The following is a 54,298-nucleotide window of genomic DNA, read 5'->3' on the forward strand; positions in this document are numbered from 1 at the left end:
CGCTGATTCCGGCAGGTGCCCCGCGTGAGTTCGGGACGGGCCTGGGGCTGCTGGCGGGCTTCTGGGCGGCGCGGCCCACGTTCGCCCCGCCGCGTGACTGGGCCGGGCGGATCATCGTGGCGGTGCTGGGTCTGGTGATGGTGTTCGCGGTGTATTTCGCGCTGGGGGCGCTGCCGCAGGAACTCAAGGATATGGGGGTGGTGCGGGCGCTGCGGTACGCGGCTCTGGTGCTGGTCGCTGCCGAGGGGGTACCCCTGGCGCTGCGCCGCTGGCTGCCTGCCCAGGCGGGTGCCGCGCAGGGGGCGCCTCAGGTCGTACACTGACGGTCATCAGACCAGTGCGGGGCAGGTCAAACCTGTCCCCTTCTTCTTCCCGGATAGTCGTTGCCACGCCCTTTCGCCGCCTTCCTCGTTCCCTGCACTGCTCCTGTCCTGCGCTCCCGCGCCCCGTGGAGGCCATCCCATGAACCGACGTTCCCTGCCTGCCGCCCTGCTGCTCGTCACGCCCCTGCTCGCCGGTGTCGCTGCGCTGGCCCAGACCACACCGGCTCAGACCACGCCAGCACAGACCGCCGCGACCACCCTGAAGGCGGGCCCGGCCGACCCTGCGCGTGGCGAGGCCATCGCCGCCAGTTGCAGCGGCTGCCACGGTCCGACCGGCCGCGCACCCGTCCTGAAGGGCGAACCGGCCGCGCAGATCCAGAACGCGCTGCTGGCCTTCCGCAGCGGCACGCGCCGCAACGGCACCATGCAGGGCATTGCGTCGCGCATGAGCGATCAGGACATCGTGGACGTCGCCGCGTTCTACGCCGGGCCGCCCCCCACTCCCGCACCTGCCACGCCGCCCGCTGCGCCCACCCCGGCACCGCCCAGCACCTCCACCGCTGCCCCGACGACCGCGTCCGGCACCCTGGGCCGCACCCTCTACCTGGAGGGCGCCCCGGGCCGTGACGTGCTGGCCTGCGCGGTCTGCCACGGCGAGGACGGTCAGGGTGCGGACGCCGTGGGCATCCCGGCCATCGCGGGCCTGAGTGCCGCCAGCGTCCTCGAAACCCTCAGGGCGTACCACGCCATGCCGCCCGTGGGGATCGCCTACCCGGACGCCATGCGGATCGCGGTCAAGCCCCTGACCGACGCGGATATGAACGCCGTCGCCCAGTTCGTCGCCACATTGAAGTAGGCCTCAGCAACCAAGTTCCCCGCCACCGTCCGGGTGCCCGGCTCAGCGCACCCGGACGGCTTTCGTGGCGGGCTGCGTGCGGAGCCAGCGCACGAAGCGCTGCACGTCCTCGTGACTGCGCAGCGCGGTGAGGTCGCTGTACTCGCGCGCGAGTTCCACGTTCGAGAAGGTGCGGTGCAGGAACTTGTGGCACGGGCCGCACAGCATCGCGGTGGGGAGGTCCGTGACGCGCAGGCCCTGGCGCCTCCCCTGCGAGCGGGGCAGCAGGTGGTGCTCGGTCAGCTGCGGCACCGCGCGGTCGCACAGCGCGCAGGTGGGCGCCTCGCGGGGCGGCGGGGGCCAGGTGGACTCGGGCTGGCGGCGGGCCATCAGGCGCCCAGGATAGGTCGGCCCCCCGGCGGGTCACTGCGCCGGGGGTCGCAATCCATCCAGGCCTACAGGCGGGTCAGGCTGGGGTACTTCTGGATGGCCTCGTCCTCGGAGAGGAACTCGCCGGGCGCGTCGGGGCTCCAGACGACGTCCGCGCGGATCAGGTCGCCCGGGGCGACGCTGCTGATGGCGTTCAGGGCCGCGCGGGCCTCCTGCGCGGTGGTCACCCCGGCGGGCGGCAGGGCGGCCAGGGCGTGCGCGGCCACCATGATCGTCACGGCGAGGTACTGGTCGCTGGGGTCCGCCTTGAAGGTGTAGTCGTCCCGGTGCTGGTAGCCGCTGCCCGGATCCCTGTTCTGGTAGTTGCTGGTGGTCTGCTCCGTGAATGCAGCGCGGGCCTCGGTGGCCCAGGCGCCCACCTGACTGTCGGCGGTGCTGGCCGACCCCTGGGCACGCTGCACGGTGCCGTACACCCAGCGGTCCGGGTGGCGCAGCGCGACCAGCGCGGCCTCCTGGAGCATGCGGGCCAGGCCGTCGTTCGTGTCGGGGTCGCCGGTCTGCGCGACGCGTTGCAGGGCGCGCTTGACCTCGTCGCCCTCGGCCAGGAGGAGCTGCACGCTGACGGCCTGGGCGGTGCCGCTGACGCTGCTCAGGCCGCGCACGCCGCCGCCCAGGCTGCGGCGCATGGTCATCACCACCGCGAAGATCACCACGCCGAAGAGGATCAGCCCGACCAGCCCGAAGCCGCCGCCGCCGGTGCTGTACCCGTACCCGCCGCCGTACCCACCGTTGTTGATGATGATCGGGCCGCTGTACCCGCCCCCGTAGCCCCCGCCGTAACTGCCGCCCCGCGAGGAGCTCCCGCCACTGTATCCACCGCCGGAACTGGAGCTGCCAGAGCTCGAACTGCCGGAACTGCGGCCCCCGAAGCCCCCGCCGGACTGCGCGTGGGCGGAGGCGAGCAGCGTGGTCAGGATCAGCAGGAGGGCCGCCAGCAGCATCAGGCGGCGCGGGGTAGCGCCGGGGTGGGCTCGGGTCATGCGTCAGTGTACGGGGCGCGTGCCGGAGGCGTCCCTGCACGCTTCCTTCACGCCGGGGCGCTGCGGGGGCGGGGGGTACACTGCGGGGATGAACGTGATCACCCTGACTGCCGACGCCTGGGAGGCCTTCCTGGCCAGCCTGTATGAGCGCGACGACCGCCTCGACCTGCGCCGGGACGGCGAGACGTACGCGCGGGACGAGGCCGTGGACGCCTGGGTCATGAGCGGGCACGCCGAGGCGCTGCGCAGCGCCGATCTGGACGGGGACGTGTGGGGCACCCTGGAGGACATCGAGGAGACCGCAGGCGACGAGGAGGAGGCCTGGGCGAAGATCCGCGCGTTCTACCTGGAACGCGGCTGCGTACTCGTGCAGGTGCAGGGCTACGACGAGCCGGAAGACTGGATCCTGACCGAGGCGCTGGCCCGCCGCCTGGGCCTGACCCCGGCCTGAGGACCGGCCTGTGTCTCAGGAAGCCCTGAACGCCGTGTAAATCGCGCCTCATCCTGCACAGATGAGGGGGGCGTAGGCTGACTCTCATGAAAAGCGACCGTCATTTTCCCGTGAAACGCCTGCTCGCGCTCGGTGCCCTGGTCGGTGCCGGCGCGTACTACTTCAGCCGAGAGCAGAACCGCCGCGCCCTGGACGCCAAACTGGCCGAACTGGGCCTGAAGGACGCCGCGCACGACGTGGGCGAGAGCGTCACGAAGGGCTGGGAGAAGACCAAGGAGGCCGCCAAGGACGCCGGGGCCGTCATCGCCGACAAGGCGGGTGAGGTCAAGGACGCCGCCGCCGGTGGCGCGCAGGCCGCCGCCGACAAGGTCAAGGAAGTCGCCGGTGACGTGAAGGGCGCCGTGCAGGGCGCTGCCGACAAGGCCGGGGACGCCGCGAAGGACGTGGCGGGCACCGCCAGCGACAAGGCCGCCGACGTGAAGGCCGCGGCCCAGGACAAGGCGGGCGACCTAAAGGCCGCCGCGCAGGACAAGGCCGCTGAGGTCAAGGCCGACGCCCAGGCCAAGGTGGCGGACGTCAAGGCCGACGCGCAGAAGGCCGCCAACGACGTCAAGAGCGCCGCGCGCGACGCCAAGAACTCCTGATCCATTCACGGTAGAAGCAGCGCCCCGCCACTGGTTGGCGGGGCGCTGCCGTGCCGCGGGGTGCGGTCAGCGGCGGGTGAAGTCCGCGCCCTGCGGCAGGCGTTCCAGCCACGCGGCGATGATGTCCGTGCAGGCCTTCACGTCCCGCTCGTCAACCATCTCGCTGGGCGAGTGCATGTAGCGGTTGGGGATGCTGACCACGGCGGTCGGCACGCCCGCACGCACCAGGGTCAGGGCGTCGGCGTCCGTGCCGGAGTAGCGGCCCGAGGCGCTCAGGGTGAACGGCACGCCCGCCTCGCGGCCCGCCTCGGTCATCTGGCGGGTCAGGACAGGACTGACCATCGGGCTGACGGTCAGGTTCGCGCCGGACCCGAAGGGCACCACGCCGTACTTCTTCTCGCTCACGCCGGGCTGCTTGGTCTCATGCGTGACGTCCACCGCGACGCCCGCGACAGGGTTCAGGTGGTAGCCGCCGAGCTGCGCGCCGAAGCAGCCGATCTCCTCCTGGCTGGTGCCCACGGCGACCACGCGGTACGGGAGGTCCTTCCCGGCGACGGCGCGCAGCGCCTCCAGCACGATGAACGCGCCCACGCGGTTGTCCAGCGCGCGGCCCACGACGCGCGTGCCGACCATGATGGGTCCCTGCTCGACCACGGCGTACGTGCCGACCGGCACGTGCTCCGTGACCTCCTCCTTGCTCAGGCCCAGGTCGATCCAGAGATCCTCGATCCGGCTGGCCTTGGTGCGCTCGTCAGCGTCCATGACGTGAATGGCCTTCTTGCCAATCACGCCGATCAGGTCCCCGCCGGGCGCGAGCACACGGATGCGCTGCCCGACGAGCACCTGTGGATCCCAGCCGCCGACCGGCAGGACGCTCAGGAAGCCCTCGTCCCCCACGTGCGAGACGATCAGGCCGATCTCGTCCAGGTGGCCCATCAGGGCGACGGCGGGGGCATCCTCGGGGCCGATCTCGGCGTACACGTTGCCGTAGTGGTCCTCGTGCGTGCGGGCGAAGGTGGCGGCCTCGGCGAGCCACACGTCGGCGGCGCGGCGTTCCAGGCCGCTGGGGGCGGCGGCGGCCAGAAGGTTGAACAGGAATTCACGGTTGATGGTCACGTCCGCGAGTCTACGCCGGAACGGACGTTCGTTCGCAGCGGCGTGCGGGCGCACCGTCCGGCTGGGCCGTGCCGCCTGCACGCCCGTGCAGCCACGCATCCGCCACAATGCAGGCACTCATGCCGGACGCCCCCTCTTTCACCGACAGCCCCGACATCCAGGTCCGCGTGGAGGTGCTGTTCATGCCCTCGCACAGCCAGCCGGGTCGGCTGGTGTTCGCGTACATCATCCACATCGAGAACCGCAGCGACCAGACCTGGAAGCTCCTGGCGCGCCACTGGGACATCGTGGACGGCCTGGGCCGCGAGACCAGCGTGGACGGCGAGGGTGTTGTCGGGGAGCAGCCGGTCCTGCCGCCCGGCGGGTCGTTCACGTACGACTCGTTCGTGACGCTGGAGGCCGCGCCCGGTCACATGGGCGGCCATTACGTCATGCAGGACGCCTGGGGCGCGCGTGCGCGGGTGCCGATCGCGCCGTTCATCCTGGCGGAACCGGGCCGCACCCTGAACTGAGACCAACTCCGGTTGAATGGTTTGTCAAAACCGTTCAATCCGAGCGGATGCGCCTCGCAGAGCAGGAGCAAAGCGGGTTCCGGGCGTGGAGTTGGCAGTCCGGTGGTGTTCCGGGTGGAGGGCGGAACAGACGGAATCCGTATAAGCGGACTCAGGCCGAGACGGTCTGGCCCGGGCGTTCGTCGAGCACGTGGTCAGGCACGCCTGCCAGCGCGGCGTGGACGACGTCCAGGCCCGCACCGGGTTTGTGGCCCTGTTCGCTGATGGTGCGTTTCCAGTGGCGCGCGCCGGGCTGCCCGGCGAAGAGGCCCAGGGTGTGTTTCATCATGCGGTTCAGGGGCTGCCCGGCCTGGAGTTGCGCGGCGACGTAGGGCAGGTACGCCTGAATGGCCTCGCGGCGCGTGACGGGCGGGGTGTCCTCTCCGAAGATGTCCCCGTCGGCGCGGGCAAGGATGAACGGGTCCTGGTACGCGGCCCGGCCGATCATGACGCCGTCTGCCCAGGCCAGGGCGTCCTGCGCGGCGTCCAGCGTGAGCACGCCGCCGTTCAGGACGACCGTGAGGTGCGGGAAGTCGGCCTTCAGCTGCCGCACGACCTCGTGCCGCAGGGGGGGAATCTCGCGGTTCTCCTTGGGGGACAGGCCCGAGAGCCAGGCCTTGCGGGCGTGCACGATGAACGTGTCGCACCCGGCGGCCTCCACGGTGCGGATGAAGCCGGTCAGGTGCTCGTAGCTGTCGAGGTCGTCGATGCCGATGCGGTGCTTGACGGTCACGGGGAGGGTGGTGGCGGCGCGCATGGCGTCCACGGCGCGGGCCACGACGTCCGGGGTGCCCATCAGGCACGCGCCGAACGAGCCGCTGCTGACGCGGTCACTGGGGCAGCCGCAGTTCAGGTTCACCTCGTCGTACCCGTACCCTTCGGCAATGCGGGTGCAGTCCGCGAGGGCCCGGGCGTCGCTGCCGCCCAGTTGCAGCGCGACCGGGTGTTCCCCCGCGTCGAAGGCGAGGTGCCGGTCGCGGTCGCCGTGCAGGATCGCGCCGGTCGTGACCATCTCGGTGTACAGCAGGGTGCGGCGGGTCAGGGTGCGGTGGAAGACGCGGCAGTGCCGGTCGGTCCAGTCCATCATCGGCGCGACCGACAGCGTGTGCGGTGGCATGTGCTTGGCGGGGCGGGCGGGGGCACTCATCAGCCCGTCAGTGTACGCCGCGCCCCCCGCACCGAATCGTGAGGCGGGTATCCTGCCCGCGATGCTCCTGACGTCCTCTCCCCTGCCCGGCTGGCCGGCCGCGCACCCACTGGGAACCGTGCCCACCGGGAAGGCGACGGGGCTGCTCCTGCCGCATGACGGGGGCCCGGTGGCCGACCTGCGGGATCAGCCGGACCGCTGGGCGCTGCTGACCGACGTGACGGCGGCGCTGCGCCGGAGCGTGCCGGTCCTGGGCTGGGGCACGGGCGCGGCGCTGCTGGGCCGCGCGCTGGGCGCAACCGTTCGCGGATCAGAGGGAGGACCGGAATGGGCGGCCCTGCCGCGTGGTGCGCAGGTCCACTGCTGGGCCGGTGAGGTGCCGCTGCACTGGACGCATGGGCGGGCGGTGGCCTGGGCCGCCCCGGAACTTCCCGAGTGGGTGCGGATTGAGTTTCTGGCGGCGCTGCCCGGCTGGGCGGACCGCACGCCCGGCTCCCCGCTGGAGGAGGTGGGGGGCGTGCCCGCGCTGGCGGCGGTCGTGACCGAGTTCTACGCCCGCGCGCGCCGTGACCCGCTGCTGGGGCCGGTGTTCGCGGCGCACGTTCAGGACTGGCCTGCGCACCTGGGGCGCGTCACGGCGTTCTGGGTGACGCTGCTGGGCGGTGACGCGGACCGTGTGCCGTGGCGGGGGAACCTGAACGCGGCGCACGCGGGGCTGGGCGTGCGGGGCGAGCACCTGCGGGCGTGGCTGACGCTGTGGGAGACGACCGCGCGTGACCTCCTGCCCGCACCGGCCGCCGACCTGCTGACGGCGCGCGCCCGGGCGATGGGGGCGCGGCTGGGCGGCCGTCAGCGGGCGTAGCGGCGCCCGGTGTAGTTCGTGAACACCCCGATGCCGTAACTGACGCGCCGGACGCTGTCCAGCACGGCGCGGCCGTTCCAGGCGATTCCGGCGCTGCTGCCCCCGTCGAGCAGCAGGGCGTCGCGCACGCCCAGGCGCAGCAGCAGCTTGCCCATCTCGGTGGTGGTGAGTTTCGCGTGGGTGCTGACGAGCACGAGGTCGCGGTTGCTGACCAGCCCCACGGCGCTGCGCGCGGCCCGCCCGAACAGCGCCGGATCGCGGAACGCAGTGCTGTAGCGCGTGACGACCTGCCCGCCACTGAGGATGCGCGGCCCGGTGGCGATCACGGTCTCCATGCCGGTCCAGGTGGTGTCCAGCGGGCGGCCCAGCAGCGCGGTGGCGCTGGGGCGGATCGTGGCGCGGTTGTCCGGTGTGATCGCCAGTGCCTGCGGGATGCGCCCCCAGGTGAGCAGCCGCCCCTGCATGACGATGTCCCCGGCGGGCGCGAAGGACTGCGGGTGGAAGTAGCTGCCGTTCACGAGGACGCGCGCGCCGCTGCGCCGGGCGAGTTCCCCGACCCGCGCGCCGGAATTGAACACCAGTGCCCGCCCGGGCAGCACCGGGGCGACCAGCGTGCTGCGCCAGCGCAGATCCACGTTCGCGATCTGCATGGGCACGTTCAGGGGCCTCAGGCGCTTGAAGGTCACGGGGTCACGCTGCGGCTTCGGGGGGATCGGGACGGGCACCCGGGACGGCACGAGCAGTTTCTTGCCGGGCACGATGTGCTTGAAGCTGCCCAGTCCGTTCAGGCGGCGCAGGTCGTCCACGCTCAGGCGGTAGCGGGCGGCCAGGGCCTGCGGGGTGTCCTTCACGCCCACGCGGACGTAGCGGTACACCACGCGGACCTCGGTGGTGGGCGGCCGGACCGGCGCGGCCGCGCGGGTGCGGGGCGGGATCTTGAGGCGCTGCCCGACCGCCAGCGCCGTGCCCCGGAGGCTGTTGCCCGCCTGGAGGGCCGCGACCGTCACGCCGAACCGGGCCGCGATGGCGCTCAGGGTGTCGCCCTTCTTCACGGTGTACGGGCCCGCGCCACTGGCCGGGGGGGCCGGGGCGGCCGCGCCCGCCGGACCCACGAGGCGCAGCACCTGCCCGGCGCGGATGGTGGTGCCCCGCAGGCCGTTCAGGCGCTGGATGTCCGCCACGCTGACCCCGGTGCGGGTCGAGATGCGGAACAGCGTGTCGCCGCTCCGGACCGTCACGCTGGCCGGAACCGCCAGCGCGGCGCAGCCCAGGCCGGCCAGCAGGAGAGAAACAAACAGTCGCCGCATGGGGTCACACCTGATCACAGTTGCCCTCCCGGGGCGTGAACCGAAGCTGACGTGACATTCATGCCCGCCCCGGCAGCGCCCGGACGCAGACGGCAACCGGCGGCGTTCAGGTGCCGGGGGTGCTGCCGGGGAACACCGCGACGCGCCCCACCATGTACGCGCAGCCGTACAGGAAGAGGGTCGCCACCGGCAGCAGGCGTAGGCCCAGCCGCTGCGGCGTGAGTTTCTCGCGGATCATCAGTTCGATCACGTACAGGCTCAGCAGGCAGAACCCGGCGTACATCCAGTGTTCCCAGTCGCGGCTGGGGTCCGCCGGGAACCCGTACTTCGTGACGCCCTTCCCGACGTCCGTGGCGCTGGGCACCTTCGCGCCGCCCAGGGCGAGCAGCAGCCCGGTCACGCCGGGCAGCAGGGTCAGCACCCAGGTCAGGCGCAGCCACACCATGAAGCCCGGCCCCACCCGGCCCTTGATGGCGGGCGCGACGCTCCACACGAACAGCACCAGCGTCGCGAGCGCGTAGGGCGTGGGAAACAGAAGCGCGACCGGACTGTTGATCTGGTACCCGTGAATGAGGCGCAGGAACTCCATGCGCGCAGCGTAAAGCATTCCCGCCGGGACGCGCCCGCCAGCCGTCCCCCGGTCCGGGTCTCCCCTGGACCGGGTCGCGGTCAGCCGCGCAGCAGGGCGCGCAGGTCGGCCTCCAGCTGCTTGCGGGTGGTGCGCTGCCACGGGGCACGCAGCAGCGCCTGCACGCTGTGCGCGGCAGCGGCGCGTCCCGAGGTGGTCAGGGGCACGCCGGTCAGTTCCCAGGCGTGCCGCACGCGCTCCTGCGCGCCCAGCGGGCCGGGCTCACCCAGGAGCAGCACGCCGCGCAGCTTGACGGGCGGCTGCGGGGTCAGGGGCAGGACGATCTTCCCGCGCGGATCGCGGGGGGCGGTGGCCGCTGCGGGCAGCAGGTGCGGCGCGAATCGGTCCAGGCTGTCGTGGTAGGCGCGCAGGGTGCGGTCCATGCCCAGCGCGTCGCCGTCCGGGTGGACCCACGCGCGGTCCTCGGCGTGCACAGTCAGGCCCGCGCCGCTCAGGCGCAGGCAGGAGGTGCTCTTGCCCGCGCCGCTGGGCCCGCCGATCAGCACGGCGTGGGTGGGGGTGCCGATCAGCGCGGCGTGCAGCGGGAGCCACCCGGCGGCGCGGTGCAGTTCGGTCAGGGCGAGCGCCCACACGTCCCGCGCTGCCCCGGCGTGCGTGACGATCAGTTCCGCCCCGCCCGGCAGGAGGCGCAGGTGCAGTTCGGCATTCAGCCACAGCTCGTCGCCCCGCCGCTGCACCGGGATGGCGCGGTCGGGCAGCGCGACCGCCAGCGCGGAGCCGTCAGGTGCGCCGGGCAGCGGCCCGGTCCGGACGCGCACCGGCCGCGTGGCGGAACGCGGTCCGGGGAAGGCCCAGTCGTACGCCAGAAGGCGCGTCTGGGTGGCGTTCAGGTCGCCGGTCAGGTGCAGGTCGAGGCTGGTGAGCATGACAGGGGCGCGCGGTGCGGGGCCGCTCAGGCGGGCTGCACGAGGCCGCGGCGGCCCATGTCGCTCAGCCACGCGTGCAGGTCGGCGTGGGCCTGCTGGGCGCCCAGACCGTAGGTGCGCTGCAAGAGGTCCGTCAGGGTGGCCTCGCTGGCAGGCAGGGCCTGCCAGAGCAGGCGGGCACTGCCGTTGAGGCTGTACATCTCGGCACTGTCGGGGTCCATCAGGATCAGCTCGTCGTCAAGATCGGTGATGAGCAGGTCGGCAGGCCGGTTCCACATGCGTGCAGGGTACTGGTTCTATAGATGACCGCAAGCAGTACTCACGCAGTTACGCTTGACACATCCGGCACATGACGTTTCCACCCGATATTGATTTACGAATCATTCACAATACCCGCGCTGCAAAGGCCGGGTCATACAGGAGTCCAAACGTGAACGCCAGCACCACCCTGCCTGCGCCCGCGCCCCACACCGCGGCCCCCCTCCCCTACACGCCCCCCACGGTCACGCCCGTCGGCCAGTGGCAAGCCGTCACCCTGATCGGCTCGGTCGGCTTCAACGGCCTGCCCGGCATGCCCGGAGGCACCAGTGAACGCTAAAAGCCTTCTGCTCGCCGGTCTGCTCGCCCTGACCGCGTGCGGCACCACCACACCGGTCACCATCACGCCCGCACCCACCGTCAATAAGGCCCGGACCTTCGGCCTGTACGAACTGCGCGTCAACCAGGGCAGCGCAGCGACCGTCCAGAGCGTCACGGGACAGGCAACGGAAATCCCCTTCGATCAGCTCAGTTTCACCCGCACCAGCATGACCAACATGGTGGATGAGGTGAGCCGGGTCGTCCACATGACGGCCACCTTCACCGTCACCAACAACACCGGCGCCGCCATCACCCTCCCCACATTCATCCCGGTCGATACCGACGGCACCTACGCCACCGACGGCACCGGCCCGTTCCGGAACGTCCGCACCCGCACCGGCGCGCCCGTCTCCAGCAGGGGCATGGCCGTCGAGATCGCTCACACGAACAGCGGCGGTGCCATCGCCCCCGACCCGGCCGCCACGCCGTTCCTGACGAACATCGACAGCGGCACGCTGGGCCTGACCCTCCCGGCCGGCACGACCGCACCCAACATCGGACACCGCGGCTGGCAGACCGCACAACTGCCCGCCGGCAGCAGCCAGACCGTCACATTCGCCGCCCGCGTCCCACTTCAGGGCACCGAGATCTCCGACGTGGACCCGTTCACGTTCAGTCTGGTCTTCGCCGTCGCCGACAACCCCGGCACGGTCACCAACCTGACCGGCATCAACACAGTTCAGGGCGCCACGCCCAGTGGGAACGCCGCCACGCCCGTCAGCGGCCAGAGCGTCGCGGTCGAGGGCGTGGTCACGTCCGTTCACACCACCAATGCCACCACGTCCCTGCGCGGATTCTTCCTGCAGGAAGAAGAGATCGACATTGACGGCGACGTCACCACCAGTGACGGCATATTCGTGTACTGCGACACCAGCTGCCCCAGCGTGAGCGCCGGTGACCGCGTGCGCGTGACCGGCACGGCCGGAGAGGCGTTCAACAACACCCAGATCACGACCACCGCGGCCGGTGTCGCCACGCTGACGACCGGCGTGCCCCTCCCGGACGCGCAGCCGCTGACGCTCCCGCTGGACTTCAGCGCGCGTGAACGTCTGGAAGGCATGCGGGTCACCACCAGTGGCGTCGTCACGAACAACTTCACCCTGGGTCGAGGTGCAAGCTTCGACATTGCCGACGCGCGCGTCCCGAACTTCACGCAGCTGAACGCTCCGGACATCGCGGCGAACGCCGCGTACCAGACGACCTTCAAAAACCGCTACATCCGCATCGACGACGGCAGCCGCGTGTCGAACCCCGATCCGGAGATCTTCGCGCGGGGAGGCCAGCCCCTGAGCGCCGCGAACACCCTGCGCGGTGGCGACACCGTCAGCGTCACCGGGGTCCTCGGGTACGGCAACGACGGCTGGACGGGCAGCGGCAGCATCGACACGTACCGCATCCATGCCACGCAGACCAGCGTGCAGGTCACGGACGGCAATCCCCGCCTGAGCGCCCCGGAAGCCGTGGGCGGCACCCTGCGCGTCGGTGCGATGAACGTCCTGAACTACTTCACGACGCTGTCTGTCAGCAACAGTGGCTGCACCCCCAATGGATTCGATTCGACCAAGAGTGGCACCCAGTACGTCATGCGTGGCGCGAACACCTGCGAGGAATTCCTGCGGCAGCAGGACAAGATCGTGGCGGCCATCAGCGGCCTGAATCCCGATGTTCTGAACCTGATGGAAATCCAGAACGACTTCGACAAGGGCAGCAACAGCTCCGTGGCGCTGCTGGTCAAGAAGCTGAACGAAAACCTGGGGGCGGGCACGTACGCCTACATCAACCCCGGCGCGAAGGTCGGCACGGACGCCATCAGCCTCGCCATGATCTACAAACCCGCCGCCGTCACGCCCGTCGGGAACCTCGCGATCCTGACCAACGCCTTCGATCCGAACTACGCCGACACCTGCAACCGCCCCACCTGGGCGCAGACCTTCCAGAGCAACAGCAACGGCGGCCGCTTCACCGCTGTCGCCATGCACCTCAAGAGCAAGGGCAGCGACTGCACCGCCACCGGCGACGCCGACATCGGCGACGGCCAGGGCAACGGGTATAAGGCCCGCCGCAACGCCGCGACTGCCATCGCCAACTGGCTGGCCACCAACCCCACCGGCGTTGACGAAAGCGATCGCCTCCTGATGGGCGACTTCAACGCTTACGCCATGGAAGAACCCCTGAGCATCCTCGCGAATGCCGGGTACGCCAACCTGTTCGACCGGAACGTGTACTCCTACCAGTTCGACGGTCAGTGGGGCAGCCTCGACCAGGCGGTCGGCAGCGCCAGCCTCGCCGCGCAGGTCACCGGGAAGACCAAGTGGCACATCAACGCCGATGAACCCACCGTGCTGGACTACAACCGTGAATTCAAGAGTGCCGGCCAGCTGACCAGCCTCTACGCCCCGGACGCGTTCCGCAGCAGCGACCACGACCCCCTGCTGATCGGCCTGAACCTGACCGCCCAGGCGACCCTGCCGGTCACCGTCACCCAGACGCCGGATACCGCCAGCCAGACCGTCACCGTGAGCGGCGCGAGCGTCACGCAGAGCTTCACGTCCACCCTCGCCAACGCCACCGGCCCTCTGAACGTCACGGTCACGCCCGTCGGCAGCGCGCCCGCTATCGTCACGGCGCCCGCCACGGCCACCAGCGGCGCGCCCTTCACCGTGACCGTCCAGGCCCCCGCGGGCACCCCGACCGGCACGTACGAGTACACCGTCACCACCGAGAACGGCGGCGTCAGTGACAGCAGCACACTGACCGTCACCGTGAACCCCGCCCCGACGACCACCGTCACCCTGACGCCCAGCGCGGCCAGCCAGACCGTCACCGTGAACGGCGCGGCGGTCACCCAGAGCTACACGGCGTCCGGCACCAACCTGACCGGCGACCTGACCATCACCGTCATCCCGGTGAACGGCGCGCCCGCCATCGTCAGCGCGCCCGCCACCGCCGCCGACGGCACGCCCTTCACCGTCACCGTGCAGGCCCCCACCGGCACCACCAGCGGCACCTACACGTACACAGTGACCGCCGCGAACAGCGGCCAGAGCAGCAACAGCACCCTGACCGTCACCGTGAATCCCGCCCCCAGCATCAGCCTGAGCAGCACGAACCGGAACGTCGCGGTGGGCGCTGGCACCACTACCCCCGTCACCGTGACGCGCACAAACTTCACGGACACTGTCACCCTGAGCGTGGACAGCGTGACCGGCACCGGCACCGCACCCACTGTGACCGTCGCTGCGCAGCCCGGCACCGGCACGGGTGGCACGCTGAACATCGACGCGACCGGCGCCACCACCGGCACGTACACCGTCACCGTGCGCGGCACCGGCAGCGGCATCAGCGACGCCACCACCACCCTCACCGTGACCGTGCTGGATGTCCCCCCCACCGGCCTGATCTTCAGCGAGTATGTGGAAGGGACCAGCAACAACAAGGCCATCGAGATCTACAACGGAACGGGACAGACCCTGGCTGCCAATCGCGTCAGCGTGAAGCTGTACGCGAACGGGGCGTCCACCACCACCAACACTTATACGATCGCGGTGGCACTAGCACCCGGTCAGACCTTCGTAATTACCAACTCGCAGTCAATCGCCGCCCTGGCGGCGAAGTCCAACGCAACCAGCACCGTGACGAACTTCAACGGTGACGACGCCCTGGAACTGCTGATCGACGGAACGGTCGTCGACACCTTCGGTCAGGTGGGCACCGACCCTGGCACCGCCTGGACCGGCGGGACAGCCACGACCGTGGACAAGACCCTGCGCCGCAAGGCCAGCGTGACCGCCGGTGACACCAACGGCACCGACGCCTTCGATCCATCGGTGCAGTGGGATGTTTACCCCGTCGACACGTTCGACGGACTCGGCGCCCGCTGAGACGCTGAATTATCCTTCACGCCGCCCCTCCGGGGGCGGTTTTTTCATTCCAGGCTGCGTAGCCAGGGGTGCCCTGGGCTGGTGTGGGTCAGGGCACCGTGCAGCCAAGCGCGTGCTTCGGCAGTCAGGGTGGGCTGGACGCGCTGGTAGTCCTGTTGGTCCTTGCCGCGTGGGTCACGTCCGGCGGCACCGGCTTTGAAGAGGAGGACCGCTTCGGGCGTGAGGTACGGCAGTCCCTCGGGGCTGACCTTGCGGGCGTGGGCCAGGGGGAGGGTGATTCGGGGGTCGCGGCGGTAGTGCCAGGTGCCGCCGCTCAGGTCGCTGAGCATGAGGTCGAGCATCAGCGCGCCGCTCAGGTCGGGGTGGCGGGCGTGAATCTGGAAGTGGGGTGGGTCAAGGGGCGCCGCGTAGGGGTGGTAGGTGCCGTCCATGGGGATGTCGAGCCGCCAGCCGCGCAGGAGTTCGGTCAGCTGGGGCTGGGCGCCTCTGGGCACGATCACGTCGAGGTCGTCGTGGGGCCGCGTGGTGTGGCCCAGGTGCAGGTCGAGGGCGTACCCGGCGGCGATCATCCACGGGGCGTCCAGCGGGGCCAGCAGGTGGGCGACCTGCCGGGCGGGGGTCAGGCTGACGGTGCGGGCGTGGTGGGCCAGCGCGGCGGGGCGGAGGGCGGCGTCGGCGTGCGCGCGGCCTCCGTGTCCGTGGGCGGTACGGTAGGCGTGGGCGGCGCCGGGGTCGTGCAGGAGCAGGTCGCGCAGGGCGGCCTGTTCGGCGCGCCAGCCGCTGCCGTGGTCGGGGAGGATCAGGCGCCACCCGCCGGGGTGCGTCCAGTGGGGTCCGCTTCCGCTGTACCCGAGGCGGCGCAGCGTAGCCTGCTGGTCGTCGGTGGGTGTCTCGGGGAGCAGGTCCAGGTGCAGTTCGGGCGGTTCGAGGTCGGCGAGGGCGGGGACGCTGCCGGGCCCGCCGGGCTGCACGTGAAAGACGCCGTCGGGGCGCTTGCGATCCAGGAAGTCGCCCAGGTGCGTGCGGAGGTCGTGGGCGGCGCCGGTGAGGTCCATGCATGAAGCACACCACAGGCGCGGCCCATCCGGCATGCGCCCTCTGGCGGATAATGCCTCTCATGAAGGGTAAGGGTGTGGGGGTGCTGCTGGTGCTGGTGGGTCTGGGGCTGGGCGCGACGGTGCTGCGGGACGGGGTGCCGCTGGGCGCGGCGCAGCAGGCGGCCCCGGCGGCGAGCGCGCCGCTGGACGAGCCGGGTGCGCGCCTGCAGAACGAGCAGAACACCATTGACGTGGTCAGCCGTTTCGAGCCGGGGCTGGTGTTCATCAGCACCGAGGAGGTCGTGCCGCAGGACCCGTTCGCGATGATGTTCGGCGGCGGGCAGGAGGAGGTGCAGCGCGGCGTGGGCAGCGGCTTTTTCGTGAACGACGCGGGGGACATCCTGACGAACTACCACGTGGTGGCGGGCGAGGGTTCGGGGGGGCAGCAGCCGAAGATCACGGTGCGCGTGATGGGCCAGGAGGCCAGCGTGCCCGCCCAGGTGGTGGGGCTCGCGCCGCAGTACGATCTGGCGCTGATCCGCGCGCCGGGCCTGAAGAAGGACCTGATCCGCCCGATTCCGCTGGGGGACAGCGCCTCGCTGAAGGTGGGGCAGAAGGCGATCGCGATGGGTGCGCCGTTCGGACTGGATTTCAGCGTCACCGAGGGCATCGTGAGCAGCACCGCCCGGCAGATCCCGATCGGGTTCGGCGGGAACGGCGGGCAGGGCATCACGCAGAAGGCGATCCAGACGGACGCGGCGATCAACCCGGGCAACAGTGGCGGGCCGCTGCTGGACAGTGGTGGGCGCGTGATCGGCATCAACACGCAGATCTACTCCCCGGCGGGTCAGGGGGGCGGCGTGGGCCAGAGTGCCGGGGTGGGCTTCGCCATTCCGATCGACACGGCGAGGAACCTCCTGCCGCGCCTTCAGGCGGCGCAGGGGGGCACGGTGAACGCGCCGGATATCGGGATCCGGGGTGGGCTGGCGGTGCAGACCCGGCAGGGCCCGCTCCCGGTGGGCCTGAGCGTGCTGTCCAGCGCTGGAAAGCGGCAGCTGGGCCTGCCGGATCAGGGGCTGGTGGTGGGGCAGGTCGTGCCGGGCACCCCGGCGGCGCGGGCGGGCCTGCGGGCGGGCACCGAGCGGCAGCAGTTCCGGGGCGGGGTGATCCTGCTGGGCGGGGACGTCGTGACCCGCGCGGACGGCGAGCCGGTGGACGCGCTGGAGGACCTGCAGGCGGCCCTGATCGACAAGAAGGAGGGGGAGACCGTGACCCTGACCGTGGTGCGTGGCGAGGCGACGCGTGAGGTGCGGCTGACGCTGGACGCGTCGTCGTTCACGGTCCGCACAGGGCAGTGATCCAGCCCGCCTGGGTGGCGCAGGCCGCGTGGGCGAACCTGCGTGCCGACGACCGCGCGTGGCTGCTGGCCCTGGCCGAGCGGGCGGGCGCGGGTGGGGCGGCGCTGGTGGGCGGCGCGGTGCGGGACGCGCTGCTGGGCGAGACGCCCCTGGACCTGGACGTGGTCATCCCGGAGGCCGACGTGGAGGCTCTGGCTGCCGCGACGGGTCTGCCGTTCGTGTTCCACCCGGCGTTCGGGAACGCCACGGTCACCCTTCCGGATGGGCGTGCCGTGGATCTGGTGCGGGCGCGGCGGGAGTCGTACCCGGTGCCGGGCGGGAATCCCGTGCCGCGGCCGGGCACGCTGGCGGACGATCTGCGGCGGCGGGATTTCGCGTTGAACGCGCTGGCGCTGCACCTCTCCCCCACCGGCGCACGGATGCTGCTGGACGAGGTGGGGGGCCTGGACGACCTGCGCGCGCGGGTGCTGCGGCCCCTGCACGCCGGGTCGTTCCACGAGGACGCCAGTCGACTGGTGCGGGGCGCGCGGCTGGCGGCGCGGCTGGACCTGCGGGCCCACCCGGACCTGCTGGCCCAGGTGCCGGACGCGCTAGCTGTGGCGGACCGGACGCCGCGCCTGTGGGCGGAACTGCGCCTGCTGCTGCACGAGCGCCGGCCGGGCCGCGCGGCGGGCGTGCTGCGCGGCTGGGGCGCGGGCACCCTTCTACCCGACACGGCGCTGCTGGACGCCCTGGACACCCGGCGCGACGCGGGCGCGGAGGTGCCCTTCACGGCGTACGCGGCGGCGCTGCTGCACGCCGCCCCCGACCCCGGCACGCTCGCGGGGCGCCTGAGCCTGGGGGACCGCCCGGCCGCGCTGCTGGACCGCGCCCTGTCCGACACCCACTTCCCCGACGGCACCCCGGAACGCGAGTTGCGCGCCCTGCTGCGCCCGGACGCGTACCCGCCGCTGACCGGGCGGGACGTGCTGGCGCTGGGCGTCCCGCCGGGCCGGGGCGTGGGCGAGGCGCTGGGTCACCTCGCCGCGCTGCGCCGCGCCGGGCAGGTCCGCAGCTCCGACGACGAGCGCGCGGCGCTGAAGGCATTCCTGGCGACGAAAGGCCCGCACGCCAGCCTCTAGAATGCCGGGGTATGGGTCTCATCTCTCTGCTGTCCAGCGATCCGCTGGCGTTCCTGATCGTGGCGGCCGCGCTGCTGCTGTCGCTGGCCTTTCACGAGTTCGCGCACGCCTGGACTGCCGACCGGCTGGGGGACCCCACCCCGCGCCGCTTCGGGCGGGTGACGCTCAATCCCATCAATCACCTCGACCCGATCGGGTCGCTGCTGCTGCTGTTCGCGCCGTTCGGGTTCGCGCGGCCCGTGCCGATCAACCCGAACAACCTGGGCCGCTGGGGGACCCTCTGGACGGCGGCGGCGGGCCCGCTGAGCAACCTGCTGATCGCGCTGGTGTGCGTGGGCATCATCGCGGTCGTGCCGCGCGAGACGCTGCTGGCGGGCGGCACGCTGGCCACCTTCCTGTTCACGGTGCTCAGCGTGAACCTGGGCCTGGCGATCTTCAACCTGCTGCCCATTCCGCTGCTGGACGGCAGCCGCATCGTGGGCGGGCTGGTGCCGTCGCTGGGGCGCAGCCTCTCTCAGTTCGAGGCGCAGCCGTTCAGCTTCGTGATCGTCATGGTGTTCATCTTCCTGTTCAGTGACCAGCTGGGCCAGCTGATCGCCACGATCCGCAACGGACTGCTGAGCGTCGTGCTGTAACCCTGCCGGATAGGGGGCGGGCCGGAGGGTGCACTGTCACCTCCGGCCCGCTTCTTGCTGTCCCGTTTCAGCCCAGGTGGAACATCATGGCGACGTGCGCGCCGGTCCCGGCGAGGACGAACAGGTGCCAGATCTCGTGGAAGCCGAACACGCCGGGGCGCGGATTCCAGCGTTTCGTGCCGTAGATGACCGCCCCGATGGAGTACAGCACGCCGCCCGCCGCGAGCCAGAACAGCGCGCCCGGGCTGAGGGTGTGAATGAATTTCGGCATGAACAGCAGGGCCAGCCAGCCCATCCCCAGATACAGCGCGGTGCTGATCCAGCGTGGGAGGCGCATGGTGACAAGTTTCAGGACGATCCCGCTCAGGGCGATGCCCCACACCAGCCACAGCACGGCGTCGCGCCACACACCGTCCAGGCCGTAGTACGCGATGGGCGTGTAACTGCCCGCGATGAGCAGGAAGATGCCCGCGTGGTCGAGTTTGCGCAGCCACAGCAGCCCCCGCTCGGTGGGACGGAAGGAGTGGTAGCTGGCGCTGGCGGCGTACAGGGCGACCATACTGACGCTGAACACCACGAACGGCCACAGCACCAGCCCGCGGGCGTGCGCCCAGCTCAGGAGGGGCCCCAGCACGATCAGCGCGGCGAGCGCGCCGCCCCAGTGGGTCAGGGCGTTCACGGGTTCGCGGGGGGCGGTGAGCAGGCGCTTCATACCGTCCACCTTACGCCCCGGACGTGATGACAGTCTGTCAGCTGGGACGGAGTGCAAGTGCGCCCCGTCCCAGCCCGGCCACCCCCTGCTTTACCGTCCGCCGTAGTTGGGCGCTTCCTTGGTGATCGTCACGCCGTGCGGGTGGCTTTCCACCAGGCTGGCGCCGGTGATGCGCACGAACTGCGCCGTGTCGCGCAGGGTGCCCAGGTCGGGCGCGCCGCAGTACCCCATGGAGGAGCGCAGGCCGCCCACGAACTGGTAGATGACCTCCCCGGCGGTGCCCTTGTACGCCACGATGCCCTCGATGCCTTCGGGCACGAACTTGCGGCTGCCGCTCTGGAAGTAGCGGTCGGCACTGCCCTGGTCCATGGCGCCCAGGGACCCCATACCGCGGTAGCTCTTGTAGCGGCGGCCGTCGCGCAGGATGCTCTCGCCCGGGGCCTCGTCGGTCCCGGCGAGCATGCTGCCCATCATGACGACGCTCGCGCCCGCCGCGATGGCCTTGGGCACGTCGCCCGTCTGCTTGATGCCGCCGTCCGCGATGATGGGAATCCCGGCTTCCAGCGCGGCGCTGCTCGCCTCGAAGATCGCGGTGATCTGGGGGACGCCCACGCCGGTCACGACGCGGGTGGTGCAGATGCTGCCCGGGCCGATGCCGACCTTCACGGCGTCCGCCCCCGCGAGGATCAGGTCGCGCGCGCCGGCGCGGGTGGCGACGTTCCCGGCGATGACGTCCACGTCGAAGGTCTCCTTGACGCGGCTCAGGGCGGTCAGGATGCCCTGGCTGTGGCCGTGCGCGCTGTCCAGCACGAGCACGTCCGCGCCCGCCTGCACCAGCGCGCCCGCGCGGTCCATCAGGTCGGCGCCCACGCCGATCGCGGCGGCGACCCGCAGGCGACCCATGCTGTCCTTCGCGGCGCGGGGGTACTTGACGCGCTTGGTGAGGTCCTTGATGGTGATCAGGCCGCGCAGCAGCTCACCCTCGACGACCAGCAGTTTCTCGATGCGGTGGCGTTTGAAGATCTCCTGCGCTTCCTCCAGCGTGGTGCCCACCGGGACGGTCACGAGATCGCGGCTGGTCATGACGTCGCGCACGGGGGTGCTCAGGTCGTCCACGAAGCGCATGTCGCGGTTGGTGATGATGCCCAGCAGTTTGCCCTGCGGGTCGGTGATGGGCACGCCGCTGATGCGGTACTCGCCCATCATGCGGTCGGCCTCGCCGACGGTGGCGTGCGGCGGGAGGGTGATCGGGTCGACGATCATGCCGCTCTCGCTGCGCTTGACCTTGCGGACCATCTCGGCCTGCGCGTCGATGGGCATGTTCTTGTGAATCACGCCGATGCCGCCCTCGCGGGCCATGGCGACGGCCATGTTCGTCTCGGTGACGGTGTCCATCGCGGCGGACACGAAGGGAATGTTCAGGCGGACGCGGCGGGTGAGCTGCGCGCCCAGGTCCACCTCGTGCGGCAGCACCTGCGAGTGGCGGGGCTGGAGCAGCACGTCGTCGAAGGTGATGCCTTCCTGGCCGAACTTGTAACTGAAGCGGTCCTGCTGCGTGTCAGCGGGGGCGGGCGTGGCGGGCGCACTCATGTTGGCGAGTGTAAACCTTCCCGCCGGGCCGCAAGGTGACCGTGTCCATGCCACCTGACCACCCGCGCCCGCCCCGGCCCCCTTGCACGCCCATCTGGCGCGTGCTACATTCCCTCTCGCCTCATGGGGTCGTAGCTCAGCTGGGAGAGCGCGTCGTTCGCAATGACGAGGTCAGGGGTTCGATCCCCCTCGACTCCACCATGAAGAAGTCCACCGGAAACGGTGGGCTTTTTGCTGTGCCGCGCAGCCGGATTCGCCCCGGTCAGCCGAAGGGTCTCCACCCCGCCTCCCCCGTACCGGAGGCTCGGCAACACTGCGGGTCGGCCAGGGGTGTGCGGCCCGCCCGGACTGCTCCACGCGAATGTCACCGCGGTTTCGTTTCCACCCGGGGCCAACAGCACGCCCCTTGACTCCACTGCCAACCACTGTCCGACGGTGCCCGCTCTGCTCCGCAGCTCGGGGAGTCCGCTTGATTCAGAGGTACCAAGCGATTCCCTCAATACCTCTGAAGTCTCCCGTCAGTCCCGGATGAGTCGAGGCACGCAGGAGAGGTAAGCCCGCCAGGGCTCCAGCGCGCCCATCACCGGCCGGGGCGGGCGGTGCAGGGTCACGAGACTCTCGCGGTACGCGGGGCCGTGGCGGGCGGCGATCCAGGCCTCGTGGGCGTGCAGGGCGGCGCGCAGGTGCAGGCGGCCCTCGGTGGCGGGCACGGTGCGGCCGCCGCGCGTGAAGGTCTGGGTGCGGCGGTTGAAGTGCAGCGGCTCGCCGGGCAGCAGCAGGGTCAGTCCGGCGGAGTGCAGGCTGAGGCCGTCCAGGGTGTAGCGGCTGCTGCCGTGCGGGGTGGGGCTCTTGTGGAAGCCGCGCAGGGTCAGGTCGCCCTGGCGGGCGTCGAGGCCCAGGAACCAGAACTGGGCGGTCAGCGGGCAGCGTCGGAGGGTGTGGAACCTTGCCATATTATTGATAATAGAATATCGTTATCAGGCTATGTCCACTCCTGACTCCCGTTCCGTCCCCATCACCGTCCTGTGTGGCTTTCTCGGCGCCGGGAAGACCACCCTCCTGAACCACCTCCTGACGCAGACAGGTGGGCAGCGCGTCGCCGTGATCGTCAACGAATTCGGCGCCGTGAACATCGACGCCAGCCTCGTCGTGAAGACCGACGAGCAGACCATCGAACTGAGCAACGGCTGCATCTGCTGCACCCTGCGCGGCGACCTGCTGCACGCCGTGGACGACCTGCTGTCCACACGCGATCTGGACGCGATCCTGATCGAATCCACCGGCATCGGCGAGCCCCTGCCCATCGCGCAGAGCTTCTGCCTGACCCCCGAGGAACTGGAGATCGAACCGGAAGATGGTCAGGCCCCCATTCCCAACCTGCTGGGCCGCGTGCACGTGGACGCCATGATCACCGTCGTGGACAGCGCGCAGTTCTTCCCACTGTGGAACCGTCAGGACACCATCCCCGGCGACGATTTCGAACGTGGCTTCGGGGAACTGCTGGCCGAGCAGCTGGAATTCGCGGACATCGTCGTGCTGAACAAACTCGACCTTGCAGAACCCGACGACGTGCGGCAGCTGCGCGACCTGATCCGCATCACGAACCCCCGCGCCCGCGTGCTGGAATCCACGCGCGGTGTCCTGCCCGCCGAGGCGCTGCTGAACACCGGCCTGTTCGACTTCGACCACTCCAGCCAGCTTGACGCGTGGATGGCCGAACTGGACAAGGAACACACCCCGGAATCCGAGACGTACGGCCTGGGGACGCATATTTTCCGTGCCCAGACACCCTTCGACCCCGACCGTCTGAACGAGGCGCTGACGCTGGGCCTGCCGCGCAACGTGATCCGCTCCAAGGGCTGGGTGAACCTGGGCAACGGCGTGGCGACCCTCTGGAACCACACCGGACGACAACTGGCCCTGGAAACGGCGGGCGAGTGGCTGAGCCCCGACGAGGCCTTCAGCGAACTGGTGTTCATCGGGCACGACCTCGACCCGGACGCGCTGGATCAACTGCTGAACCGCGCGCTGCGCGCCTGATCCAGGCGCCGGAACGTGCGCCGATGAACCTTCCCCCCACCCCCACATGTGATAAGGAGAAATCAATATGAGTCGTGAATGCTACCTGACCGGCAAGAAGAACCTCGTGGTGAACAGCGTCACCCGGCGCGGCAAGGCCCGTGCACAGGGCGGCGTGGGCCGCAAGGTCACCGGCGTGACCAAGCGCGTGCAGCACGCCAACCTCCACAAGCGCACGATCCGCGAGGGCGGCGTCACGAAGACCGTCTGGCTCAGCGCGAACGCCCTGCGCACCCTCAGCCGCGGCCCGTACCGGGGCATCGAACTCCTGTGAAGCGCCCCTCCCTCCTCCTGCCCGCGCTGCTGCTCGCCGCATGCACCGCGCCTGGCGCGCAGGCCGCGCCCCTGCAGGTCAGTGCCACCACCACCATCATCGCGGACTTCGTGAAGGCCGTCGGCGGCACCCGCGTCAGCGTGAACGTCATCGTGCCGCCCGGCGGGGACACCCACACCTTCCAGCCCAGCACCGGCGCGATCCGCGACCTCGCCCGCAGCCGCACGCTGTTCGCCAACGGCGCAGGCCTGGAACCCTGGCTGCCCAAGCTGAAGGCCAGCGCACCGAAGGTCCCCGTGCAGGAACTCACGGCGGGGCTGAAACTCCATGCCGCCGATGAAGGAGATGACCACGCGGAAGCCGGTCACGACGAGCACGACGAGCACGGCGCACTCGACCCGCACGCGTGGTGGGACGCCAGCCTGGCCGCCGGCTACGTGAAGAACGCCCAGGCCGCCCTGACCCGCCTCGATCCGGCCGGGAAGGCCACGTACGCGAAGAACGCCGCCGCCCACCTGAAAGCGATCAGTGCCGCCGACGCGTACGCGAAGAAGCAGTTCGCCACGGTGCCCCCCGCGCGGCGCGTCCTCGTGACCAACCACGACAGCCTGCACTACCTCGCCGAACGCTATGGCCTGCGCCTGATCGGGGCCGTCATTCCGGGCCTGAGCACCGAACGGGAACCCAGCGCCCGCGAACTCGCCGTGCTGACCCAGACCATGAAAAAAGCCGGTGCGAAGGTCATCTTCACCGAGAACACCGTCAACGCCCGCCTCGCCCAGACCCTCGCCCGCGAGACCGGCGCGCGCATCGCCCCCGCGCTGTACACCGACGCCCTGGGGCCTAAGGGGGGCGGCGGCGAGACGTACCTCAAGGCGTTCCGGACGAACGTGGACATCATGGTGAAGGCGCTGAAGGGCTGACCGTCACCGGAGGAGGCGGGTGGAGGCGTAGCCCAGGTCCCCACCCGCCTCACTTTTGATTCTGCGCTCGCAACATCACCGCGTGGGGAGGTATGCTGGTCTGATGCTGGGCGTCGAGAACCTGACAGTCAAATACGGCCCGCAGACGGCGCTGGAGCACGCCAGCGTGCGCTTCGAGGCTGGGTCGTTCAGCGCGATCATCGGCCCGAACGGCGCGGGCAAGAGCACCCTCCTGAAAACCCTGGTGGGCCTGCTGCCCGACCCGGACGGCGCGGTGCGCTTCGATCCGGGGCACACCGCACGCGGCTGCATCAGTTACGTGCCGCAGCAGCAGACGCTCGACTGGGGGTTCCCCGTGACCGTCTGGGACGTCGCCATGATGGGCCGCACGGGTCGCCTGGGCTGGCTGCGCTGGCCCAGCCGCAAAGATAGGCAGATCGTGGAGGACGCCCTGAAGGAAACCGGGGTGTTCGACCTGCGCGGGCGGCACATCGGGGCGCTGTCCGGTGGGCAGCGGCAGCGGGTCCTGCTGGCCCGCATGCTGGCCCGCCAGGGGCACCTGCTGCTGCTGGACGAACCCCTGACCGGCGTGGACGCCGCCACCCAGGAAACCCTGATGGCCCTCCTGCGAAGGCAGGCCGACAAAGGCCGCGCGGTCGTGATGGTCACGCACGACCTCGAACAGGCGCGGCGCTGGTGCGACCATCTCGTGCTCGTCAACCGCCGCGTGGTCGCGGACGGCACGCCCGAGCAGGTGTACACCACCCAGAACATCGAGGCGACGTTCAGCACCAGTTTCCTGGGCCACACGCACGCCGAGGCGTGAGGTGGATGGGTGATGGTTGAAAGATGATGGATGACACCCCCGGCCTGACCACCTTCCCGCACCTCCGAGGCTTCCCGTGCACCTGCTGACCGATCCGCTCCAGTTCGACTTCTTCACTCGCGCGCTGCTCGCCGTGATCCTCGTCAGCGTCCTGTGCGCCCTCGTCGGCGCGTGGGTCGTGCTGCGCGGCCTCAGCTACATCGGGGACGCCATGAGCCACGCCGTGTTCCCCGGCATCGTCGGCGCGTTCCTGATGAAAGGCAACCTCCTTGTCGGCGCGCTCATCGCCGCCGTCCTCACCGCGCTGGGCATCGGCGCCATCGGGCGGCGCAGCGGCCTGAAGCAGGACAGCGCCATCGGCATCGTGTTCGTCGGGATGTTCGCGCTGGGCATCGTCATGCTGTCGCGCGCCCCGACCTTCACCACCGACCTCAGCAACTTCCTGATCGGCAACCCCCTGGGCGTCACGCCCACCGACCTGTGGGGCGCGCTAGCCGTCACGGTCGTCGTCGGCGGCATCCTCACCGCCGTCCAGAAGGAACTCCTGCTCGCGTCCTTCGACCCCACCGAGGCCCGCGCCGTCGGCCTCCCCGTGCGCCGCCTGGAAAGTCTGCTGCTCATCCTGATCGGTCTCGTCGTCGTCCTCACCGTGCAGCTCGTCGGCACGACCCTCAGCGTCAGCCTGCTGATCACGTCCAGTGCCGCCGCCCGCCTCCAGGCCCGCAGTCTGAAGAAGATGATGCTCCTCGCCGCCCTGCTCGGCACCGTCGGCGGCGTCACCGGCCTGTACCTCAGCTACTACCAGGACACCGCCCCCGGCGCGACCATCGTCCTCGTGAACACCGCCATCTTCCTGGCGGCACTGGCGTTCCGGAGGCGGGAGTGACAGGGCTATAGGCTCTGCGCTGTGAGCTGTGAGGAAGATCGCCGGGGTAGACGCTCCGGCCTTGTCTTGTGCTCATAGCCCAGAGCTCAGAACTCATGGCCCTTCCCCTGCCGTACCCTGTGCGTCATGACGACTTTGCAGCGGTTCACAGGCAGGACGGTGCTCATCACGGGGGCGGGGGGTGGGATCGGCGCGGCGCTGGCGCACCGGTACGCGGCAGAGGGGGCGCGCGTCGCGGTGAACGACGTGAACGCGGCGGCGGCGCAGGCGGTCGTGGACGCCCTGACCGCAGCGGGCGCGCAGGCACTGAGTGTGCCGGGCGACGTGAGTGTTCAGGACGGCGTGGAGGCGATCTTCGCGGCGACCGAGGCGCATCTCGGGCCGGTGGACGTGCTCGTGAACAACGCGGCCCTGACGAGTGACCAGCGGCACTTTCTGGATGCGGACGAGGCGTGGTGGGACCTGTTCCTGCGCGTGAACCTCAAGAGCGTGTTCCTGTGCAGTCACCGGGCGGCGCGGGGCATGGCGGCGCGGCGGCGCGGCGTGATCCTGAACGTGTCGAGTGGCGGCGCGACCCGTTCGCACCGGGGCTTCACGTCGTACGACGCGGCCAAGGGTGGCGTGGAGGCGTTCACGCGGGCACTGGCGCTGGACATGGCACCGTACGGGGTGCGCGTGAACGGGATCACGCCGGGCTTCATCAACACGTACGGACTGGAAGGCGAGGATCTGGCGCAGCGGGAGAGGACCGTGCCGCTGGGCCGCTACGGCACCGCCGAGGACCTGACGGGCGCGGCGGCGTTCCTCGCGTCGGACGACGCGGCGTACGTGACGGGGCAGTTCGTGGTGGTGGACGGTGGGGTGCTGGTCCAGCAGCGCAGCGCGAACGTGGACACCTTCCCGCTGTCGCGCTTCCCCGAGGTGCCCGCCGACGAGTGAGACCCCTCACCCCAGCCCTCTCCCCTGGCGCGAGGGAGGCGCCGACCTGCGAAGCAGCGGGAGGCGCACCGCGCCGCAAGGGTGAGGGGGCCCTCCGCCATCCGGCGCATGTGCCCGCCGCGCCTCGCGTGGTACGGTCGGCCCTGACCGCCGGGGTTGCCCGGTCGTTTGCCCCTCCGCTCATTCAAAGGACCTCCCTGTCTTGCGTCTGTAACCCCTGACTGCCGCGTTCCGAGTTGCCGCCTGCCGCGTGTGGGCTGGCCTGTCCCGTCAGGGGGATGAATTGATGCTGATGTTGAGTGGGGTCGCGCGGTCGTTCGCGGACCGTGTGGTGTTTTCGGATGTGGAGCTGACCGTGGGGGCCGGGGAGCGGCTGGCGCTGGTCGGCGAGAACGGCAGTGGCAAGAGCACGCTGCTGCGCGTGCTGGCGGGCCTGGACGCGCCGGATGCGGGCGTGGTGACCCGCTCGGGCCGCGTGGCACTGCTGGCGCAGGCGGGATCTCCGGGCGGGTCGGTGCTGGAGGCCGTGACGCCCCCGGCACTCGCCGGGGCACAGGTGGCGTTCGAGGCGGCCTCGGCGGCGCTCTCGGAAGGGTCGGAGGCGGCGCTGCTGGCCTTCGCGGACGCCGAGGAAGCCTACCGGCTCTCGGGTGGGTACGACTTCGCGGGGCGCGCGGCGGCGGTGCTGGCCGGGCTGGGTCTGGATGCCGGGGCGCGGGCGGACCGGCTGTCGGGCGGGCAGGCGCGGCGGGTGCTGCTGGCGGCGCTGCTGCTGGCCCCGGCGGACGTGTACCTGCTGGACGAACCCACGAACCACCTTGACGCAGAGGGCGCGGCGTGGCTGCGCGACTGGATCCGGGCGTCGGTCGCCGCATTCGTGCTGGCCAGCCACGACCGGGCGTTTCTGGACGAGGTGGCGACCGGCGTGGCGGAACTGGAACGCGGCACGCTGAGCGTGTATCCCGGGAATTACTCTGCGGCGATGGCCCTGAAGGCGACGCTGCGCGAGGCGCAGGCCCGTGATTTCGAGGCGTACCGCCGCAGGCGCGCGGCGCTGGACGAGGAACGCCGCCGCCTCAGCAGCAAGGGCAGCGTCGAGGAGAACCGCTCGCGGGCGCGGGACAACGACAAGTTCCTGTCGTCGCACAAGGCGGGGCGGGCGCAGGTGCTGTTCTCGAACCGCGCGCGGGCGATGGAGCGGCAGATCGAGCGGATGGACACCGGGGCGCCGGACAGGCCGTTCCGGGACGCGCGGACGCTGCGGCTGACGCTGCCGCCCGTGCCGCCGGGACCGCTGGAGGTACTGACCGTCCGGGACCTGGGTGTGACGCGCGGCTCAGGGGTGGTGCTGTCCGGCGTGACCCTGCATGTGCGCCGGGGGGACCGGGTGGCCCTGACCGGCCCGAACGGTGGGGGCAAGAGCACGCTGCTGCGCGCCCTGCTGGCCGAGGTGCCACACGCGGGTGCAGTGACGTGGGGCGCGGGCCTGACCGTCAGCCGGATCGGGCAGCACGGCGAGGAACTGCTCGGGCTGGGCACGGTGGGGGACGCGCTGCTGGACGCCAACCCGCTGCTGACGCCGCACCAGCTGCACGAGGTCGCGGCGGCGCTGGAGGTGCCGGGCGGCCCGGCCTTCCCCCTCGCGGGCCTGTCGGGCGGGCAGCGCACCCGCCTGAGTCTTGCGCGGTTGCGGGTCACGCGCGCTCAGGTGCTGCTGCTGGACGAACCCACCAACCACCTGGACGTGCGGGCCATTGAGGCGCTTGAGGCGCTGCTCCTGGACTTCACGGGGACCGTGCTGCTGGCCAGTCACGACCGGCGGCTGGTTCAGCGGGTCGCCACACGCGAGTGGCGCGTCGGGGGCGGCGGGGTGCAGGAGGCCTGAAGTCGCAGACATGAAGAAGAGGCCGCCCAGTGCGGCCTCTTCTGTTCGCGCTGCGGCTGGGTTCAGTTCAGGCGCTTGACGCGTTCGGTGGTGTCGGGGGTGACGGTGGTGCTCGTCAGGAACGCGCGGAAGGCGTCGATGTCCAGATCGCCGCCCAGGCGGCTGGTGCCCTTGGCGAAGGCAGTGAAGCCGTCGCCGCCGTCGGCGAGGAAGTTGTTCACGACGACGCGGTAACTGGCGGCGGGGTCGATGGCCTGGCCGTTGAGTTTGATGTCGCTGACCTTCTCACCCTTGGGTTTGGCGTTGTCCCAGGTGTACGTGAAGCCCTTGCTGACCTGCAGGATGCGGTTGCTGCCGGCGGAGGGGTTGTCGAACTGCTGCTCAAGGGCTTCCTTGATCTGCGCGCCGGTCAGGGTGATGACGGTCAGGATGTTCCCGAAGGGCTGCACGGTGAAGGCGTCGCCGTACGTGACCTGCTTGCTGGCGTTGGGGACGTTCACGGGCAGGTCGGCGCGGATGCCGCCGGGGTTCATGAAGGCGATCACGGCGCCGCCCTTGTTGGCGGGCGCGGCGGCGGCGAGCTGGCTGTCGGCGATGACGCGGCCCAGCAGGCTCTCGCCGTTGGGGGCGGCGGCGCGGGTGATCTGCTCGACGCCCAGCGTGGCGATCACGGTGCGGGAGATCGGGTCGGTCAGGCCCTTGGCCTTCTGGACCAGGGCGGTCATGGCGGCGTCTTTGGGGGCCTTGGCGGCGTCCACGACGACGTTGCTGGCGCGGATGGCGGTCACGCGGTTGGCGCGGGTGTCGATGGTCATGTCCAGGCGCTGCAGCAGGTGGCCCAGGGCGTCACCCTGGATCACGGTGCGGTCCTTGCCGTCCGGGCCGGGCACCAGGCAGTTGTAGCCGCGGTGGGTGTGGCCGGTCATGATGGCGCTGATGGCCGGGTCGAGGTTCTTGGCGATGTCCACGATGGGGCCAGTGAGGGTCTTGCAGTTGACGATGTCGAAGGCGTCGCCGCTGGTGCCGCCCTGGTGGACGAGCGCGACGATGGCGTCGGCGCCCATGCGTTTGATGGCGGGGATGGCGGCATTGATGCTCTTGACTTCATCCTCGAACTTCAGTCCAGCGACGCCGGCGGGCGTGACGACGGTGGGGGTGTCCTTCAGGACGGCGCCGACGAAGGCGACCTTGGCCTTGCCGACCTGCACGATCTTGTAGGCGGGCAGCACGGGCTGGCCGGTTTTCTCGTCGAGGACGTTCGCGGCGATGTAGGGGAAATTGGCGCCCGTGAAGGTGTTGTTGAACTTGCAGGCTTTGGTGGCGTCGTTGCTGTTGCAGCCGCCCTTCTGGTAGCGCTGTAGTTCGGCGAAGCCGTAGTCGAATTCGTGGTTGCCGACGACGTTGACGGCCATACCCAGGCCGTTCAGGGCGTCGATGGTGGGTTCGTCGCGCAGCAGGCCGCTGATCAGGGGGCTGGCGCCGGTCATGTCGCCCACACCGACGAAGACGGTGTTGGGGTTGGCCTTGCGGGCCTCGGCCAGGATGCCGCCGATGGCCTCGACGCCGCCGGCCTGGACGGTCAGGGTCTTGGTGCGGTCGGCGGGGTCGGGCACGCGGAAGCTGGTGGGGAGCAGGTTGCCGTGGAAGTCGTTGACGCCGATGACGGTGACGTCGACGGTGGAGGGGCCCAGGATCATGGAGCAGCTGCTGAGGGTCAGTGCCGCGCCGATCAGGAGAAGATTGTTTTTCATGCGCTCCACATTGTAGGGCCTGAGTTGTCTGCGGAGTATCAGTGCGGCTGCCGCGCCGGGTGCAGTACCGCTGGGGGGACATGGAGAATGTGAAAAACCGCTCCCGGGTGGGGGAGCGGTCTGGGGTCCGGCCAACTGACGCGTGGTGTGCCCGCGGGCGCGGGCCCGGCACCGGCGCAGCTCAGGGACGCCGGGTCAGTAGAACTTGGTGAGGCGTTCGACGCTGTGACGGTGGTGGGGGAAGCCGTCCTCGGCGCGCTTGCCGACGGGGAGCAGACCGGCGAACTGGACGTGCTCGGGCAGGCCGAGGATCTCCCTGACCTTGGCGGGGTCGAAGCCGAGCATGGGCACCGTGTCGTAGCCGAGGCCACGGGCCGCGAGCATCAGGAAGCCGAAGGCGATGTTCGCCTGGCTCAGGCCCCACTGGCCGCGCTGGGCGACCGGCTGGGCGCCGAACACGCCGTCGAAGGTGCTGCGCTGGCCGGTGCGGCCCGCTTCGCCCATGCCGGGGTGCGCGGTTTCCTCAACGGTGGCCAGGGTGTCTTCCATGTCGCTGTAGACGACGATGACGGCGGGGGCGTTCGTGACCTGACCCTGGCCGTAGGCGGCGTCCTGGAGCTGCTGCTTGATGGCGGCGTCCTGCACGACGGCGAAGCGCCAGGTCTGGGCGTTCCAGGCGCTGGGGGCCAGGCTGGCAAGGCGCAGGATCTCGTGCAGGTCGTCCTGGTTCATGGGTTCCTGGACGTACTTGCGGATGCTGCGGCGGGTTTCGATGGCTTCCTTGATGTCGAGCACTTTGGGGGTCGTCGCGGTCATGGCAAGAGGTTATCCCCAGTGCTTTGAAAAGTCAAGCGGTGTGTCTTTCGTCATGATCTGGTCAGTCATGCCGTGTAGACTCTGGGTATGAGCACTGAACACACTGGTTTCTGCCCGGTCTACCGGGCCATCGGGGTGTTGCAGGAGAAATGGGTGCTGCACATTGTCCGCGCCCTGCTGAACGGTGAGAAAGGGTTTAACGAACTTGCCCGCGCCGTCGGCGGCTGCAACAGCGCCACCCTCACGCAGCGGCTGGAGCACCTCGAGACCCTGACGCTGATCACCAAACGCACCGAGGACAGCCACGGCAAACTCGCCCGCAGCGTCTACAGCCTCACCCCGGCTGGCCTGGAACTCCAGAGCGTCATCGACGCCATCGACGGCTGGGCCAAGACTCACCTGAACGCCCCCGCCCCCACCACACCGGACCTCCCCGCCACCCCCGAAGCCTCGCCCTGCTGACCCCGGCCCGGCCCAGGGCCGGTACCCTCTGAAGCATGTCCACGGTCATCACCATCGTGCCGCCCGATCCCGACTGGGCGGCACGTTTCCATGCACTGGCGGCCGCCATCCGCCCCCACCTGCCGCCCGGCGCGGCGCTGCACCACATCGGCTCGACCGCCGTCCCCGGCCTGCGGGCCAAGGACGTGACCGACCTTCAGATCGGCCTGCATGACCTGAACGCGGCGCCCGCCGTGCTGGACACCCTGGCGGCCCTGGGCTACGAACCGCGCCCCGCCGTCACCACGGATCACCTGCCGCCCGGGCTGACCCTGGACCCCGCCGAGCTGCGCAAGGCGTACGCCAGCCGCGCCGGGCAGGTGCACGTGCATGTGCGCGAGGTGGGCCGCTTCAACCACCGCTACCCGCTGCTGATGCGCGACTTCCTGCGCGCCACCCCGGCGGCCGCCGCTGCGTACGGCGAGATCAAGGTGCAGCTCGCCCGGCTGCACCCACGCGACGTGGACGCCTACTACGCCGTGAAGGACCCCGTGATGGACCTGATCATCGCCGGGGCGCAGGAGTGGGCTGCCCGGACCGGCTGGACGCTGCCCCCCAGCGACGCCTGAACGTGCCAGGATGCTCGGGCGCCCCTCCCCACCCCGACGCGCGCCGGAGGCCCACCCATGATCGCGTTCCTGCTCTTTATCGTGCTGCCCACCGCCCTGATCGTGCTGGCCCTGCGCATGAAACCCCTCGTGCCCCGGGACGAGCGCACCCATGATCCGCTGGGGGCCAGCGGCGCCGCCGGGGGCATGTTCGGCTCGCACGGACTGGAGGCCGACCCGGTGAGCGTCCGGGAGGACACCGAGCAGGTGCGCTTCGACCTGAGTGGCCTGCCCAAGCGTGAATGAACGCCGAACACAGCCCCGCCGCCCGGCCCGTACCCTGAAGGCATGGGTATCAAGGACAACTTCACGGCAGACGAGTGGTTCAAGGTCATGACCGGCCCCGGCCGGGCCGGCGCGGCGGTTGTCGCCGCCAGCCCCAGCGGCCTGACCGGTCTGGTCGCCGAGGCGCAGGCCATCGGGCAGGCCGTGCGCGAGAGCGTCAGCGCGCACACCCGCACGCCCCTGCTGGAGGCCATCGCCGCCGACCTGCTGGGCACCGCGCCCGACCCGCAGGCCATGCCGCACCAGGAGCGCGCCCGGAACATGGAAGAAGCCCGCGAGCAGAGCCTCCAGGGCGTGCGTCAGGCGGCGTGGCTGGTCTCCGCGAAGGCCAGCCCCGAGGACGCCGCCGCGTACCGCGCCATGCTGATCAACGTGGCCGAACGCACCGCGGGCGCCGCGAAGGAAGGCGGCTTCCTGGGCATCGGCGGCGAGCAGGTGAACGACAAGGAACGCGCCGTGATCGAGGAACTGCGCACCCTCCTGGGCCAGGGAGGGGCGCCCACCACCGACGCCACGTCCCCCCTGATCGCCCCCTCCCCGGATGGCAGCGGCAACAGCAACTGAGGACGCCGCGAGAGGTCGGCCCGTGGAGAACCTGCTGAGCCGACCTCTCCGTCATCATGTACGCAGCCCGGATCAGTCCCCGTCCGGACCGAGGCGCCGGGAGCGGGTGTCGTCCACGCGGGTGGTCATCAGGTCACGGAAGGCCTGATCGTGCGGCACGCCCGCCTCGAACTGCGTGCCGGTGGAGGCCATCACGTGTGAGCGCCCGTCGCCGCGCAGGTACGCCGCGCCGCGCTCGCGGTGACTGACGCGCCAGCGTTCCATGTTCTGCACGCAGGCGCCATACAGGTCGCGCGCGCGGCTGTCGCCCCAGGCCTGCACGGCGGCGCGCACGTCGCCGTGGTGGGCGTCCCAGGCACTCAGCAGGGCGCGCTGCTCGGGCGGCAGGTACGCGCGGGACGCGAGGAGCGCCGCGCCCAGCGGGCCGCTGAACGGCACGCCCAGGGTCAGGTCTGCGAACTGCGTGGCGCCCAGTTGCAGGCCGCTGGCGCCCTCGAGCAGCGTGCCGCGTTCGGTCAGGCCCCAGCCGAAGGTGGGCTGGGTCAGCACGCGCCACAGGTCCGTGCGGATCACGTGGAAGCGCGTGAAGACGTTGATCTCGCGCGCCACGGCGCGGATCGCGTGGTGCAGGGCCTCCAGCGCGCCCGCCAGCGCGTCCCGGTCGTGCTCGTGCGCGGCCTGCACGGCGTCCAGCCCGGCCACCATGACCGCCTGCCCGCGCGCCTCGGCCAGCACGAACGTCTGGATCCACAGGTCCAGCTGCTCGCCCGCCTCGCCCGACTGCCAGGAGTGGGCGATCCGGACGTTCCCGGCATGCAGGGTCGCCGCGTCGTACACCGCGCCGGGAGCCACGTCCGAGCTGCGCCAGTTGAGGTATTTCAGGGTGTACAGCCCCCCGCAGGGCGGCAGGCCCCGCGCGGCACTCAGGTGCCGGAACAGGCCCTCCAGCGCGTGGGGAAAGTCCGGCACCTCGTGGAACCGGTCCGGGTGGACGGGCACGGCGTCCCAGCGGTACAGGTGCATCAGGATCGCGGCGGCCGACAGCAGCGCGTCCTGTTCGTCCGGGGTCAGGGCGTCGGCCTGCCGGGTCAGGTCGGCGGGCCAGCCGGACGCGGCCTCGCGGATCAGGGGGCGCACCCCGCCCGCCCCGTAGGCGGCGGCCAGGGCGGAAATTAGGCTGGTCAGCGCCGCGAACGGCCCGGGAAGGGTCAGGACTGGCGCGCGGGACGGCAGGAAGCCCGTGCGGCGCAGCGGCGCGGCGGCCGCGAGCAGGCGCGCGGGGCCGGGGCGTGGAGACGCGGGCGTGACGTGAGGCAAGGGAGGGTCCTCCAGTAGAGCGGGCGAGATGAGCGGGAGGTCCGGCCCCGGACGGTGGGCAGGCGGGGGCAGTCAGGGACCGAGGGTCGCCCGTGTGGTCACTGTAGGAAGTTCGCGCGCGCGGCGAGGCGTAGGTGGGGCAGCGCCCCCCGGAGCGTGAAGATCCACCCCCGTTCTCCCCAGAGCGGGCGCCGGGCCAGACCGGGTCAGGGGAGGCGCAGGTCGTGCCCGGTGGGGCGCGAGTCCCCGTGCCGGTCGTGGGCCCACAGGGCCGCGCGCAGGCAGGCCAGGGCGCCGGGCAGGTCGTGCGGGCCCGCCACGCCGACGCTGGCGCCGCTCAGGGCCGGGTGCGTGCCCACGCGGATGAACGTGCCCGCGTGGGGGAGCATCGCGGCGTCCGCCGGGCCGTCCCCAGCGGCCACCACGCGCGCCCGGGGCACGCCGAGCCGCGCGGTCAGCTCACGCAGCGCCGCGCCCTTGGCCGCCCCCCGGTGGATCAGCACCAGCCGGGTGTCCCGCTCGCGGATCAGCTCGGTGCCGCCCAGCACCGACCAGTCCTGCGCCAGGGCGTCCAGCCGGGCGGGCGTGTCGCCCCGCACGACCTTCAGCACCTCGCGCGCCTGCGGCCAGGACGTCTCGAATGCCGGGTGTGGGCCGCGCACGATCCCGCCCGGGTCGGCCGTGACGAGCAGGGTCTTGCCCACCCGCCGGTCGGACAGGCGAATGGCCTTGATGGCGGCGCCGACCGTCGCGTCCGGCAGGGGCCACGACCACAGGGGCTGCCCGGCCTGTTCAGCCCAGGCGCCGTAGCAGCGGGTGACGGTGTGCAGCGGCCAGTCCCGCAGCTCGGGGGGCACGCGGCCCCGCGCGGTCAGCAGGGCCAGATGCGCGCCCGCACCGGCCCAGGCGTGCAGTTCGCCGCTCAGGTCGGGTGGCACCTCGCCCTGCGGACCGAGGAGGGTGCCGTCCAGGTCCAGGGCAAGCAGCGCGCCGGGCGCGACGTCGGTCGGGGTCATGCCTGCACAGTAGCGGCTGGCCAGCCAGGGCGAGGGCTCATCCCGGCGCAACAGGAAGCGCGCCGCCCCGGGACTGGGGGCGGCGCGCTCGGGCGGGGGTTACTCCTCGCTCTTGCTGCTGGCAGCGGCCTTGGCGGCGGCGTCCTTCATCACGCGGCTGCGGTCGCTCTTGATGCGGGCAGCCTTGCCGCGCAGTTCGCGCAGGTAGTACAGCTTGGCGCGGCGGACCTTGCCGCGCTCCAGCACGGCGATCTTGGCGACCAGGGGGCTGTTGAAGGGAAACACGCGCTCCACGCCTTCACCGAAAGAAATCTTGCGGACGGTGAAGCTCTTGCGGCTGCCGGTGCCGTTGATGGCGATCACGACGCCCTCGAAGGCCTGGTTGCGGGTGCGGTTGCCTTCGACGACCTTCGTTTCCACGCGGACGGTGTCGCCGGGGCGGAACTCGGGCAGGTCGGCCTTGAGGTGGGGCTGCTCGACGGCGCGCAGGATGGCGCCACGGTTCACTTTGATTGCGTGCTGCATGGTTTGCTCCTTCGGGCAGCGGACCGTCCCACCGTCCCACTGTCTGCGGGCAGAGACGTTCGTGCTCCTGATGAACTGGTCGACTGGGCAGACGACCAAACTTTAGAAGTATACGGGCCGCCCCCGCCGGGGGCAAGTGCGGCGCCGGTCACGTTCGGTACCCCGCGGCACGCGGCAGTCTGGTCGGCATGACGGCAATCGAAGATGCCTCCCAGCAGGTCGCGCAGGTGCGCGAAGCGTCCCTGAAGCAGCGCCGCCGCGTGGCGGAGGTCCGCGCCCGTGAGCACGTCGGGGCGGCCGGGTGGGCGCAGACCAGCGCGCTGGACGCGATCATCCGTGCGGGCCGGGAAGGTCTGGCCGCCACGGACGCGCTGCGTGAGGTGGTGCAGGTCACAACCCAGCAGCTGCGCGCCCTGCCCTTCGGCGCGGGTGGCGAGGCCCGCTCGGCGCAGGAGGAGGCGCTGCGGCACATCCTGGAAAGCGGCGAGGCGCAGATCACGGCGGCCCGCGCGCTGGACGAACTGGTCTGCACGGCGCTGGACGAGGTGGCCCGCACGCCGGTCAGCGAGGTGAATGTCCGCCGTCTGGAAGGCATTCACGCGCGCGTGCGCGAGCAGGTGCAGGCGCTGGGCACCCTGATGCAGGCCGCGCAGGTGCAGGCCGACACGCTGGAACAGGTGGCGCAGCTTGAGCGCGTGAGCGCCGAGTACCATGACCGGGTCGCCACCCTGGGGCGCCTGAGTGCCGAGCAGGAGGCGCAGGTGCTGGGCGACGCGGGCGAGCAGCTCGTGGGTCGACTGGCGGAACTGGACGAGGCCGCGCCGCAGCAGGTGGACGCCCTGACCCGCATCGGTGAGGCGGTCGCGGAGAAACTCACCGAGACGGGCGCAGCCCCCTCGCAGCAGGCGCAGGCGCTGGAGGACCTCGCGCACCTCATGGAGGAGAAGGCCGGGGAGCTCCGCAACGGCTGACGGGGCGCGTGATCCGGGGAGGGCCGAGCCGCCCTCCCCGGTCTGCTGTCGGTGTTCTCAACAGAATGCAGCGGTATTGAGGAAGCCCTTCAATACCGCTGCATCGAGCAGAGCGAGCACCTGAGAGGGACTGCGGGCGGAACTGGACACCGCTGTCAGGTGGGCGTGGGCACCCAGAAGCGCAGGATGGGTTTGGGGTGGTCCGGCACCACGAACTGGCCTTCCAGCACGCCGCCGTTCTTCTCGATGGTGCGGCGCGAGCCGGTGTTGTCCGCGTCGCAGGTCACGAGGGCCGACTCGATGCCCAGTTCCCGGGCGCGGCGCAGCGATCCGGCGAGGATGCGGGTGGCGTGCCCCTGGCGGCGGGCGCCGGGGCGGACCTCGTAGCCGATGTGACCGCCGAATTCGCGCAGGCGGGCGTTCAGGGTGTGGCGGATGCTGGCGCGGCCCAGGTACGTGCTCCCGTCCACGAGCCACAGGGGCTCGGAGTGCACGAAGCCCTCGGGGAGGGCGTGGCCGGGTTCGAAGCGGCGCAGGTGGGCCAGGAAGGCCGGGAAGTCGCGTTCCATGTCGGTCACGTCGAAGCTGAGGGTGTCGCCCAGGCCGCTGCCGGTGGCCTGCGCCTCGCGCACGGCGTCCAGGAAGCTCGCCTTGAACTGTTCATCGGGGGGCACCAGGTCCATACCTCACCCTAGGGCGCGGCCCGGGGTCTGCCCTGAGCCAGATGGCGCAGCGCCCACCCATGGCGTCCGGGCCGTACGGACGGGCTCGACCAGCGCGGGGCGCAGGATTCACCACGCAGCGTGGTCAATACCGGGCAGACTCCCGCCCAGGGCACGTTAAAAGGCCCCGGCGCGGACGTACAATCGCCGCATGACCGCCTCCCCCTTCGCCGTCCGGGATCTCGGCGTGACGCCGTACCGGGACGCCTGGGACCTCCAGAAAACCCTGCACGCGCAGGTGGCCGCCGGGGACGCCCCGCCCACCCTCCTGCTCGTGGAACACCCGCCCGTCCTCACGCTGGGCCGCAAGGCGCGCGAGGGCACCAACATCATCGTCACCCGCGACTACCTGAAGGCGCAGGGCATCGAGGTGCTGGAGGTCGAACGCGGCGGGGACGTCACGTACCACGGCCCCGGCCAGCTCGTTGCGTACGCCATCTTCCCCGTCGGCCGCCGGGTCGCGGACTTCCTGCGCCTGCTCGAACAGGCGACCATCACGGCCCTGCACGACCTGGGCCTGGAGGACGCCCGGCCCAACCCCGGCTACGCCGGCGTGTACGTCACCGAGCGGGACGTGAACGGCCTGACGTACGATCAGAAGATCGCGTCGTTCGGCGTCGCGGTGCAGCGGCACGTGGCCCTGCACGGCCTCGCCCTGAACGTGACCGCGAACCTGCAGCACTTCGACCTGATCGTCCCGTGCGGCCTGACGCAGACGCACATGACCAGCGTGCAGCGTGAGTACGACCTGCGCGGCCTGAACAGAGCGGCCAGCATGCAGACAGCCAAAGACGCCCTGACGCGCGCCTTCCACACCACCTTTGCCCAGTACGACTGGACGCTGCCCACCCCCGCGGCAGCCGGGAGCTGAACCCATGACCCAAGAGAACGCCAAGGAACCCAAGTTCATCAAGAACGGCATCTACCGCAAGGACAGCGTCCCGGTCCGCGACAAGAAACCCGAGTGGCTGAAAGTCACCATCCCGACGGGTCAGGTCTTCACGGAAGTCCGCAAGATCGTCAAGGAACACCGCCTGCACACCGTGTGCGAGGAAGCCATGTGCCCCAACATCGGCGAATGCTGGAGCCGCGGCACCGCCACCTTCATGCTCATGGGCCACATCTGCACCCGCGCCTGCCGCTTCTGCGCCGTGGACACCGGCAACCCCATGGGCAAACTCGACCTCGACGAACCCCGGGGCGTCGCCGAGAGCGTCCAGCTCATGGGCCTCAAGTACGTCGTGCTGACCAGCGTGGACCGCGACGACCTGCCGGACGGCGGCGCGTACCACTTCGCCAAGACCGTCCAGGCCATCAAACGCCTCAACCCCGAAACGCGCGTCGAGGCCCTCACGCCCGACTTCGGCGGCAACACCCACTGCGTGGACCTCGTGCTGGACAGCGGCGTGGACACCTACGCCCAGAACCTCGAAACGGTCCGCCGCCTCACCCACCCCGTCCGCGACATCCGCGCCGACTACGACCAGACCCTCAAGGTCCTCGCGCACGCCAAGCAGGCCCGCCCCGACGTCATCACCAAGACCAGCATCATGCTCGGCCTGGGCGAAACCCGCGAGGAACTCCGCGAAACCATGCGCGACTGCCGCGAAGCCGGCGTGGACGTCCTCACCTTCGGGCAGTACCTGCGCCCCACCATGCACCACCTGCCCGTCGAACGCTACGTCTCCCCCGCCGAATTCGACGAGATCCGCGAGGAAGCCATGAGCCTCGGCTTCCTGGAAGTCGTCAGCGGTCCCCTCGTCCGCAGCAGCTACAAGGCCGAGCAGATCGTCATGGACCGCCCCGGCAACCTCCCCGAGCACCTCGCGCACCTCGGCGAGGGCAGCGAACTCAGCCTGATCTGACCCTCAGAACACACATAGGGACCGGGCGTTCAATCCCGGTCCCTATGCTGTATGCATGCCCTCCACAAGCATGAGCGTGAGCCGCCTGGAACTGCTGAAGTTCATGAACTCCGGCGATCTGGACGCCAACGGGCACCACACCGGCATGACGGGGTTGATCGGCGAGCCGCTGGCGGTCGGGCTGATCCTTCACCACCTGCGCCAGACCAACCCGGGCGCGGCCCTGATCAGCACGAAAGTCACGACCGGGGCGAAGAAAGGCCCCAGACTCGACGCCTGGATTGACGACGGTCAGGGAAAGCTATACCAGACCGAGATCAAGATGTGGGGTGGTAACGCCATCGGCGGCGTCTATCTCGCGCCGGACACGTCTCACGAGCAGCTCCGCGAGATCGGCCAGCGACAGTGGCACCGGTGGATCTGGGATCAGGAGAACACGAGGTTTCAGGAAGCACTCGTGCAGAAGGTCCTGACACCCATGCTTCCACCATCTGAACTCGACAAAGCTTCCTATACCGTCGAACCTCTTCTGTGCCTGTGGTGGCTCGTTCACCCCGACGACACGGACACCAGCTGGACCACCGTGCCGCTAACACCCACCCCTGAGTTTCCCTTCCCGCAGGTTCACGTCTTCTCGCTGACCCGGTATCTGATGGACCTGGAAGAAGACGTGCTGCACCTCGAACTGCCCCTTCTTGAACAGCGTTTTGCGTGGCTGGACCGCATCTTCCCCGACCCTCCCGCCCTGTAATGCCTCCGTAACAGGCGGCGCCGACCCTGTGGGCAGGAGGTTTCACCATGACCACTGCCCTGCTCGTGAAGGACGCCATGCACGCCCGCGCGGTCACGCTTTCGCCCCACAGCTCCCTGACGGACGCCGTGGTCACCATGCAGGAACTGCGCGTCAAGCGCCTGCCGGTGGTGCAGGACAGCCGCGTGGTGGGGATCGTCACGGACGGCGAGGTGCGCCGCGCGCTGCCCACCCTGAGCGAGGGCCTGACGCCGTGGGCCTTCACGGACCGCGTGGGGCGCGTGCGGGCGCGGGACATCATGCGCCACCCGGTCCTGACGGTCACGCCCGACGCGGCCCTGACGGCGGCGCTGCGGCTGATGCTGGACCGGCGCGTGGGCGGCCTGCCCGTCGTGGATGACGACGGGGAACTGCGCGGCATGCTGACCCTGACGGACGTCCTGCGGGCCGAGGGCCGCGCCGCGCGGCTCCACTGGGGCGCAGTGGACCAGCACATGACCAAGGGCGTCGTGACCGTCACGCCCGGCACGCCCGCCAGCGAGGCCGCCGCTACGCTGAAGGTCACGCGCCTGCACGTCCTGCCCGTCGTGCAGGGCACCCAGCTGCGCGGCGTGCTGCACGAGAAGGACCTCACGGCTGCCGTGGACCGCGCCGGGGCCACGCACGGGCCCACCGTCCTGGCCGATCAGTTCTTCCTGAGTGGTCTCACGGCCGCCGACCTGATGCGCCCCCCCACCGGGTACGTCACCGAGAGCGTTCCCATGCGCGACGCACTGACCCGCATGCTGGACCTGGACGTGCACGGCCTGCCGGTCATCACCCAGGACGGGGACCTGCTGGGCGTCGTGACGATCAGTGACGTGATCCGCACCGTGCTGGGCGAACACGCGGACGCGCACGCCTGACCTGCCCGACCCCCACAACGAAAGAACCCCGTCACTGACGGGGTTTCTCTTCTTTGGTGCGGATGCCCAGACTTGAACTGGGGACCTCACGCTTATCAGGCGTGCGCTCTAACCAGCTGAGCTACACCCGCGCACCTGTTGTTGTCTGCGCTGTCCTCTCGGGCAGGCGGGCATAAATGTATCAGGGGGTCTTCACCCTGTCAACACCTGTTGCCGCCGGGTGCCTCAGCGGGGCCAGAGGGTGGCGGGGCCGCCGGGGGTGATGGTGGCGTGCGTGTCCAGTGCGTAGCGGTCGGTCATGCCGCTGAGGTAGTCGCAGGCGGCGCGCGGCTGGCCTTCGCTGGCGGCCAGGGCGCGGTAGGTGGGCGGGAGCATGCTGGGGCGGTTCATCAGGGCGTGGTACAGGCTCTGGAGGACCTGGGTGGCCTGTTCGACCTGCATCTCGACCCGCCAGTGACGGTAGAGGTGCTCGCGCAGGAACGTGCCGGTGTCGCGCAGCAGGGCGCGCATGTCGGGGCTGTACGTGATGAGGCGGGTGGGCTGCGCGCGGACCTCGGCGGGGGTGGTGACGCCGCTCGCCAAGACGGCGGCGTGGCTGGCGTGCGTGAGGTCCTTGATCAGCCAGCCGAGGAGCTGGCGGTGCAGGGTGCGGCGGCCCTGTTCGCTCAGGTCGTGGCCGTGCACGCCGGCGCGGCGGGTAAGTTCGGCCCACAGGGGTAGGTCGGCCAGCTGCGCGGGGGTAATCAGGCCGCTGCGCAGGCCGTCGTCGAGGTCGTGCGCGGTGTACGCCAGGGCGTCGGCGGCGTCCACGAGCTGTGCTTCCAGGCTGGGTTGGCCCAGGCCCGCGCGGTGGTGTTTGTTCAGGCCGTCCAGGGTGTCGTGGGTGAGGTTCAGGCCCGGGTACTCGCTCTTGGGGTGTTCGAGCAGCGTGACGATGCGCCGCGCCTGGAGGTTGTGGTTGAAGCCGCCCTCGTCTGAAAGAAGCTGGTTCAGGACGCGTTCCCCGGCGTGCCCGAACGGGGGGTGTCCGAGGTCATGGGCCAGGGCGATGGTCTCGGAGAGCGTCTCGTTCAGGCCGAGGCTCAGGGCGACGCTGCGGGCGACCTGCTGGACCTCCAGGGTGTGGGTCAGGCGGGTGCGGTAGTGGTCCCCGGCGGCCGAGAGGAACACCTGCGTCTTGGCTTCCAGGCGGCGGAAGGCGGTGGTGTGCAGCACCCGGTCGCGGTCCTTCTGGAAGGCGGTGCGGGTCTCGCTTTCGTCTTCTGCGTGTTCGCGTCCGCCGTGGTCGCGGCTGAGGGTGGCGTAGGGGGCCAGCGTGGCGGCCTCGCGCGCTTCCAGGTCCGGGCGGGTGAACATGGGCGCAGTCTATGACCGCGTGGGGATGTGGGGGCGGGTGCATTACAGTTGCCGGAAGATGACCGGCGAGACGACGGGTGAGACGAGGGTGGTGTATGACGGGCGGATCGTGCGCCTGGAACTCCTGGACGGCAAGTGGGAGGTGGTGCGGCACGCGGACGCGGTGGCGATCCTGGCCCTGAACGACGCTGGGGAGATGCTGCTGGTCCGCCAGGAGCGCCGCGCGGTGGGGGCGTTCACGGTGGAGGCGCCGGCCGGGCTGATCGATCCGGGCGAGACGCCCGAGCAGGCGGCGCGGCGCGAGTTGCAGGAGGAGGCGGGCCTGGACGGCGACGTGACGCTGTTCACGCGCTTCTACGCCAGCCCTGGGTTCTGCGACGAGTTCCTGTACGTGTTCGAGGCGACGAACCTCCGGGAGAGCAAACTGCCGCACGACGAGGACGAGGAGGGGATTGAGGTGCTGTGGCTGCCGCCCGCTCGGGTCCTGGCGGGGCTGCGGGACGGGACGCTGATAGGGAGTGCGTCCACGGTCGCGGCGGCCCTGCACGCGGCGCAGCTGCTGGTGCTGCGCGGGGCGGGAGCGTGAAGACGTACGTGTCGCCCGGCCAGCGCCCGGACACCGCCACGGTGGTCGCAGTGGGGTCGTTCGACGGGGTGCACCTGGGGCATCAGGCGCTGATCGCGCAGTTGAAGGCCAAGGCGCGCGAGCACCGGGTGCCCAGCGTGGTGTACACCTTCGATCCGCCCACGCGGGTGCTGACGCAGGGCGTGGAGTTCCTGTCCACGCTGCCGGAGAAGCTGGACCTGCTGGCCCGCTACGGCGTGGACGAGACCATCGCGGCGTCGTTCACGCCGGAGTTCGCGTCCCGACCGAAGGAGGCGTTCCTGGATGACCTGCGCCTGCTGCGCCCGCGCGCGATTGTCGTCGGCGAGGACTTCCACTTCGGGCAGGGGCGCGCCGGAAGTGCCGCGGACCTGCGCGAGGTCGCGTCGGAGGTGGTCGTGGTGCCCATCCACGGCCTGAGCGGCGAGGACATCAAGAGCACCCGCGTGCGCGAGTACCTCAAGAGCGGCGACGTGGACGGCGCGCGCCGCCTGCTGGGCCGCCACTACGACGCGCAGGGCGTGGTCGTGCAGGGCGACCGCTTGGGCCGCACGATCGGCTGGCCCACCGCGAACATCCGCGTGCCGGACGGTAAGGCCCTGCCGCTGGGCGTGTTCGCGGTCGTGGCGGTCGGGGATCACGGGCGCTGGCACGGCATGGCGAACGTGGGCTTCCGCCCGACCGTGAACGGCACGGACCGCCGCTTCGAGGTGCACCTGTTCGACTTCAGCGGCGACCTGTACGGGCAGGAGTTGCAGGTCAAGTTCTTCACGCACCTGCGCGGCGAGCAGAAATTCAGCGGCCTGGACGAACTGAAGGCTCAGATTTCCCGTGACGCGCAGGCGGCCCGCGACGCCCTGAAAGACGTCCGGTAAACGTGGGGCGGCCCAGGCTCCCCTCAAGGGGAGCTGTCGGCGCAGCCGACTGAGGGGTTCAGCCGACTGAGGGGGCTCTCACAGCGGTTTCCAGTTCCATTGAAGGGCCAACGGCACGCCCTTCAACTCCACTTCCAACCGCTGGTGTTGACGGCTTCTCGCGCTGCTCGGTTCAGAGGCGTTGAGTGGTTTGCTCAACGCCTCTGAACACCGCGGTCAGTTCACCGTGAAGTTGCTGATGGTCCACTCGCCGAAGCCGTCCATGATGCCCTCGTCGCCGAGGCCGGACGCGAAGCGGGTGGGGTAGCCGTAGGCGGGGTCGAAGCTCTGCCGGACGATGGGGCAGGGGGCTTTCGCCTGGGCTTTCAGGGTGGCGGCCATCTCGTTGAAGCGGGCGTCCATGGTGCGCGCGGACAGGGCGGGGTTCACGGTGCCTTCCTGTCCGGGGGCCAGGGTGGTGCGGGTCACGCGGCCGCCGCTTACCGTGACGCGGGTGCCAGGGAACAGGACGGGCGCGGCGATCTGGTTCACGTCGTAGGTGTAGCTGGCGGGCCGCTGGCGGGCCCACAGAGCGCGGGCCTGGGTCAGCTGGGCGGTCAGGGCCCGGAAGTCCGGGCGGACGTACCCAGGTCGGCAGCCGAAGGGGGCGGTGGTCTGGGGGGCCGTGTTCAGCGGCGCGGTGCCGCCCCCGGCCAGCGCGGCGCTGCCCAGGGCGGCGGCCAGCAGGCCCGTGACGAGAGGACGCAGGGGAAGACGGACGCGGGTGGGGGTCATGTGGGCAGCGTACGGGCCGAACCTGACGGCCGGCTGAGAAGGGCTCCGGTTGAACGGTTCGGTCAACCGTTCAATCCGAGCGGAGGCGAGTTGGAGCAGGGCAGGTTCCGGACGCGGAATAGACAGTCCGGTGTCCTTCCGTGCTGTACATGAAGCAGACGGAACCTGCCAGAGAGGCGGGGTGGTGGGGGTTGCGGTGCAGGCGGCGGGCGGGGCGTACCCTGGGCGGCATGAGCCTGGACGCCCTCTCCCCTGTTTCGTCCCCCGAGTCCTCCGCCGAGCTGCCTGCGGTGCTGGACCTGGGGTACTCGTTCTGCCCGAACGACACGTTCATCTTTCACGCGCTGCACGCGGGGCTGGTGCGGGGGCCGCTGCCGGTGCGCGAGGTGCTGGAGGACGTGCAGACCCTGAACGAGTGGGCGCTGTCCGGGCGGTTGCCGATGACGAAGATCAGTTACCGCGCGTACTTCGAGGTGATGGACCGGTACGTGGCGCTGCGCGCGGGCGGGGCGCTGGGGCGCGGGGTGGGGCCGCTGATCGTGACGCGCGGGGACGTGCAGAACCTGAACGGGCGGACGGTGGCGTCGCCGGGCGCGCTGACCACGGCGGAGTTGCTGCTGCGGTTGGTATTCCCGGGGGTGAACGTGGTCCGGATGCGGTACGACGAGGTGATGCCCGCCGTGCAACGCGGCGAGTTCGGGGGGCAGCCCATCGACGCGGGCCTGATCATTCACGAGTCGCGCTTCACCTTCCACGAGTACGGCCTGACCCGCCTGCTGGACCTGGGCGCGTGGTGGGAACAGGAGACGGGGCTGCCCCTCCCACTGGGCGCGATCCTGGTGCGCCGCGACCTGCCGCACGACGTGCAGCGCGGCCTGAACGCGGCGGTGCGGGCCAGCCTGGAGTACGCGTACGCGCACCCGGACGCGGCCCGCGCGTACATCCGCGAGCACGCGCTGGAGATGTCGGACGAGGTGATGCAGGCGCACATCGACCTGTACGTGAACCCCTTCAGCCTGGACGTGGGCGAGGAGGGCGAGCGGGCCGTGCGGGAACTGCACCGCCGCGCGGTGGAGGTCGGGGCGACCCGCCCCAGCGGGTGGCCGCTGTTCGTGGAGTGACGGGGGGCGCGGGCTCATGAGGGGCTTCCTGATCTGACTTTGGGACGAACCTGAAGGGAGCTTCACAAGGTGGGACTTCCCCCGTTTGGGGGCGGTCAGGGTCTGGGATGGTGGGCTCGTTCAACCGAAGCCGGCCGGTTCCTGACAGGCGCGACACTGGCGCCGCCGGGGCACTTTCTCCTGCCGCGCATTCCCACGAGGTTCCCCCATGAAACGTACCCTGACCACCCTGACGGCCCTTCTTGCCACCGCTGCTCTTGCCGGGGGTGCCCAGGGGCCGACTGTGCCCGACCGGGGCACCGTGACCGTGAACGGCTCGACCGTGTTCTACAAGGCGACCGGCAGTGGCCAGCCGCTGCTGCTGATCCACGGGTACCCGCTGAGCGGCGAGCTGTTCAAGAACAACCGCGCGCTGCTCGCCCGGAACTTCCGCGTGATCACCGTGGATCTGCCCGGCTTCGGCCTGAGCCGCGCGCCGAATGCGGACGCCAGCATCGAGAACTACGCCAGCACGGTGCTGGGGGTCATGGACGCCCTGAACCTGAATCAGGTCGTGGCGGGCGGCATGAGCATGGGCGGCATGACGCTGTTCCAGATGTACAAGATGGCCCCCGAGCGCTTCAGGGGCCTGATCTTCATCGACACGACCGCCGATCCCAGTGGCGTGGCCGAGAAGGCCAACTGGCTGGGCACCGGGCAGCAGGCGCAGGAGAGGGGCGTGGCGAGCCTCGTGGACATCCTGATGCCGCGCATGCTGACCGGCCAGAGCCGCATGACGATGCCCAATCAGGTCATGCACCTGGGCGGCCTCGTGAAGCAGGCCAGCCTGAACGGCGCGGTGGGCGGCGCGACCGCCCTGGCCAACCGCCCGGACGCGAACCCCATCCTGCCGACCATCCGGGTGCCCACCCTGTACCTGTTCGGCGCGGAGGACAACCTGACGCCGCCCGAGGTCGCCATGAAGATGCAGATGAACACCCCGGGCAGCCGACTGGTGCTGATTCCCGGCGCAGGGCACGCCGCGACCTTCGAGAAGGCCAGCGCGGCGGCGCGTGCCATGAACGACTTCGCCCTCGGGCTGCGCTGACTGGCGAACAGGGCAGGTCAGTGAAGGGATTCTGAATCTCCTCACGGACCCGTACCTTCACTGAGAGGGCCTGAACGGCGTTCATCCCGCGCGCAGGTGAGGAATGTAAGGACTTCCTGACGGTGCGTGGGGTACGCTGTGCAGGTGACGAAGCAAGGTGCGCCAGCCGTCCCGGCCATCGAGGTCCGGGGGCTGTACAAGACATACGGTTCGAGCGCCGTCCTGGAGGACGTGCACCTGACCGTCAAACCCGGAGAGGTATACGCCCTGACCGGCCCCAACGGCGCCGGGAAGACCACCCTGATCCGCACCATGACGGGCCTCGCTTTCCCCTCGGACGGCGAGGTCCGGCTGCTGGGGCGTGACGTGCACACCGACGGCCAGCGGGCCCGCGCGTACCTGGGCGCCGTCGTGGAAGCCCCCGCCAAGTTCTACCCGCAGTTCACGGGCACCCAGAACCTCCAGATTCACGCGAACCTGTCCGCGATGGCCCCGGGCGGCCGCCGGATCAACCGCGACCGCATCCGCGAGGTGCTGGCCCTGCTGGAACTGACGCGCATGGCCGACCGCCGCGTCGGCGAGTACTCGCTGGGACAGCGGCAGCGGCTGGGCGTGGCGAGCGCCATGCTGGCCGAACCGAAGGTCCTGATCCTGGACGAACCCACCAGCGGCCTCGACCCGCTGGGCATCGGGCTGATCCACCGGATCGTCACGAGTCTCGCCACGAGCGGCTGCGCGGTCGTCCTGAGCACGCACCACCTGCGCGAGATCGCCACGTACGCGCACACGGTCGGCATCCTGACCGGCGGGCGACTGGTGGACACCGTGGACCTGCGCGCCCGGCAGGCCGCGTACCGCTTCCGGGTGGACGACCCGGTCGGCGCGGCCGCCGTGCTCGAACGCCTGCCGTTCGTGCGGCGCGTGAGCACCCGCACGCCGTACGCCATCGCGCACCTGGGCGGCGAGTCCCGCGTGCCGGACGCCCTGTCGCACCTGCACAACGAGGGCATCCGCGTGTTCGAGGCCAGCCCTGACCACTTCGACCTGTACGAGTACTACCGCGAACGCGTGGAGCAAGCATGACCACCATTCACCGCACCGGGGGACGCGCATGCTGACCCTGCTCAGCCTGGAATTCCGCAAACTGTTCGGCGCGCGCAGCGTCCGGCTGGCACTGCTGGTCACGCTGCTGCTGCCGCTGCTGTGGGCATTCGCGCCGCGCCTGGACCAGCTGTTCGCGCCCGGTCAGGCCGTCGCACTGGTCAGCGGGTGGCAGCTGCCGTTCATCAGCATCTTCACCAGCATCCAGTTCCTGCTGCCGCTGTTCATCGCCGTGATGGCCGCCGAGATGATCGGCGCGGAGGTCGCGCACGGCACGCTGGCGCCGCTGCTGCTGCGCCCCGTGGACCGCACCCGCGTGATCCTCAGCAAGCTGATCGTGGCGATCACGTACCCGTTCGTCCTGCTGCTCGTGACGCTGCTCGGGTCGCTCATCGCGGGCCTGCCCCTGGGGTACGGCAACTTCCAGGGCGGCACCGGGCTGGGCGCCGGCGGCCTCGTGGGCGTCGGCACGCTCACCAGCGAGGCGGCCCTCGGGGAGGTGCTGCGCGGCACGCTGCTGGCCGGGGTGTCCCTGATGCCCATCGCGGCGCTGGCGCTGCTGTTCGGCATCCTGTACCTGAACACCGCCGCCGCCGCGCTGGCGACCTTCGCGACGCTGATCGTCATGCGGCTGTTCGTGGTGCTGCCCCAGGCGATCCAGCCGGTGCTGCTCACGAACTACTTCCAGCTGTTCCTGCCCAGCAATCAGGACACGCTGGGCAAGGACGTTATCCTGCTGCTGATCTACACGGTGGGGTTCGGCCTGCTGAGCATCTTCGCGTTCGACCGCCGCGACGTGTAACAGGCGCGCGCCCGGGATAGGGAGGGGGGCACGGGTCACGCCGGGGCCCCCTTTCCCCTTGTGTCATTTCTGTACGCCCGTGCGGGCGGGCTGCGCTACAGTGCCCCGCGCCCGCCCGAGCGGGCCACGGAGGTTTCCTGTATGCGTCATCCTGCTCTGCTCCTGACCCTGGCCCTGTCGTTCATGTCCGCCGCGCACGCCGCGCCCGCGCAGCCCAAAGCGCAGCAGCTCGCGGTGTTCAAGGTCGCGGCCCTGGCCAGCGCGACCATCACGCCCGCCACGCTGCTCGCCTCAGGCGCCCGCGCCGAGACGGTCACCATTCCCGCCGACTACCTGTACAAACGCGACCTGCGCGTGCGCGCCTACGACCTGGACGCATTCCTGAAGGCCCGCATCCCGGACATCGAGAACCTGGCCGCGCAGGGCGCGCAGGTGATGTTCTGGTGCCGTGACGGGTACGCGCCCATGGCGAAACTCTCGGACCTGCTGGGCCGCGGCGGGCTGATCGCCGTGGCGGACGCCGACGCGCCGGACGGCGTGCAGTGGCCGAACGCGCCGTACAAGACGTCCGTCCTGACCGCGCCGGAGATCGGCAACTACGTCGTGTGGCGCGCCGCGCAGTTCCCCGCCAAGCCGCAGCCGTGGGGTCTGGAGACCATCTACGTCCTGCCCGCGGGCACGGCACTGAAAAAGTAACGCCGGAGCAGTCACCTGCTGCCCTGTCCGCCGCCCGGCCGTTCCCTGCCGGGCGGCAGACATTCGTTCGGGCGCGCACAGCGGTTTCCAGTTCCGCCCTGGGGCCAAGGGCATCCAACCGCTGATGGCGGCGGGTCCTCGCGCTGCTCGTTTCAGGTGTGCTGAGGGAATCCCTCGGCACACCTGAACACCGCTGTATGGGCTAGCCTGCGGACATGACGGCGCCCATCTCCCTGAACGCGGGCGGCAGCCTGTACGACCGGATCGGTCCGGACGCCCTGTCGGCCCTCGTCACGCGGTTCTACTCGTACGTGGCGCAGGAGCCGCAGCTCATCCCGATCTTCCCCGACGACCTGACGGTCACCGCCGAGAAACAGCTGGCGTTCCTGACCGGCTTTCTGGGCGGTCCGCCCCTGTACCACGAACGCTACGGGCATCCGCGCCTGCGCGCGCGCCACCTGCCGTTCGAGATCACCCCGGCGCGCGCGCGGGCGTGGCTGGCGTGCATGAACGCGGCCCTGCGGGACACGCCGCAGATCGGGTCGGACGACGCGCGGGAACTGTACGCGGCCCTGTCGCGCGTGGCGGTGCACATGGTGAACGCGGAGGACCACCCTGCCTCCTGACCCGGAGGGAATCTGAGAGCTGACTTCGGGTTGGACAACTCCTGGCAATTGACTAGCAGGGTGGGGGCGGGGGGGGCGGGGCTTTCCTACACTGCGCAGCATGACCCACCAGCGCAGCATTGAGGACCTCCGCGCCGAGGTCGACCAGATCAACCGTGACCTGCTCACCCTGCTCTCCAAGCGCGGCGAGGTCGTCGCGCAGATCGGGCATGCCAAGACCCAGGAAGGCCGCCCGAACCACTACGACCCGGCCCGCGAGGACAAGCAGCTCAAGGAGATCGAGTCCCTGAATCAGGGTCCCTTCACCAGCGCCGCCGTGAAGGCCATCTTCAAGGAGATCTTCAAGGCCAGCCTGGACCTCGAGGAAAGCAACGACAAGAAGCAGCTGCTGGTCTCCCGCAAGGTCAAGAGCGAGGACACCGTGCTGGACATCGACGGCGTGCGCATCGGTGGGGACGCGCCCCCCACCATCGTCGCCGGACCCTGCTCCATCGAGAGCGAGGAGCAGATGGAGCAGACGGCTGCGTTCCTCGCGGCGCGCGGCGTGAAGATCCTGCGTGGCGGCGCGTACAAGCCCCGCACCAGCCCCTACGGCTTCCAGGGCATGGGCGTGGATGGCCTGATCCTGGGCAGCCGCGTCGCCAAGGAGCATGGCATGCTGTTCGTGACCGAAGTCATGGACACCCGCGACGTGGAGATCGTCGCGGAGCACGCCGACATCCTTCAGGTCGGGGCGCGCAACATGCACAACTTCGCGCTGCTGCGCGAGGTGGGCCGCTCGCGCCGCCCGGTGCTGCTCAAGCGCGGCCTGAGCGCCACCATTGAGGAGTGGCTGTACGCCGCCGAGTACATCCTCTCCGAGGGCAACAACGAGGTCATCCTGTGCGAGCGCGGCATCCGCACGTACGAGAAGTGGACCCGCAACACCCTGGACCTGTCGGCCGTGGCCCTCGCCAAGCAGGAGACGCACCTGCCGGTCATCGTGGACGTCACGCACGCCGCTGGCCGCCGCGACCTGCTGATCCCCCTGGCCAAGGCCGCGCTGGCGGTCGGCGCGGACGGCATTCACGTGGAGGTGCACCCCAGCCCCGCCACCGCCCTGAGCGACAACGAGCAGCAGCTGGACTTTGCCGGATACGACAAGTTCAGCGACGCCCTGAGCAGCCTGCTGCGCCAGCCCGCGACCGTCTGACCCCCATAAGTTGAAGCGGCGCCCCCGATCTACGCAGGGGCGCCGCTTCAGCCTGTCGGCACGAGGCTCAGCACGCCCGGCAGCTCCTTCAGGTGTGCGATGACCGGCACCCCCGGTTCCGGTGCAGCCTGACTGCCGCGGTTCACCCACACCGCCCGCAGTCCGGCCCGACGGGCACCCTGCACGTCCTTCTCCCTGGAGTCCCCTACCATCACCGCCTCGGCCGGGGTGACGGCCAGCGCGGCGCAGGCGGCGTGGTAGGCGCGCGGGTCGGGCTTCGCGGCCGGGACCTCCTCGACGCACAGGACGGCGTCCACCAGGGCGTCCAGGCCGAAGTGCGCGAGTTTCAGGGCCTGGACCTCGCGCACGTAGTTCGTCAGGACCGCCAGCCGCAACCCGGCAGCGCGCAGTTCGTGCAGCACCTCGGCCGCGCCGGGTAGGGGCGCCCAGGCGGCGCGGTACGCCTCGCGGTACGTGACGGTGGCCGCCTCGCCGTCTGGATCGGGCACGCCCAGCTCGGTCAGGAGGCGAGTGAAGCGCAGCACCCGCGCGCCGTGCGCGGTCAGCTCACCCCGGAACAGCAGCGGGTCGATGGCACGGATGTGCGCCGCGTGCCGCGCGAACAGCTCGGCGGGCGGGACACTCAGGCCAGACTGCGCCGCCAGGGCGCGCAGGGGCAGGGTCACCGCCCGACTCTACCCCCTCTGCCCTACCCGCCCAGCAGCAGCGGTTGCGTGGGCACCTGCCCGGCCGGGACCAGTGCGGCTGCCGTGATGCCCGCCAGCCGCACGCCCCGGCCCGCGAGCAGCTCCGGCGTCAGGAGGCGCGCGGCGGCGCGGGCCAGTTCCGGCGCCGTGTGTACTGGCAGCGGAAGGGTGACCCGGCGCGTGATGACGCTGCGGTCGTCGAACTTCAGTTTCAGCACCACCGTCCGCGCGGCCAGCCCGGCCCGCTCCAGGCGCCGTTCCACCCCCTGCGCCAGCACGGGCAGCCGGGCCGCCACCGCGTCCACGCCGCGCAGGTCGTGCCCGTACGTCTCCTCGGTGCCCACGCTGCGGTGCGGGCGGTCCGGCTCGACCGGGCGGTCGTCCAGGCCCCGCGCGATCCGCGAGAAGTGCGCGCCGTGCACCCCGAACCGCGCCGTCAGGGCGGCCGGGTCGGCGGCGCGCAGGTCCGCGCCCGTGTGGATGCCCATCCCGGCCAGTTTCGCGGCGGTCGCCGGGCCGATCCCGTGAAAATCCCCGACCGGCAGCGCGGCCAGCAGCTCGTCCACCTGCACGGGCAGGATCACGGTCAGCCCGTCGGGCTTATGCAGACCGCTCGCGAGTTTCGCCAGGAACTTGTTCACGCTCACGCCCGCCGTCGCCGTCAGGCCCGTGGTCTCCCGAATCTGGCGTTTGATGGCCTGCGCGATGCGCGTCGCACTCGGCCCGCCCGTCAGGGGCGCCGTGACGTCCAGGTACGCCTCGTCCAGCGACAGCGGCTCCACCAGCGGCGTGAACGTGTGGAACACCGCGCGGATCTGCGCACTCACCTCCCGGTACGCTTCGAACCTCGGCTCCACCACCACCAAGTCCGGGCAGCGTTCCAGCGCGCGGTATAGCGGCATCGCCGACCGCACCCCGAAGGGCCGCGCCTCGTAACTCGCGGTCAGGACCACCGACCGCCGCCCGCCCCACGCGACCGCCACGGGCCGCCCCCGCAGCCGCGCGTCATCCCGCTGCTCCACCGACGCGTAGAACGCGTCCATGTCCACGTGAATGATCTTGCGGGGCGCAGGCACCCGCCCATGCTAGGGTCTGTCGATCAGAGAAATGGGCTACTGCTCGGGCAACCAGTTCAGGCTGATGGGCATATACGCCCGCGCGCGATCAACGATGTTCTCAGCAGTCATCTCCCGATCCGGCCAGAAGATGTAGTCGCTGAGCTGAGGATCCAGAAGCTGCTCCTGAAGGGTATCCAGAATCTGCCCCCGCTCGTCTTCATCGTGAACATCAGCCTGAAGCAGCTGCCGCACCAGAGCAATGAGCTGATCCCGGTTCAGAGAGTCGTCCATACCTTCAGTGTGCCCTTCTCCAGGCGACCGATGGGCTGGCGCAGGCACGCGCCCCTGCCAGAGCGTCCTGTCGAGGGCAGGGTCAGGGTCGGGGCTGGAAGTCCGAGATCTCCCAGGAGGTCAGGTGCCGCGTGCCGTCCACCGGCGACCAGAACCACACCCGGATCGGGTACCCGTAACGCCAGTCGAACACGGCCGCCACCTCGAAGCAGAAGCCGGGAACAGTGCGGGCCATGTCGAGCATTTCCTCTACCTCGCCGAAGAGCCCTTCAATGGGCCCTGGGCTGCCCCGCACCGGCGGCCCGGTCAGCACCGTCGTCTCGCTGTCCGTGTCCTGAACCCGGTACAGGGTCAAGGTGTAGCCCGCCGGGGCCGCCCTCTGCCAGCGCAGTTGCGCAGCCTCCAGCGCGTGCCCGGTCCGGGTCAGGCGCGCGTCCTGGCCTGG

The 54,298-nt window shown here is 70.5% G+C and carries 60 protein-coding genes and 2 tRNA genes (2 of these 62 only partly in view); 37 read left to right on the forward strand and 25 right to left on the reverse strand.

Features of this window, described 5'->3' with window-relative positions; all coding sequences use genetic code 11:
• Together SY84_RS04410 and SY84_RS04415 are read left to right on the forward strand one after the other, a co-directional pair.
• A protein-coding gene (locus tag SY84_RS04410) for a phosphatase PAP2 family protein (RefSeq protein ID WP_046842992.1) crosses the window boundary here: on the forward strand, positions 1-323 show its end. 502 nt of this gene lie to the left of the window's left edge; only the last 323 of its 825 coding nucleotides appear in the window; its start codon lies beyond the left edge, outside the window; it ends in the stop codon at positions 321-323.
• A 139-nt stretch (positions 324-462) separates the two neighbouring features.
• Positions 463-1,179: a c-type cytochrome gene (locus SY84_RS04415; protein ID WP_052751038.1), complete on the forward strand. Its 717-nt coding sequence runs from the start codon at positions 463-465 to the stop codon at positions 1,177-1,179.
• 42 nt (positions 1,180-1,221) lie between these two features.
• Here SY84_RS04415 and SY84_RS04420 read toward each other — a convergent pair whose 3' ends face one another.
• Entirely contained in the window at positions 1,222-1,548 is a 327-nt protein-coding gene (locus tag SY84_RS04420) for an HNH endonuclease (protein ID WP_046842993.1), read from the reverse strand.
• A 65-nt stretch (positions 1,549-1,613) separates the two neighbouring features.
• Positions 1,614-2,588 carry a DUF1517 domain-containing protein gene (locus SY84_RS04425; RefSeq protein WP_046842994.1) on the reverse strand — a complete coding sequence of 325 codons (975 nt, stop codon included), beginning with the start codon at positions 2,586-2,588 and terminating at the stop codon, positions 1,614-1,616.
• Positions 2,589-2,676: 88 nt separating this feature from the next.
• On the opposite strand from SY84_RS04425, the gene SY84_RS04430 reads away from it, so the two are divergent.
• A complete protein-coding gene (locus SY84_RS04430) occupies positions 2,677-3,039 on the forward strand; it encodes a hypothetical protein (RefSeq protein ID WP_046842995.1) in 363 nt (120 codons plus the stop codon).
• 86 nt (positions 3,040-3,125) lie between these two features.
• Entirely contained in the window at positions 3,126-3,683 is a 558-nt protein-coding gene (locus SY84_RS04435; protein ID WP_046842996.1) for a hypothetical protein, read from the forward strand.
• Positions 3,684-3,749: 66 nt separating this feature from the next.
• Here SY84_RS04435 and SY84_RS04440 read toward each other — a convergent pair whose 3' ends face one another.
• Complete coding sequence (locus SY84_RS04440) at positions 3,750-4,799, reverse strand: M42 family metallopeptidase (RefSeq protein ID WP_245621410.1); 1,050 nt, start codon at positions 4,797-4,799, stop codon at positions 3,750-3,752.
• Between the two features lie 119 nt (positions 4,800-4,918).
• Between SY84_RS04440 and apaG the strand changes: the two genes are divergently transcribed.
• Positions 4,919-5,311 carry a Co2+/Mg2+ efflux protein ApaG gene (apaG, locus tag SY84_RS04445; RefSeq protein ID WP_046842997.1) on the forward strand — a complete coding sequence of 131 codons (393 nt, stop codon included), beginning with the start codon at positions 4,919-4,921 and terminating at the stop codon, positions 5,309-5,311.
• Between the two features lie 151 nt (positions 5,312-5,462).
• On the opposite strand, the gene dusA is transcribed toward apaG, so the two are convergent.
• Entirely contained in the window at positions 5,463-6,497 is a 1,035-nt protein-coding gene (gene dusA, locus SY84_RS04450) for a tRNA dihydrouridine(20/20a) synthase DusA (RefSeq protein WP_046842998.1), read from the reverse strand.
• Between the two features lie 61 nt (positions 6,498-6,558).
• On the opposite strand from dusA, the gene SY84_RS04455 reads away from it, so the two are divergent.
• A complete protein-coding gene (locus SY84_RS04455; protein ID WP_046842999.1) occupies positions 6,559-7,359 on the forward strand; it encodes a group III truncated hemoglobin in 801 nt (266 codons plus the stop codon).
• On the opposite strand, the gene SY84_RS04460 is transcribed toward SY84_RS04455, so the two are convergent.
• The 4 genes from SY84_RS04460 to SY84_RS04475 form a co-directional block, all read right to left on the reverse strand.
• Positions 7,347-8,666 (reverse strand): phosphodiester glycosidase family protein, encoded by a 1,320-nt coding sequence (locus SY84_RS04460; protein ID WP_046843000.1) that lies wholly within the window; start codon positions 8,664-8,666, stop codon positions 7,347-7,349. The two genes, SY84_RS04455 and SY84_RS04460, sit on opposite strands and share 13 nt — an antisense overlap.
• A 106-nt stretch (positions 8,667-8,772) precedes the next feature.
• A complete protein-coding gene (locus SY84_RS04465) occupies positions 8,773-9,255 on the reverse strand; it encodes a hypothetical protein (RefSeq protein ID WP_046843001.1) in 483 nt (160 codons plus the stop codon).
• Between the two features lie 80 nt (positions 9,256-9,335).
• The gene (locus SY84_RS04470) at positions 9,336-10,181 is read right to left on the reverse strand and encodes a hypothetical protein (protein ID WP_046843002.1); all 846 of its coding nucleotides are present in this window, start codon (positions 10,179-10,181) and stop codon (positions 9,336-9,338) included.
• A gap of 26 nt (positions 10,182-10,207) precedes the next feature.
• Complete coding sequence (locus tag SY84_RS04475) at positions 10,208-10,459, reverse strand: PqqD family protein (protein ID WP_046843003.1); 252 nt, start codon at positions 10,457-10,459, stop codon at positions 10,208-10,210.
• 152 nt (positions 10,460-10,611) lie between these two features.
• On the opposite strand from SY84_RS04475, the gene SY84_RS16425 reads away from it, so the two are divergent.
• Positions 10,612-10,779: a hypothetical protein gene (locus SY84_RS16425; protein ID WP_157882890.1), complete on the forward strand. Its 168-nt coding sequence runs from the start codon at positions 10,612-10,614 to the stop codon at positions 10,777-10,779.
• Positions 10,769-14,701 carry an ExeM/NucH family extracellular endonuclease gene (locus SY84_RS04480; RefSeq protein ID WP_052751039.1) on the forward strand — a complete coding sequence of 1,311 codons (3,933 nt, stop codon included), beginning with the start codon at positions 10,769-10,771 and terminating at the stop codon, positions 14,699-14,701. The genes SY84_RS16425 and SY84_RS04480 overlap by 11 nt, the downstream gene beginning before the upstream one ends.
• 44 nt (positions 14,702-14,745) lie before the next feature.
• Here the strand turns inward: SY84_RS04480 and SY84_RS04485 are convergent, their stop codons facing one another.
• Positions 14,746-15,756: a nucleotidyltransferase domain-containing protein gene (locus SY84_RS04485; RefSeq protein WP_046843004.1), complete on the reverse strand. Its 1,011-nt coding sequence runs from the start codon at positions 15,754-15,756 to the stop codon at positions 14,746-14,748.
• A 62-nt stretch (positions 15,757-15,818) separates the two neighbouring features.
• Between SY84_RS04485 and SY84_RS04490 the strand changes: the two genes are divergently transcribed.
• From SY84_RS04490 to SY84_RS04500, 3 genes are read left to right on the forward strand one after another with little or no spacing between them, the layout of a single operon-like run.
• Complete coding sequence (locus SY84_RS04490) at positions 15,819-17,096, forward strand: S1C family serine protease (RefSeq protein ID WP_046843005.1); 1,278 nt, start codon at positions 15,819-15,821, stop codon at positions 17,094-17,096.
• Entirely contained in the window at positions 17,093-18,217 is a 1,125-nt protein-coding gene (locus tag SY84_RS04495; RefSeq protein WP_046843006.1) for a CCA tRNA nucleotidyltransferase, read from the forward strand. Before SY84_RS04490 ends, SY84_RS04495 begins: the two co-directional genes overlap by 4 nt.
• A gap of 11 nt (positions 18,218-18,228) precedes the next feature.
• Positions 18,229-18,852 carry a site-2 protease family protein gene (locus tag SY84_RS04500; protein WP_046843007.1) on the forward strand — a complete coding sequence of 208 codons (624 nt, stop codon included), beginning with the start codon at positions 18,229-18,231 and terminating at the stop codon, positions 18,850-18,852.
• Positions 18,853-18,919: 67 nt separating this feature from the next.
• Here SY84_RS04500 and trhA read toward each other — a convergent pair whose 3' ends face one another.
• Both trhA and guaB read right to left on the reverse strand, forming a co-directional pair.
• Positions 18,920-19,564 carry a PAQR family membrane homeostasis protein TrhA gene (gene trhA / locus SY84_RS04505; RefSeq protein WP_046843008.1) on the reverse strand — a complete coding sequence of 215 codons (645 nt, stop codon included), beginning with the start codon at positions 19,562-19,564 and terminating at the stop codon, positions 18,920-18,922.
• A gap of 90 nt (positions 19,565-19,654) precedes the next feature.
• Positions 19,655-21,154 carry an IMP dehydrogenase gene (gene guaB, locus SY84_RS04510; protein ID WP_046843009.1) on the reverse strand — a complete coding sequence of 500 codons (1,500 nt, stop codon included), beginning with the start codon at positions 21,152-21,154 and terminating at the stop codon, positions 19,655-19,657.
• A 125-nt stretch (positions 21,155-21,279) separates the two neighbouring features.
• On the opposite strand from guaB, the gene SY84_RS04515 reads away from it, so the two are divergent.
• Positions 21,280-21,355, forward strand: a tRNA-Ala gene (locus SY84_RS04515).
• Between the two features lie 317 nt (positions 21,356-21,672).
• On the opposite strand, the gene SY84_RS04520 is transcribed toward SY84_RS04515, so the two are convergent.
• Positions 21,673-22,107, reverse strand: coding sequence for a hypothetical protein (locus tag SY84_RS04520; RefSeq protein ID WP_046843010.1), 435 nt, complete (start codon positions 22,105-22,107; stop codon positions 21,673-21,675).
• A 31-nt stretch (positions 22,108-22,138) separates the two neighbouring features.
• Here SY84_RS04520 and SY84_RS04525 point away from each other — a divergent pair, with 31 nt between their 5' ends.
• The 7 genes from SY84_RS04525 (at position 22,139) to SY84_RS04555 (ending at position 28,966) form a co-directional block, all read left to right on the forward strand.
• A complete protein-coding gene (locus tag SY84_RS04525) occupies positions 22,139-23,194 on the forward strand; it encodes a CobW family GTP-binding protein (protein ID WP_046843011.1) in 1,056 nt (351 codons plus the stop codon).
• Between the two features lie 67 nt (positions 23,195-23,261).
• A complete protein-coding gene (gene rpmB, locus SY84_RS04530) occupies positions 23,262-23,507 on the forward strand; it encodes a 50S ribosomal protein L28 (protein ID WP_046843012.1) in 246 nt (81 codons plus the stop codon).
• Positions 23,504-24,430, forward strand: coding sequence for a metal ABC transporter solute-binding protein, Zn/Mn family (locus SY84_RS04535; RefSeq protein ID WP_046843013.1), 927 nt, complete (start codon positions 23,504-23,506; stop codon positions 24,428-24,430). Before rpmB ends, SY84_RS04535 begins: the two co-directional genes overlap by 4 nt.
• 103 nt (positions 24,431-24,533) lie before the next feature.
• A complete protein-coding gene (locus SY84_RS04540) occupies positions 24,534-25,256 on the forward strand; it encodes a metal ABC transporter ATP-binding protein (protein WP_046843014.1) in 723 nt (240 codons plus the stop codon).
• 76 nt (positions 25,257-25,332) lie between these two features.
• Entirely contained in the window at positions 25,333-26,142 is an 810-nt protein-coding gene (locus tag SY84_RS04545; protein ID WP_046843015.1) for a metal ABC transporter permease, read from the forward strand.
• 126 nt (positions 26,143-26,268) lie between these two features.
• Positions 26,269-27,081 (forward strand): SDR family NAD(P)-dependent oxidoreductase, encoded by an 813-nt coding sequence (locus tag SY84_RS04550; RefSeq protein WP_046843016.1) that lies wholly within the window; start codon positions 26,269-26,271, stop codon positions 27,079-27,081.
• 286 nt (positions 27,082-27,367) lie between these two features.
• The gene (locus SY84_RS04555) at positions 27,368-28,966 is read left to right on the forward strand and encodes an ABC-F family ATP-binding cassette domain-containing protein (protein WP_046843017.1); all 1,599 of its coding nucleotides are present in this window, start codon (positions 27,368-27,370) and stop codon (positions 28,964-28,966) included.
• A gap of 62 nt (positions 28,967-29,028) precedes the next feature.
• On the opposite strand, the gene SY84_RS04560 is transcribed toward SY84_RS04555, so the two are convergent.
• Both SY84_RS04560 and SY84_RS04565 read right to left on the reverse strand, forming a co-directional pair.
• Entirely contained in the window at positions 29,029-30,717 is a 1,689-nt protein-coding gene (locus SY84_RS04560; protein WP_046843018.1) for a bifunctional metallophosphatase/5'-nucleotidase, read from the reverse strand.
• Between the two features lie 195 nt (positions 30,718-30,912).
• Positions 30,913-31,533 (reverse strand): nitroreductase family protein, encoded by a 621-nt coding sequence (locus SY84_RS04565; RefSeq protein ID WP_046843019.1) that lies wholly within the window; start codon positions 31,531-31,533, stop codon positions 30,913-30,915.
• Between the two features lie 87 nt (positions 31,534-31,620).
• On the opposite strand from SY84_RS04565, the gene SY84_RS04570 reads away from it, so the two are divergent.
• Genes SY84_RS04570 through SY84_RS04585 form a run of 4 tightly spaced genes read left to right on the forward strand, consistent with a single transcriptional unit; the run spans position 31,621 to position 33,491 of the window.
• Positions 31,621-31,995 (forward strand): winged helix-turn-helix transcriptional regulator, encoded by a 375-nt coding sequence (locus tag SY84_RS04570; protein WP_046843020.1) that lies wholly within the window; start codon positions 31,621-31,623, stop codon positions 31,993-31,995.
• A gap of 35 nt (positions 31,996-32,030) precedes the next feature.
• Positions 32,031-32,603 (forward strand): GrpB family protein, encoded by a 573-nt coding sequence (locus SY84_RS04575; protein WP_046843021.1) that lies wholly within the window; start codon positions 32,031-32,033, stop codon positions 32,601-32,603.
• Between the two features lie 57 nt (positions 32,604-32,660).
• Positions 32,661-32,888 (forward strand): hypothetical protein, encoded by a 228-nt coding sequence (locus tag SY84_RS04580; protein ID WP_046843022.1) that lies wholly within the window; start codon positions 32,661-32,663, stop codon positions 32,886-32,888.
• 42 nt (positions 32,889-32,930) lie between these two features.
• Positions 32,931-33,491, forward strand: coding sequence for a hypothetical protein (locus tag SY84_RS04585; protein WP_046843023.1), 561 nt, complete (start codon positions 32,931-32,933; stop codon positions 33,489-33,491).
• A gap of 72 nt (positions 33,492-33,563) precedes the next feature.
• Here SY84_RS04585 and SY84_RS04590 read toward each other — a convergent pair whose 3' ends face one another.
• The 3 genes from SY84_RS04590 to rplS all read right to left on the reverse strand — a co-directional run bounded on the left by SY84_RS04590 (position 33,564) and on the right by rplS (position 36,349).
• Positions 33,564-34,808 (reverse strand): hypothetical protein, encoded by a 1,245-nt coding sequence (locus tag SY84_RS04590; RefSeq protein WP_046843024.1) that lies wholly within the window; start codon positions 34,806-34,808, stop codon positions 33,564-33,566.
• A gap of 206 nt (positions 34,809-35,014) precedes the next feature.
• Positions 35,015-35,824, reverse strand: a complete 810-nt coding sequence (locus SY84_RS04595; RefSeq protein WP_046843025.1) for an HAD family hydrolase — start codon at positions 35,822-35,824, stop codon at positions 35,015-35,017.
• Between the two features lie 99 nt (positions 35,825-35,923).
• Complete coding sequence (gene rplS, locus SY84_RS04600) at positions 35,924-36,349, reverse strand: 50S ribosomal protein L19 (protein WP_046843026.1); 426 nt, start codon at positions 36,347-36,349, stop codon at positions 35,924-35,926.
• Positions 36,350-36,537: 188 nt separating this feature from the next.
• Here rplS and SY84_RS04605 point away from each other — a divergent pair, with 188 nt between their 5' ends.
• Entirely contained in the window at positions 36,538-37,320 is a 783-nt protein-coding gene (locus tag SY84_RS04605) for a hypothetical protein (RefSeq protein ID WP_046843027.1), read from the forward strand.
• A 155-nt stretch (positions 37,321-37,475) separates the two neighbouring features.
• Here the strand turns inward: SY84_RS04605 and SY84_RS04610 are convergent, their stop codons facing one another.
• Positions 37,476-38,003, reverse strand: coding sequence for a GNAT family N-acetyltransferase (locus SY84_RS04610; RefSeq protein WP_046843028.1), 528 nt, complete (start codon positions 38,001-38,003; stop codon positions 37,476-37,478).
• A gap of 190 nt (positions 38,004-38,193) precedes the next feature.
• Here SY84_RS04610 and lipB point away from each other — a divergent pair, with 190 nt between their 5' ends.
• Genes lipB through SY84_RS04630 form a run of 4 tightly spaced genes read left to right on the forward strand, consistent with a single transcriptional unit; the run spans position 38,194 to position 41,563 of the window.
• Complete coding sequence (lipB, locus tag SY84_RS04615) at positions 38,194-38,913, forward strand: lipoyl(octanoyl) transferase LipB (RefSeq protein WP_046843029.1); 720 nt, start codon at positions 38,194-38,196, stop codon at positions 38,911-38,913.
• 4 nt (positions 38,914-38,917) lie between these two features.
• Positions 38,918-39,907 (forward strand): lipoyl synthase, encoded by a 990-nt coding sequence (gene lipA / locus SY84_RS04620; RefSeq protein WP_046843030.1) that lies wholly within the window; start codon positions 38,918-38,920, stop codon positions 39,905-39,907.
• Positions 39,908-39,962: 55 nt separating this feature from the next.
• Positions 39,963-40,658 carry a hypothetical protein gene (locus SY84_RS04625; RefSeq protein WP_157882891.1) on the forward strand — a complete coding sequence of 232 codons (696 nt, stop codon included), beginning with the start codon at positions 39,963-39,965 and terminating at the stop codon, positions 40,656-40,658.
• Positions 40,659-40,705: 47 nt separating this feature from the next.
• Positions 40,706-41,563, forward strand: coding sequence for a CBS domain-containing protein (locus SY84_RS04630; RefSeq protein ID WP_046843032.1), 858 nt, complete (start codon positions 40,706-40,708; stop codon positions 41,561-41,563).
• A 54-nt stretch (positions 41,564-41,617) separates the two neighbouring features.
• Here the strand turns inward: SY84_RS04630 and SY84_RS04635 are convergent.
• Together SY84_RS04635 and dgt are read right to left on the reverse strand one after the other, a co-directional pair.
• A tRNA-Ile gene (locus SY84_RS04635) sits at positions 41,618-41,694 on the reverse strand.
• A 94-nt stretch (positions 41,695-41,788) separates the two neighbouring features.
• Positions 41,789-42,919 (reverse strand): dGTP triphosphohydrolase, encoded by a 1,131-nt coding sequence (gene dgt, locus SY84_RS04640; protein ID WP_046843033.1) that lies wholly within the window; start codon positions 42,917-42,919, stop codon positions 41,789-41,791.
• Between the two features lie 58 nt (positions 42,920-42,977).
• Here dgt and SY84_RS04645 point away from each other — a divergent pair, with 58 nt between their 5' ends.
• Together SY84_RS04645 and ribF are read left to right on the forward strand one after the other, a co-directional pair.
• Positions 42,978-43,505 carry an NUDIX domain-containing protein gene (locus tag SY84_RS04645; RefSeq protein ID WP_046843034.1) on the forward strand — a complete coding sequence of 176 codons (528 nt, stop codon included), beginning with the start codon at positions 42,978-42,980 and terminating at the stop codon, positions 43,503-43,505.
• Positions 43,502-44,398: a riboflavin biosynthesis protein RibF gene (gene ribF / locus SY84_RS04650; RefSeq protein ID WP_046843035.1), complete on the forward strand. Its 897-nt coding sequence runs from the start codon at positions 43,502-43,504 to the stop codon at positions 44,396-44,398. The genes SY84_RS04645 and ribF overlap by 4 nt, the downstream gene beginning before the upstream one ends.
• A gap of 216 nt (positions 44,399-44,614) precedes the next feature.
• Here the strand turns inward: ribF and SY84_RS04655 are convergent, their stop codons facing one another.
• A complete protein-coding gene (locus tag SY84_RS04655) occupies positions 44,615-45,172 on the reverse strand; it encodes a DUF6174 domain-containing protein (RefSeq protein WP_046843036.1) in 558 nt (185 codons plus the stop codon).
• Between the two features lie 230 nt (positions 45,173-45,402).
• Here SY84_RS04655 and SY84_RS04660 point away from each other — a divergent pair, with 230 nt between their 5' ends.
• The 7 genes from SY84_RS04660 (at position 45,403) to SY84_RS04690 (ending at position 51,797) form a co-directional block, all read left to right on the forward strand.
• Entirely contained in the window at positions 45,403-46,293 is an 891-nt protein-coding gene (locus SY84_RS04660; protein ID WP_046843037.1) for a 1,4-dihydroxy-6-naphthoate synthase, read from the forward strand.
• A 208-nt stretch (positions 46,294-46,501) separates the two neighbouring features.
• Positions 46,502-47,380, forward strand: coding sequence for an alpha/beta fold hydrolase (locus SY84_RS04665; protein ID WP_046843038.1), 879 nt, complete (start codon positions 46,502-46,504; stop codon positions 47,378-47,380).
• Between the two features lie 144 nt (positions 47,381-47,524).
• Entirely contained in the window at positions 47,525-48,463 is a 939-nt protein-coding gene (locus SY84_RS04670; RefSeq protein WP_046843039.1) for an ABC transporter ATP-binding protein, read from the forward strand.
• 28 nt (positions 48,464-48,491) lie between these two features.
• Positions 48,492-49,283: an ABC transporter permease gene (locus tag SY84_RS04675; protein WP_046843040.1), complete on the forward strand. Its 792-nt coding sequence runs from the start codon at positions 48,492-48,494 to the stop codon at positions 49,281-49,283.
• 141 nt (positions 49,284-49,424) lie between these two features.
• A complete protein-coding gene (locus SY84_RS04680; RefSeq protein ID WP_046843041.1) occupies positions 49,425-49,979 on the forward strand; it encodes a hypothetical protein in 555 nt (184 codons plus the stop codon).
• A gap of 215 nt (positions 49,980-50,194) precedes the next feature.
• Positions 50,195-50,605, forward strand: a complete 411-nt coding sequence (locus SY84_RS04685) for a globin (RefSeq protein WP_046843042.1) — start codon at positions 50,195-50,197, stop codon at positions 50,603-50,605.
• 100 nt (positions 50,606-50,705) lie between these two features.
• Positions 50,706-51,797 (forward strand): bifunctional 3-deoxy-7-phosphoheptulonate synthase/chorismate mutase, encoded by a 1,092-nt coding sequence (locus tag SY84_RS04690; protein WP_046843043.1) that lies wholly within the window; start codon positions 50,706-50,708, stop codon positions 51,795-51,797.
• Between the two features lie 47 nt (positions 51,798-51,844).
• Here the strand turns inward: SY84_RS04690 and SY84_RS15775 are convergent, their stop codons facing one another.
• The 4 genes from SY84_RS15775 to SY84_RS04710 all read right to left on the reverse strand — a co-directional run.
• Positions 51,845-52,483, reverse strand: a complete 639-nt coding sequence (locus SY84_RS15775) for an HAD family hydrolase (protein ID WP_052751040.1) — start codon at positions 52,481-52,483, stop codon at positions 51,845-51,847.
• Between the two features lie 23 nt (positions 52,484-52,506).
• Positions 52,507-53,580, reverse strand: a complete 1,074-nt coding sequence (gene dinB, locus SY84_RS04700; protein WP_229755707.1) for a DNA polymerase IV — start codon at positions 53,578-53,580, stop codon at positions 52,507-52,509.
• Between the two features lie 36 nt (positions 53,581-53,616).
• Positions 53,617-53,853, reverse strand: coding sequence for a hypothetical protein (locus SY84_RS04705; protein ID WP_046843044.1), 237 nt, complete (start codon positions 53,851-53,853; stop codon positions 53,617-53,619).
• Between the two features lie 82 nt (positions 53,854-53,935).
• Positions 53,936-54,298 carry the 3' portion of a hypothetical protein gene (locus SY84_RS04710; protein ID WP_046843045.1) on the reverse strand. 24 nt of this gene lie beyond the right edge of the window, so the window shows 363 of its 387 coding nt (coding positions 25-387); the start codon falls outside the window, past its right edge — the gene reads right to left on this strand; it ends in the stop codon at positions 53,936-53,938.

The organism is Deinococcus soli (ex Cha et al. 2016) (assembly GCF_001007995.1).
In the GTDB taxonomy this organism is placed as follows: Bacteria; Deinococcota; Deinococci; order Deinococcales; family Deinococcaceae; genus Deinococcus; species Deinococcus soli.

Bases quoted from the DNA above. Each gene is read 5' to 3' on its own strand.
- SY84_RS04485 (WP_046843004.1), bottom strand. From the start codon at position 15,756: ATGGACCTCACCGGCGCCGCCCACGACCTCCGCACGCACCTGGGCGAC.
- SY84_RS04430 (WP_046842995.1), top strand. From the start codon at position 2,677: ATGAACGTGATCACCCTGACTGCCGACGCCTGGGAGGCCTTCCTGGCC.
- SY84_RS04645 (WP_046843034.1), top strand. From the start codon at position 42,978: ATGACCGGCGAGACGACGGGTGAGACGAGGGTGGTGTATGACGGGCGG.
- SY84_RS04665 (WP_046843038.1), top strand. From the start codon at position 46,502: ATGAAACGTACCCTGACCACCCTGACGGCCCTTCTTGCCACCGCTGCT.
- SY84_RS04470 (WP_046843002.1), bottom strand. From the start codon at position 10,181: ATGCTCACCAGCCTCGACCTGCACCTGACCGGCGACCTGAACGCCACC.
- dusA (WP_046842998.1), bottom strand. From the start codon at position 6,497: ATGAGTGCCCCCGCCCGCCCCGCCAAGCACATGCCACCGCACACGCTG.
- SY84_RS04675 (WP_046843040.1), top strand. From the start codon at position 48,492: ATGCTGACCCTGCTCAGCCTGGAATTCCGCAAACTGTTCGGCGCGCGC.
- SY84_RS04415 (WP_052751038.1), top strand. From the start codon at position 463: ATGAACCGACGTTCCCTGCCTGCCGCCCTGCTGCTCGTCACGCCCCTG.
- SY84_RS04580 (WP_046843022.1), top strand. From the start codon at position 32,661: ATGATCGCGTTCCTGCTCTTTATCGTGCTGCCCACCGCCCTGATCGTG.
- SY84_RS04585 (WP_046843023.1), top strand. From the start codon at position 32,931: ATGGGTATCAAGGACAACTTCACGGCAGACGAGTGGTTCAAGGTCATG.
- SY84_RS04575 (WP_046843021.1), top strand. From the start codon at position 32,031: ATGTCCACGGTCATCACCATCGTGCCGCCCGATCCCGACTGGGCGGCA.
- SY84_RS04455 (WP_046842999.1), top strand. From the start codon at position 6,559: ATGCTCCTGACGTCCTCTCCCCTGCCCGGCTGGCCGGCCGCGCACCCA.
- lipA (WP_046843030.1), top strand. From the start codon at position 38,918: ATGACCCAAGAGAACGCCAAGGAACCCAAGTTCATCAAGAACGGCATC.
- SY84_RS04685 (WP_046843042.1), top strand. From the start codon at position 50,195: ATGACGGCGCCCATCTCCCTGAACGCGGGCGGCAGCCTGTACGACCGG.
- SY84_RS04540 (WP_046843014.1), top strand. From the start codon at position 24,534: ATGCTGGGCGTCGAGAACCTGACAGTCAAATACGGCCCGCAGACGGCG.
- SY84_RS04550 (WP_046843016.1), top strand. From the start codon at position 26,269: ATGACGACTTTGCAGCGGTTCACAGGCAGGACGGTGCTCATCACGGGG.
- SY84_RS04435 (WP_046842996.1), top strand. From the start codon at position 3,126: ATGAAAAGCGACCGTCATTTTCCCGTGAAACGCCTGCTCGCGCTCGGT.
- SY84_RS04560 (WP_046843018.1), bottom strand. From the start codon at position 30,717: ATGAAAAACAATCTTCTCCTGATCGGCGCGGCACTGACCCTCAGCAGC.
- SY84_RS04605 (WP_046843027.1), top strand. From the start codon at position 36,538: ATGACGGCAATCGAAGATGCCTCCCAGCAGGTCGCGCAGGTGCGCGAA.
- SY84_RS04570 (WP_046843020.1), top strand. From the start codon at position 31,621: ATGAGCACTGAACACACTGGTTTCTGCCCGGTCTACCGGGCCATCGGG.
- SY84_RS04690 (WP_046843043.1), top strand. From the start codon at position 50,706: ATGACCCACCAGCGCAGCATTGAGGACCTCCGCGCCGAGGTCGACCAG.
- SY84_RS04610 (WP_046843028.1), bottom strand. From the start codon at position 38,003: ATGGACCTGGTGCCCCCCGATGAACAGTTCAAGGCGAGCTTCCTGGAC.
- SY84_RS04565 (WP_046843019.1), bottom strand. From the start codon at position 31,533: ATGACCGCGACGACCCCCAAAGTGCTCGACATCAAGGAAGCCATCGAA.
- guaB (WP_046843009.1), bottom strand. From the start codon at position 21,154: ATGAGTGCGCCCGCCACGCCCGCCCCCGCTGACACGCAGCAGGACCGC.
- SY84_RS04655 (WP_046843036.1), bottom strand. From the start codon at position 45,172: ATGACCCCCACCCGCGTCCGTCTTCCCCTGCGTCCTCTCGTCACGGGC.
- SY84_RS04520 (WP_046843010.1), bottom strand. From the start codon at position 22,107: ATGGCAAGGTTCCACACCCTCCGACGCTGCCCGCTGACCGCCCAGTTC.
- SY84_RS04705 (WP_046843044.1), bottom strand. From the start codon at position 53,853: ATGGACGACTCTCTGAACCGGGATCAGCTCATTGCTCTGGTGCGGCAG.
- rplS (WP_046843026.1), bottom strand. From the start codon at position 36,349: ATGCAGCACGCAATCAAAGTGAACCGTGGCGCCATCCTGCGCGCCGTC.
- SY84_RS04660 (WP_046843037.1), top strand. From the start codon at position 45,403: ATGAGCCTGGACGCCCTCTCCCCTGTTTCGTCCCCCGAGTCCTCCGCC.
- SY84_RS04595 (WP_046843025.1), bottom strand. From the start codon at position 35,824: ATGACCCCGACCGACGTCGCGCCCGGCGCGCTGCTTGCCCTGGACCTG.
- apaG (WP_046842997.1), top strand. From the start codon at position 4,919: ATGCCGGACGCCCCCTCTTTCACCGACAGCCCCGACATCCAGGTCCGC.
- SY84_RS04500 (WP_046843007.1), top strand. From the start codon at position 18,229: ATGGGTCTCATCTCTCTGCTGTCCAGCGATCCGCTGGCGTTCCTGATC.
- dgt (WP_046843033.1), bottom strand. From the start codon at position 42,919: ATGTTCACCCGCCCGGACCTGGAAGCGCGCGAGGCCGCCACGCTGGCC.
- SY84_RS04465 (WP_046843001.1), bottom strand. From the start codon at position 9,255: ATGGAGTTCCTGCGCCTCATTCACGGGTACCAGATCAACAGTCCGGTC.
- trhA (WP_046843008.1), bottom strand. From the start codon at position 19,564: ATGAAGCGCCTGCTCACCGCCCCCCGCGAACCCGTGAACGCCCTGACC.
- SY84_RS04425 (WP_046842994.1), bottom strand. From the start codon at position 2,588: ATGACCCGAGCCCACCCCGGCGCTACCCCGCGCCGCCTGATGCTGCTG.
- SY84_RS04460 (WP_046843000.1), bottom strand. From the start codon at position 8,666: ATGCGGCGACTGTTTGTTTCTCTCCTGCTGGCCGGCCTGGGCTGCGCC.
- rpmB (WP_046843012.1), top strand. From the start codon at position 23,262: ATGAGTCGTGAATGCTACCTGACCGGCAAGAAGAACCTCGTGGTGAAC.
- SY84_RS04680 (WP_046843041.1), top strand. From the start codon at position 49,425: ATGCGTCATCCTGCTCTGCTCCTGACCCTGGCCCTGTCGTTCATGTCC.
- SY84_RS04555 (WP_046843017.1), top strand. From the start codon at position 27,368: ATGCTGATGTTGAGTGGGGTCGCGCGGTCGTTCGCGGACCGTGTGGTG.
- SY84_RS04525 (WP_046843011.1), top strand. From the start codon at position 22,139: ATGTCCACTCCTGACTCCCGTTCCGTCCCCATCACCGTCCTGTGTGGC.
- SY84_RS04625 (WP_157882891.1), top strand. From the start codon at position 39,963: ATGCCCTCCACAAGCATGAGCGTGAGCCGCCTGGAACTGCTGAAGTTC.
- lipB (WP_046843029.1), top strand. From the start codon at position 38,194: ATGACCGCCTCCCCCTTCGCCGTCCGGGATCTCGGCGTGACGCCGTAC.
- SY84_RS04420 (WP_046842993.1), bottom strand. From the start codon at position 1,548: ATGGCCCGCCGCCAGCCCGAGTCCACCTGGCCCCCGCCGCCCCGCGAG.
- SY84_RS04490 (WP_046843005.1), top strand. From the start codon at position 15,819: ATGAAGGGTAAGGGTGTGGGGGTGCTGCTGGTGCTGGTGGGTCTGGGG.
- SY84_RS04630 (WP_046843032.1), top strand. From the start codon at position 40,706: ATGACCACTGCCCTGCTCGTGAAGGACGCCATGCACGCCCGCGCGGTC.
- SY84_RS04475 (WP_046843003.1), bottom strand. From the start codon at position 10,459: ATGTGGAACCGGCCTGCCGACCTGCTCATCACCGATCTTGACGACGAG.